Source organism: Ectopseudomonas composti (assembly GCF_900115475.1).
In the GTDB taxonomy this organism is placed as follows: domain Bacteria; phylum Pseudomonadota; class Gammaproteobacteria; order Pseudomonadales; family Pseudomonadaceae; genus Aquipseudomonas; species Aquipseudomonas composti.
On record NZ_FOWP01000020.1, the window covers coordinates 1 to 54,881 of the forward strand.

General features: G+C 64.8%; 57 protein-coding genes and 1 riboswitch (1 of these 58 running past the window's edge). Of the genes, 29 read left to right on the forward strand and 28 right to left on the reverse strand.

What is annotated here, in order from left to right:
- Window positions 1–458 precede the first annotated feature (458 nt).
- Complete coding sequence (locus BM059_RS24100; protein ID WP_074941629.1) at window positions 459–1,070, reverse strand: TetR/AcrR family transcriptional regulator; 612 nt, start codon at window positions 1,068–1,070, stop codon at window positions 459–461.
- Window positions 1,071–1,176: 106 nt separating this feature from the next.
- Between BM059_RS24100 and BM059_RS24105 the strand changes: the two genes are divergently transcribed.
- A complete protein-coding gene (locus BM059_RS24105) occupies window positions 1,177–2,133 on the forward strand; it encodes an SDR family oxidoreductase (protein ID WP_074941630.1) in 957 nt (318 codons plus the stop codon).
- Between the two features lie 47 nt (window positions 2,134–2,180).
- Window positions 2,181–3,275: an alpha/beta hydrolase family protein gene (locus tag BM059_RS24110; protein WP_074941631.1), complete on the forward strand. Its 1,095-nt coding sequence runs from the start codon at window positions 2,181–2,183 to the stop codon at window positions 3,273–3,275.
- Between the two features lie 11 nt (window positions 3,276–3,286).
- Here BM059_RS24110 and BM059_RS24115 read toward each other — a convergent pair whose 3' ends face one another.
- From BM059_RS24115 to BM059_RS24130, 4 genes are read right to left on the reverse strand one after another with little or no spacing between them, the layout of a single operon-like run.
- Window positions 3,287–3,880 (reverse strand): HAD family hydrolase, encoded by a 594-nt coding sequence (locus BM059_RS24115; RefSeq protein ID WP_074941632.1) that lies wholly within the window; start codon window positions 3,878–3,880, stop codon window positions 3,287–3,289.
- On the reverse strand, window positions 3,877–4,746 hold the full coding sequence (tesB, locus tag BM059_RS24120; RefSeq protein WP_074941633.1) for an acyl-CoA thioesterase II: 870 nt from the start codon (window positions 4,744–4,746) through the stop codon (window positions 3,877–3,879). The genes BM059_RS24115 and tesB overlap by 4 nt, the downstream gene beginning before the upstream one ends.
- 11 nt (window positions 4,747–4,757) lie before the next feature.
- Window positions 4,758–6,350 (reverse strand): SagB/ThcOx family dehydrogenase, encoded by a 1,593-nt coding sequence (locus BM059_RS24125; RefSeq protein WP_074941634.1) that lies wholly within the window; start codon window positions 6,348–6,350, stop codon window positions 4,758–4,760.
- Entirely contained in the window at window positions 6,350–6,907 is a 558-nt protein-coding gene (locus tag BM059_RS24130; protein ID WP_074941635.1) for a GNAT family N-acetyltransferase, read from the reverse strand. Before BM059_RS24130 ends, BM059_RS24125 begins: the two co-directional genes overlap by 1 nt.
- 57 nt (window positions 6,908–6,964) lie before the next feature.
- Between BM059_RS24130 and BM059_RS24135 the strand changes: the two genes are divergently transcribed.
- Both BM059_RS24135 and BM059_RS24140 read left to right on the forward strand, forming a co-directional pair.
- Window positions 6,965–7,885 (forward strand): histone deacetylase family protein, encoded by a 921-nt coding sequence (locus tag BM059_RS24135; RefSeq protein WP_074941636.1) that lies wholly within the window; start codon window positions 6,965–6,967, stop codon window positions 7,883–7,885.
- A 61-nt stretch (window positions 7,886–7,946) separates the two neighbouring features.
- Entirely contained in the window at window positions 7,947–8,771 is an 825-nt protein-coding gene (locus tag BM059_RS24140) for a class I SAM-dependent methyltransferase (RefSeq protein ID WP_074941637.1), read from the forward strand.
- Between the two features lie 15 nt (window positions 8,772–8,786).
- On the opposite strand, the gene BM059_RS24145 is transcribed toward BM059_RS24140, so the two are convergent.
- Window positions 8,787–9,920 (reverse strand): aminotransferase class V-fold PLP-dependent enzyme, encoded by a 1,134-nt coding sequence (locus BM059_RS24145; protein ID WP_074941638.1) that lies wholly within the window; start codon window positions 9,918–9,920, stop codon window positions 8,787–8,789.
- 113 nt (window positions 9,921–10,033) lie between these two features.
- Here BM059_RS24145 and BM059_RS24150 point away from each other — a divergent pair, with 113 nt between their 5' ends.
- From BM059_RS24150 to BM059_RS24165, 4 genes are all read left to right on the forward strand, one after another.
- Window positions 10,034–11,266, forward strand: a complete 1,233-nt coding sequence (locus BM059_RS24150) for a TIGR03862 family flavoprotein (RefSeq protein WP_074941639.1) — start codon at window positions 10,034–10,036, stop codon at window positions 11,264–11,266.
- 189 nt (window positions 11,267–11,455) lie between these two features.
- Entirely contained in the window at window positions 11,456–12,457 is a 1,002-nt protein-coding gene (locus tag BM059_RS24155) for a response regulator (RefSeq protein WP_074941640.1), read from the forward strand.
- Between the two features lie 4 nt (window positions 12,458–12,461).
- Entirely contained in the window at window positions 12,462–12,893 is a 432-nt protein-coding gene (locus BM059_RS24160; RefSeq protein ID WP_074941641.1) for a PAS domain-containing protein, read from the forward strand.
- A gap of 89 nt (window positions 12,894–12,982) precedes the next feature.
- Entirely contained in the window at window positions 12,983–13,345 is a 363-nt protein-coding gene (locus tag BM059_RS24165) for a VOC family protein (RefSeq protein ID WP_074941642.1), read from the forward strand.
- Window positions 13,346–13,498: 153 nt separating this feature from the next.
- On the opposite strand, the gene BM059_RS24170 is transcribed toward BM059_RS24165, so the two are convergent.
- The 3 genes from BM059_RS24170 to BM059_RS24180 all read right to left on the reverse strand — a co-directional run bounded on the left by BM059_RS24170 (window position 13,499) and on the right by BM059_RS24180 (window position 16,124).
- The gene (locus BM059_RS24170) at window positions 13,499–14,842 is read right to left on the reverse strand and encodes an RNA helicase RhlE1 (RefSeq protein WP_074941643.1); all 1,344 of its coding nucleotides are present in this window, start codon (window positions 14,840–14,842) and stop codon (window positions 13,499–13,501) included.
- Between the two features lie 183 nt (window positions 14,843–15,025).
- Window positions 15,026–15,628 (reverse strand): 3'-5' exonuclease, encoded by a 603-nt coding sequence (locus tag BM059_RS24175; RefSeq protein WP_074679247.1) that lies wholly within the window; start codon window positions 15,626–15,628, stop codon window positions 15,026–15,028.
- A 16-nt stretch (window positions 15,629–15,644) separates the two neighbouring features.
- A complete protein-coding gene (locus BM059_RS24180) occupies window positions 15,645–16,124 on the reverse strand; it encodes a LabA-like NYN domain-containing protein (RefSeq protein ID WP_036998189.1) in 480 nt (159 codons plus the stop codon).
- A gap of 103 nt (window positions 16,125–16,227) precedes the next feature.
- Here BM059_RS24180 and BM059_RS24185 point away from each other — a divergent pair, with 103 nt between their 5' ends.
- From BM059_RS24185 to BM059_RS24195, 3 genes are all read left to right on the forward strand, one after another.
- Entirely contained in the window at window positions 16,228–16,713 is a 486-nt protein-coding gene (locus BM059_RS24185) for a YbaK/EbsC family protein (RefSeq protein WP_074941644.1), read from the forward strand.
- 63 nt (window positions 16,714–16,776) lie between these two features.
- Window positions 16,777–17,442, forward strand: a complete 666-nt coding sequence (locus BM059_RS24190; RefSeq protein WP_036998191.1) for a YciC family protein — start codon at window positions 16,777–16,779, stop codon at window positions 17,440–17,442.
- Window positions 17,443–17,476: 34 nt separating this feature from the next.
- Window positions 17,477–17,911: a VOC family protein gene (locus BM059_RS24195; protein WP_074941645.1), complete on the forward strand. Its 435-nt coding sequence runs from the start codon at window positions 17,477–17,479 to the stop codon at window positions 17,909–17,911.
- 12 nt (window positions 17,912–17,923) lie between these two features.
- On the opposite strand, the gene BM059_RS24200 is transcribed toward BM059_RS24195, so the two are convergent.
- Together BM059_RS24200 and BM059_RS24205 are read right to left on the reverse strand one after the other, a co-directional pair.
- A complete protein-coding gene (locus BM059_RS24200; RefSeq protein ID WP_074941646.1) occupies window positions 17,924–18,667 on the reverse strand; it encodes a substrate-binding periplasmic protein in 744 nt (247 codons plus the stop codon).
- Window positions 18,667–19,512, reverse strand: a complete 846-nt coding sequence (locus tag BM059_RS24205; RefSeq protein ID WP_074941647.1) for an SDR family oxidoreductase — start codon at window positions 19,510–19,512, stop codon at window positions 18,667–18,669. Before BM059_RS24205 ends, BM059_RS24200 begins: the two co-directional genes overlap by 1 nt.
- A gap of 232 nt (window positions 19,513–19,744) precedes the next feature.
- Between BM059_RS24205 and BM059_RS24210 the strand changes: the two genes are divergently transcribed.
- A complete protein-coding gene (locus BM059_RS24210) occupies window positions 19,745–20,836 on the forward strand; it encodes an endonuclease/exonuclease/phosphatase family protein (RefSeq protein ID WP_074941648.1) in 1,092 nt (363 codons plus the stop codon).
- 96 nt (window positions 20,837–20,932) lie between these two features.
- On the forward strand, window positions 20,933–21,667 hold the full coding sequence (locus BM059_RS24215) for a substrate-binding periplasmic protein (protein ID WP_074941649.1): 735 nt from the start codon (window positions 20,933–20,935) through the stop codon (window positions 21,665–21,667).
- A gap of 4 nt (window positions 21,668–21,671) precedes the next feature.
- On the opposite strand, the gene BM059_RS24220 is transcribed toward BM059_RS24215, so the two are convergent.
- Both BM059_RS24220 and hrpB read right to left on the reverse strand, forming a co-directional pair.
- Window positions 21,672–22,478 carry a TlpA disulfide reductase family protein gene (locus BM059_RS24220; RefSeq protein WP_074941650.1) on the reverse strand — a complete coding sequence of 269 codons (807 nt, stop codon included), beginning with the start codon at window positions 22,476–22,478 and terminating at the stop codon, window positions 21,672–21,674.
- Between the two features lie 7 nt (window positions 22,479–22,485).
- Window positions 22,486–25,020: an ATP-dependent helicase HrpB gene (hrpB, locus tag BM059_RS24225; RefSeq protein ID WP_074941651.1), complete on the reverse strand. Its 2,535-nt coding sequence runs from the start codon at window positions 25,018–25,020 to the stop codon at window positions 22,486–22,488.
- Window positions 25,021–25,149: 129 nt separating this feature from the next.
- On the opposite strand from hrpB, the gene BM059_RS24230 reads away from it, so the two are divergent.
- The 5 genes from BM059_RS24230 to BM059_RS24250 all read left to right on the forward strand — a co-directional run bounded on the left by BM059_RS24230 (window position 25,150) and on the right by BM059_RS24250 (window position 28,080).
- A complete protein-coding gene (locus BM059_RS24230; RefSeq protein ID WP_074941652.1) occupies window positions 25,150–25,569 on the forward strand; it encodes a polyribonucleotide nucleotidyltransferase in 420 nt (139 codons plus the stop codon).
- Between the two features lie 4 nt (window positions 25,570–25,573).
- Complete coding sequence (locus BM059_RS24235; protein ID WP_036998200.1) at window positions 25,574–26,455, forward strand: cation diffusion facilitator family transporter; 882 nt, start codon at window positions 25,574–25,576, stop codon at window positions 26,453–26,455.
- 364 nt (window positions 26,456–26,819) lie between these two features.
- Entirely contained in the window at window positions 26,820–27,299 is a 480-nt protein-coding gene (locus tag BM059_RS24240; RefSeq protein WP_004424680.1) for an Lrp/AsnC family transcriptional regulator, read from the forward strand.
- A 90-nt stretch (window positions 27,300–27,389) separates the two neighbouring features.
- On the forward strand, window positions 27,390–27,608 hold the full coding sequence (locus BM059_RS24245) for a DUF2788 domain-containing protein (RefSeq protein WP_003240295.1): 219 nt from the start codon (window positions 27,390–27,392) through the stop codon (window positions 27,606–27,608).
- Window positions 27,609–27,687: 79 nt separating this feature from the next.
- Window positions 27,688–28,080, forward strand: coding sequence for a globin (locus BM059_RS24250; protein WP_074941653.1), 393 nt, complete (start codon window positions 27,688–27,690; stop codon window positions 28,078–28,080).
- Between the two features lie 220 nt (window positions 28,081–28,300).
- Here the strand turns inward: BM059_RS24250 and BM059_RS24255 are convergent, their stop codons facing one another.
- On the reverse strand, window positions 28,301–28,921 hold the full coding sequence (locus BM059_RS24255; protein ID WP_074941654.1) for a pseudouridine synthase: 621 nt from the start codon (window positions 28,919–28,921) through the stop codon (window positions 28,301–28,303).
- Between the two features lie 123 nt (window positions 28,922–29,044).
- On the opposite strand from BM059_RS24255, the gene ahr reads away from it, so the two are divergent.
- Both ahr and BM059_RS24265 read left to right on the forward strand, forming a co-directional pair.
- Window positions 29,045–30,076: an NADPH-dependent aldehyde reductase Ahr gene (ahr, locus tag BM059_RS24260; protein WP_036998203.1), complete on the forward strand. Its 1,032-nt coding sequence runs from the start codon at window positions 29,045–29,047 to the stop codon at window positions 30,074–30,076.
- Window positions 30,077–30,135: 59 nt separating this feature from the next.
- Window positions 30,136–30,576, forward strand: coding sequence for an acetyltransferase (locus tag BM059_RS24265; protein ID WP_074941655.1), 441 nt, complete (start codon window positions 30,136–30,138; stop codon window positions 30,574–30,576).
- Here BM059_RS24265 and BM059_RS24270 read toward each other — a convergent pair.
- Window positions 30,573–31,913, reverse strand: a complete 1,341-nt coding sequence (locus BM059_RS24270) for an aminotransferase-like domain-containing protein (protein WP_074941656.1) — start codon at window positions 31,911–31,913, stop codon at window positions 30,573–30,575. The two genes, BM059_RS24265 and BM059_RS24270, sit on opposite strands and share 4 nt — an antisense overlap.
- Window positions 31,914–31,993: 80 nt before the next feature.
- On the opposite strand from BM059_RS24270, the gene BM059_RS24275 reads away from it, so the two are divergent.
- Window positions 31,994–32,965, forward strand: a complete 972-nt coding sequence (locus BM059_RS24275; RefSeq protein WP_074941657.1) for a threonine dehydratase — start codon at window positions 31,994–31,996, stop codon at window positions 32,963–32,965.
- A 2-nt stretch (window positions 32,966–32,967) separates the two neighbouring features.
- On the opposite strand, the gene BM059_RS24280 is transcribed toward BM059_RS24275, so the two are convergent.
- Both BM059_RS24280 and amn read right to left on the reverse strand, forming a co-directional pair.
- Window positions 32,968–33,777 (reverse strand): hypothetical protein, encoded by an 810-nt coding sequence (locus BM059_RS24280; protein ID WP_074941658.1) that lies wholly within the window; start codon window positions 33,775–33,777, stop codon window positions 32,968–32,970.
- 103 nt (window positions 33,778–33,880) lie between these two features.
- Window positions 33,881–35,353: an AMP nucleosidase gene (amn, locus tag BM059_RS24285; protein WP_036998210.1), complete on the reverse strand. Its 1,473-nt coding sequence runs from the start codon at window positions 35,351–35,353 to the stop codon at window positions 33,881–33,883.
- Window positions 35,354–35,480: 127 nt separating this feature from the next.
- Here amn and BM059_RS24290 point away from each other — a divergent pair, with 127 nt between their 5' ends.
- Complete coding sequence (locus BM059_RS24290) at window positions 35,481–36,209, forward strand: hypothetical protein (protein WP_036998212.1); 729 nt, start codon at window positions 35,481–35,483, stop codon at window positions 36,207–36,209.
- 144 nt (window positions 36,210–36,353) lie between these two features.
- Here BM059_RS24290 and BM059_RS24295 read toward each other — a convergent pair whose 3' ends face one another.
- The 10 genes from BM059_RS24295 to BM059_RS24340 form a co-directional block, all read right to left on the reverse strand.
- Window positions 36,354–37,034, reverse strand: coding sequence for an energy-coupling factor ABC transporter permease (locus tag BM059_RS24295; protein WP_074941659.1), 681 nt, complete (start codon window positions 37,032–37,034; stop codon window positions 36,354–36,356).
- Between the two features lie 52 nt (window positions 37,035–37,086).
- Window positions 37,087–37,289, reverse strand: a riboswitch (cobalamin riboswitch).
- Between the two features lie 52 nt (window positions 37,290–37,341).
- Window positions 37,342–37,773 carry a PaaI family thioesterase gene (locus BM059_RS24300; protein WP_074941660.1) on the reverse strand — a complete coding sequence of 144 codons (432 nt, stop codon included), beginning with the start codon at window positions 37,771–37,773 and terminating at the stop codon, window positions 37,342–37,344.
- A 12-nt stretch (window positions 37,774–37,785) separates the two neighbouring features.
- Window positions 37,786–39,435 (reverse strand): acyl-CoA dehydrogenase family protein, encoded by a 1,650-nt coding sequence (locus BM059_RS24305; RefSeq protein WP_074941661.1) that lies wholly within the window; start codon window positions 39,433–39,435, stop codon window positions 37,786–37,788.
- Complete coding sequence (locus BM059_RS24310; protein WP_074941662.1) at window positions 39,432–40,073, reverse strand: TetR/AcrR family transcriptional regulator; 642 nt, start codon at window positions 40,071–40,073, stop codon at window positions 39,432–39,434. Before BM059_RS24310 ends, BM059_RS24305 begins: the two co-directional genes overlap by 4 nt.
- A gap of 227 nt (window positions 40,074–40,300) precedes the next feature.
- The gene (locus BM059_RS24315; protein WP_074941663.1) at window positions 40,301–42,709 is read right to left on the reverse strand and encodes a hybrid sensor histidine kinase/response regulator; all 2,409 of its coding nucleotides are present in this window, start codon (window positions 42,707–42,709) and stop codon (window positions 40,301–40,303) included.
- Window positions 42,710–42,800: 91 nt separating this feature from the next.
- Window positions 42,801–43,691, reverse strand: a complete 891-nt coding sequence (locus BM059_RS24320) for an ABC transporter substrate-binding protein (RefSeq protein ID WP_074941664.1) — start codon at window positions 43,689–43,691, stop codon at window positions 42,801–42,803.
- Window positions 43,688–45,664: a Fe(3+)-hydroxamate ABC transporter permease FhuB gene (gene fhuB, locus BM059_RS24325; RefSeq protein ID WP_074941665.1), complete on the reverse strand. Its 1,977-nt coding sequence runs from the start codon at window positions 45,662–45,664 to the stop codon at window positions 43,688–43,690. The genes BM059_RS24320 and fhuB overlap by 4 nt, the downstream gene beginning before the upstream one ends.
- A 2-nt stretch (window positions 45,665–45,666) precedes the next feature.
- Window positions 45,667–46,434 (reverse strand): ABC transporter ATP-binding protein, encoded by a 768-nt coding sequence (locus tag BM059_RS24330; protein ID WP_036998223.1) that lies wholly within the window; start codon window positions 46,432–46,434, stop codon window positions 45,667–45,669.
- Window positions 46,428–47,174 (reverse strand): siderophore ferric iron reductase, encoded by a 747-nt coding sequence (locus tag BM059_RS24335; RefSeq protein ID WP_074941666.1) that lies wholly within the window; start codon window positions 47,172–47,174, stop codon window positions 46,428–46,430. The genes BM059_RS24330 and BM059_RS24335 overlap by 7 nt, the downstream gene beginning before the upstream one ends.
- A gap of 90 nt (window positions 47,175–47,264) precedes the next feature.
- Window positions 47,265–48,425, reverse strand: coding sequence for an MFS transporter (locus BM059_RS24340; protein WP_074941667.1), 1,161 nt, complete (start codon window positions 48,423–48,425; stop codon window positions 47,265–47,267).
- A 143-nt stretch (window positions 48,426–48,568) separates the two neighbouring features.
- Between BM059_RS24340 and BM059_RS24345 the strand changes: the two genes are divergently transcribed.
- The 5 genes from BM059_RS24345 (at window position 48,569) to BM059_RS24365 (ending at window position 52,577) form a co-directional block, all read left to right on the forward strand.
- Window positions 48,569–49,366 carry a hydroxymethylpyrimidine/phosphomethylpyrimidine kinase gene (locus tag BM059_RS24345; protein ID WP_167364600.1) on the forward strand — a complete coding sequence of 266 codons (798 nt, stop codon included), beginning with the start codon at window positions 48,569–48,571 and terminating at the stop codon, window positions 49,364–49,366.
- The gene (thiE, locus tag BM059_RS24350) at window positions 49,363–49,989 is read left to right on the forward strand and encodes a thiamine phosphate synthase (protein ID WP_074941669.1); all 627 of its coding nucleotides are present in this window, start codon (window positions 49,363–49,365) and stop codon (window positions 49,987–49,989) included. The genes BM059_RS24345 and thiE overlap by 4 nt, the downstream gene beginning before the upstream one ends.
- Window positions 49,990–50,011: 22 nt before the next feature.
- Window positions 50,012–51,301, forward strand: a complete 1,290-nt coding sequence (hemL, locus tag BM059_RS24355) for a glutamate-1-semialdehyde 2,1-aminomutase (protein ID WP_074941670.1) — start codon at window positions 50,012–50,014, stop codon at window positions 51,299–51,301.
- Complete coding sequence (locus tag BM059_RS24360; RefSeq protein ID WP_074941671.1) at window positions 51,301–51,933, forward strand: DUF6962 family protein; 633 nt, start codon at window positions 51,301–51,303, stop codon at window positions 51,931–51,933. Before hemL ends, BM059_RS24360 begins: the two co-directional genes overlap by 1 nt.
- Window positions 51,934–52,028: 95 nt before the next feature.
- Window positions 52,029–52,577 carry a tetratricopeptide repeat protein gene (locus tag BM059_RS24365; RefSeq protein ID WP_074941672.1) on the forward strand — a complete coding sequence of 183 codons (549 nt, stop codon included), beginning with the start codon at window positions 52,029–52,031 and terminating at the stop codon, window positions 52,575–52,577.
- Window positions 52,578–52,705: 128 nt separating this feature from the next.
- Here the strand turns inward: BM059_RS24365 and BM059_RS24370 are convergent, their stop codons facing one another.
- Window positions 52,706–53,029 carry a DUF1820 family protein gene (locus BM059_RS24370; RefSeq protein ID WP_013717157.1) on the reverse strand — a complete coding sequence of 108 codons (324 nt, stop codon included), beginning with the start codon at window positions 53,027–53,029 and terminating at the stop codon, window positions 52,706–52,708.
- Window positions 53,030–53,218: 189 nt separating this feature from the next.
- Between BM059_RS24370 and miaB the strand changes: the two genes are divergently transcribed.
- Window positions 53,219–54,562: a tRNA (N6-isopentenyl adenosine(37)-C2)-methylthiotransferase MiaB gene (gene miaB / locus BM059_RS24375; protein ID WP_074941673.1), complete on the forward strand. Its 1,344-nt coding sequence runs from the start codon at window positions 53,219–53,221 to the stop codon at window positions 54,560–54,562.
- Between the two features lie 87 nt (window positions 54,563–54,649).
- Window positions 54,650–54,881 carry the beginning of a PhoH family protein gene (locus BM059_RS24380; protein WP_036998343.1) on the forward strand. The gene runs 761 nt beyond the window's last position, so the window shows 232 of its 993 coding nt (coding positions 1–232); its start codon is at window positions 54,650–54,652; the stop codon falls past the right edge of the window.

Consider the following 54,881-nt stretch of genomic DNA (forward strand, 5'->3'; position numbering starts at 1 on the left):
GAAGGGGATTTGGGCGTCGTCTGTAAGATCGCGGTGAAAGAGCAAAAGCCAGACGCTACCGACTTTGATCTGCTGAAGATTTCGCAAGCTCGCGATTAGGTCCCCTTCAGGAGGCCGAGCAGAGGTGTTGCGTAGGGGAGTGAGCCGCATGGATGCGGCGAAAGGCTTAAAGGGCCAGGGATGGCCCTTGTAAGCCGGCCCCCGGAGCAGCGCCGGCGCGAGGGAAGTTTCGCGTAGCGAAACCCGGATGTCGGGGTGCCCTTCTTTGGCACACCTTTCTTGGGCAAGCAAGAAAGGTGTGGCGCCCGTAAGGGGCGCAACCCAAACGCTCAGTGGACTCGGTAATGGATAGTGCTAAGCCAGTAAGCGATACACACACAAACTTGCCAGTCCCGTATCAAACGTATCTCCCCACGAAAACCTTTTTTATTCGGCCCGGCGTGCGCCTACCAATGCGATCAGAGCTCGGACTTGAGCGTGTCGAACGCTTCCTTGAGATAACTGGCCACGGGTTTGGGCTGGCCCGACTGCTCCTGCCAGGTCTGGATCGCCAAACGCATGGCCCCCAGTGACGCCATGGCCACCACACGCAGCGTCATGCGCCGCTCGGGTTGACGCCAGACCTCGCAGAGCGTGGCGAACAGCTGTTTCTCCTGCTCGGCGTAATACGCCTGCTTGCGCGCCAGCAGCGACTCGCTGGAGCGCATCAAGCGGTCGATGGCTGCCATCTGCTCGGTGGTATAGCGGGAAATATGACTCACCAATACATCGCGCACGGCGTCCAACGGCGCGAGATCCGGCGACACCTGCAGCAACTCGCGATGAATGCCAGCCCAGCCGGCCTCCTGCCAGGACAGGATGACGTCATCCTTCGACTTGAAATAGGAAAAGAAGGTACGCCGCGAGATACCCGCCTCGGCGGCAATTGCATCGAGCGTGGTGCTTTCGTAACCATTTGTGAGAAACAACTGCAGCCCGACTTCGGCGATACGCTGCCGAGTGGCGCGGCGCTTGCGCTCTCGCAGGCCTTCGGCAGGTGCATGGCCCTCGGGAGGGAGAGATTCGGACATTCCAATAGCCTATTGCGATAACTGCACTCAGTGCACTAATGTTTGCACTCAGTGCAATTATTTATGCACTCAGATTAGCGCTCCATTCTGAGGCAAGGCAACGATCATGGCCAACTGGACAACTTCCGATATCCCTTTCCTGCACGGTCGCACCGCCGTTATCACCGGCACCGGTGGGCTCGGCTTCGAAGACGCAAAAGCCCTGGCCGTGGCGGGAGCGCGGGTGATACTCGCCGGACGCAATTCCTCGCGCGGAACGGCAGCCGTCGAACAGATACGCCAAGCCACGCCAGGCGCTGACGTCTGCTTCGAGCAGTTGGACCTGGCCAGCCTCGACTCCATCGAGGCTTTCGCCAAACGCCTTAGCGAGTCCGACGGCCACATCGACCTGCTGATCAACAACGCCGGGGTGATGACGCCACCGCAGCGCCAAGAGACAGCCGACGGTTTCGAACTGCAGCTCGGCACCAATCACCTCGGCCATTTCGCCCTGACCGCGCAGCTATTGCCGCTGCTGCGCAAGGGCGACCAGCCGCGCGTCGTCAGCCTCTCGAGCATCGCTGCCAGGCAAGGCGCCATCGACCTGAGCGATCTGCAATCCACCCGCCGCTACAAGCCGATGGTCGCCTACAGCCAATCCAAACTGGCCTGCCTGATGTTCGCCCTGGAGCTGCAGCGCCGTAGCGATGTAGCGGGCTGGGGCATCCGCAGCATCGCCGCGCACCCAGGGATTTCCCGCACCGAACTGCTGCCCAATGGCGCCGGCAAGTGGAGCGCGGCCGGCAGTGCCCGACGTCTGCTCTGGTTCCTGTTCCAACCAGCTGCTCAGGGCGCGCTGCCGACGCTTTTCGCCGCGACCGCAGCGCAAGCTCAGGGCGGCGCCTATTACGGTCCGAACAGAATGAGCGAAACCCGCGGTTATCCCACCCTCGCCAGAACACCTCTGCAGGCGACGGATCTGGGCATGGCCAGACGGTTATGGAACGAGTCCGAGCGCCTGGTCGGCCTGAGCTATCCCGCCGCTCCCTTGCGGGCCAACAAGCCCTATCAGCTCTTTCCATAGCAGCCATTTCGATCATTCGCCCGCCGCAGCCAGGAATCCCGTACACGATGAACTCGACGCTAGAATACCCAGCCAGCAACGATGACCTTGTCGACTCCGCAGTCGCTGACTGCGTTGCCCAGCCACAGCGTAAAGGCTGGAGGATGTTGGCCAGCGCGTTGCTGGCCACGCTGGCCGTCTCGCAGGCAGCCACGGCCAACGCAATCGAAGAAGATGAACCAGCCTACGAGATCACTGATTTCGACTGGGTCGATCAATCCCGCTCGCGCGCTGTTCCAGTACGTCTTTACTGGCCGGCCAACGTACAGCCAGGTGCCAGCGTACCGCTGGTGGTGTTCTCCCATGGCATTGGCGGCTCACGTAAAGGCTACAGCTACCTCGGCAAGCACTGGTCGAGCCATGGCGTCGCCAGCCTGCACGTGCAGCACGTCGGCAGTGATTCCACACTGTGGCGAGGTAACCCGTTCGGCGTGGTAGAGCGCCTGCACGATGCAGCCCAGGAAAGCGAAGCGATGGCCCGCGCCAGCGATGTGAGCTTCGCCCTCGACCAGATGCTTTCCGATGCGACAGGGAAGATGGGCGTTGCGATCGACCCACGACGCATCGTAATCGCTGGGCACTCCTACGGCGCCAACACGGCGCTGCTCACGGCAGGGGCACAAGTGGTCAGGGACGGCCAGGTCATCAGCTACCGCGATCCTCGCTTTGCCGCCGCAGTGATCATCTCGGCCCCGCCGTTCTATGGCGAGAGCAACCTGACAGCGGTGCTCGGCCAGGTTTCGGTACCGACCCTGCATGTGACTGCCACCGATGACGTGATTCAGATCCCGGGCTATCGCTCTGGCGCGGATGACCGGCTGGCAATCTACGACGCGGTGGCCAACCCGACCAAGCTGCTGGCGGTATTTCGCGATGGCTCCCACAGCATCTTCACCGATCGCTCGCTCACCGGAGGGCCTTCGCTCAACGCCAAGACCAAAGCAGCCACGGCCGATCTGAGCCTGGCCTTTCTCGATCTGGTATTTCGCGGCGATGGCGCGGCACTGACGCAGTGGCAAAACGACTGGCAACCCATCCTCGCTCAGGCTCGGGGCATGGACACCGCATCAGTCACAAGCCGGCAACACGCCGTCAGTAACTGATACCTCGCCGCTCAGATCAACCCCGCCAGCAACTGCGCGCAATCCTGCGCATGCAGGTCAGTCAGTTCCGGCCAGGGGTTATCCGGCAGGTTGACCAGCACGCCGCGCGCGCCTGCGACTTGGGCGCACTCCAGATCGAAGCGATAGTCACCGACCATCACCAGTTCGTGCGGTGCCACGCTCCAGCGCTCGGCCAGGTGCAGCAGGCCGCCCGGATGTGGCTTGGGTGGTGCCTCGTCGCGACCGAGAATATCGGCCGTGGCGAAGCAGTCATCCAGGCCGATGGCCTGCAGCGTCAGCAAAGCCAGCTCATGCGCATTGCGGGTGAGGATACCAAGCTGGCAGCCACGCTCGCTCAGCGTCCGCACCAGTTCGATAGCGCCCGGCGCAGGGCGCGAGGCCACTGCCAGCTCGCGTTCATGTTCGAGCAACCAGGCATGCTTGGCCGCCGCCTCATCTGCCGGCAACGCCGCCAGGTGATGGAGGATGTCGCCTTCCTCCGGAATGCCCAACGCCCGCTTGATGGCAGGAAAATCATGCACCGCCAGGGTCAGGGTGCCGTCCATATCGAACACCCAGTGGCGGGCGTCGCGCAACGCCTTCATTTCCAGTCCTCACGCACACGCGTCAAGCCTTCCTGAGCGGCCGAAGCCACCAGCTCGCCCTGACGGTTGTAGATGCTGGCGCGAGAAAAACCACGGGCGTTGCCGGCCCAGGGGCTGTCCATGGCGTACAGCAGCCAGTCGTCCATGCGCAGATCCCGATGGAACCACAGCGAATGGTCGAGGCTGGCCACCTGCATGAACTTCTGGAATACCGACACGCCGTGAGGCTGCATCGAGGTGGTCAGCAGGTTGAAATCACTGGCGTAAGCCAGCAGGTACTTGTGTAACTGCGGGTCATCCGGCAGCTCGCCGGCGGCTCGGAACCACACGTACTTGACCGGCTCGCAAGGTTGCGGGGCGAAGGGGTTGATCAGGGTGACCGGGCGAATCTCGATCGGTTTGTCGCTGATCGCGCGCTCACGCATACGCTCGGGAATCATCGGTGCGACCATGCGCGCCAGCTCGGTTTCCGACTTCAGGTCCTCGGGACCGGGTACGTCCGGCATCTGGCTCTGATGGTGAAAACCTTCTTCGTCGTACTGGAACGACGCGCTGCAGAAGAAGATCGGCTTGCCCTTCTGCACCGCCACTACGCGGCGGGTGCTGAAGCTGCCGCCATCTCGGGTGCGCTCGACCTGATAGACCACCGGCAGGCTGGCGTCGCCCGGGCGCAGGAAGTAGCCATGCATGGAGTGCACATGGCGCGCCTCTTCGACCGTCTGGCTGGCGGCGGAAATGCACTGGCCAAGCACCTGGCCGCCGAACAGCTGGCGAAAACCGAGATCCTGGCTGCGGCCACGGAACAGGTTTTCCTCGATCTGTTCCAGGCTCAGCAGCGCCACCAGATCGTCGAGTACCTGGGTCATGGAATCTCTCCTTATGCAGGGGTTGGTAATCGCAGTTGGGAATAGGCCGGCAGAGACGTCAGACGTTCGTCCCATACGGCGCGGCCAAGGGTGAAATGGTAAAGACTTTGCCAGCCGCTGTCGGCATCTCCGAGCAATTCCCGCAAAGCGTCGTCGAAATAGCAGCCGATGCCGGTGCCAGAAAGCCCCGCCGCTTCGGCCTCTAGATACAGCAACTGGCCGATCTGGCCACATTCCCAGTAGAGCCTGGGATAACACCAATTGCCATTGGCAACAGCGCGCTCCACCCGCGCCAGCATGGCCAAGGCAACGCAGCCATCAGCAGCAATGTCCTGACCGCAACTGAGAAATCCCGCCAAGCTGCGGGCATCGCCTTCGAGCAGACGGTACAGCGGCAGGTCGTCGTCCACTCGCTGCCACAGGTAGTCTTCGCGCAGTGGCTGCATACCGCTGCTCGTGCGATCCAGCCAGTACAGGCCAGGCGCTAGCCCCTGCACACGATGGACGAACAGCAGCAGGTCGATCTCGCTCGGCTCACCGGTCACGGCGAAGGGCACCGGTGACTGCTGCGGCATCAGGCGATGCAGCCAGGCCAGCAGCAGTTCAGCATGGATGCCACTGCGACCGTCCATGGCCTGTGCGCTGCGTCGGCGATGCAGGATCGGTCTGAGCGGCAGGCCAGGGTTGTCGGCTCGCACGCTGGCGGTATCCAGACTCCATGTAGTGCGAGGGCGTGCTGGCGCACTGCACAGGCCGTGCACTCGCTGCAGCTCGGGCCAGTGGCGATAGTCACGTGACAGGCGATTGGGTGTGCCGGCCCGCTGCAACTGCTCCAGCCCCGCCAGCAGGGCCTCGGACAGCGCAAACTCCATCGTCTGCGCCGGACCGATCCACAGCAAACAGTCGCCGTGTTCCGCCTCATGAAAGCACTCATCATCCAGCCCCAGCAGGCCGTCCAGGCGTGCTTCGGCCACGCCCCGCAGCATGCGTACTTGCCAGCCCTGCACGCCGGCGGCGATGGCCAGCGCCGCCAGAGCGTGCCCCAGGTCGTGCTGGCAATAGCGGTAGGCGCGCTCGCCGTACTTCCAGGCCTCGCGCCAGGCGATGCTGCTCAGACCGAGGAGAAAACCGCCGTGTGGCAGGCAGTCGGCAAGCTGCCGGCCGAGCGGTCGCGACAGCTCGCTACGCACCTCCAGGGCATGGACATCCGGCGCGTAATGGGCCAGCACGCCGTCATCCTCGACAGCGCCAGGCGGCAACAACAGATAGGCTTCGGTCGGGTGCAGATTGCCGGATGACGGGTTGACCCGCAGCGCCCAGCGACTGCCGCCAGCCTCCTTCCAGGCGGAAATGGCCAGGCTGTCGTACAGCAGTTGCGAGAGGCTGGCGCGACTCAGTGGTGCGGGCGTTGTCTGCGCCCCGGCGAAAGCCGCGTCGTACGCAGGCCCCTCTTCCAGCGGGCGGTGGTACAGCTCGATCAACCGGGCGCCCTCGTAGCGGCGAAACGGCGCCGGCTGAGTCGCCCAATCCAACTGCCCCGGCCCCGACGCGAAACGCTCGGGCGCGTGTTTGCTGAGCTGGTGATAGGCGAGTACGTCGGTCATCACTGCGCCTCCCATTGCTCGCGGCGGATGCGATAGAGCACATGCGGTTGCAGTGGATGGCCGTCCGGCAAACGCGGGTGGAGGAAGTCGGCGCTTTCGTCACGCTGCATACCGATGCTGCGCATCACTGCCTGCGACGGCAGATTGGCCGGTACGGTGAAGCTCAACACCTCATCCAAGCCAAGCTGCTCGAAGGCCACGGCCAATGAAGCGCGCGCCGCCTCGCTGGCATAGCCCTGACGCCAATGGGCCCGTGCCAGACGCCAGCCGATTTCCACGGCCGGCACGAACGGCGCCTCGAAGCCGACGTGAGCCAGGCCCGTGACACCGATCACCTCGCCCGTTTCGCGCCGTTCCAGCGCCCAGAAGCCAAAACCATGCTGATCAAAATGCGCACGGATGCGCGCCAGCAGTTGCGCGCTCTGCTCGGCGTCCATCGGCGCAGGGAAATGACGCATCACCTCGACGTCGGCATTGAGCGCGATCAGCGCCGGCAGGTCACTGTCGCGCCAGGCACGCAGCAAGAGGCGCTCGGTGCAGGTTTCGATCAGGGGCATGGCGATTGTCTCTGCTGGCTGCGACCATAGGCCGTCGATTCGATGAGTATTTATTGTATGCCGCTACCGCTGGTCTACCACGAGGATTACAGCCCGCCCTTCCCGGCTGGGCATCGTTTTCCCATGGAGAAATTCCGCCTGCTGCGCGATCACCTGGTCGACAGCGGCCTGACCACCGATGCCGAGCTGCAACGTCCAGAACTGTGCCCGGCAGAGATTCTCGCCCTGGTTCACTGCCCGGACTACATCGCCCGCTACATGGCCGGCGAGCTTTCCTATGCGGATCAACGCCGCCTCGGTCTGCCCTGGAGCGATGCCCTGGCAAAGCGTACGGTGCGCGCCGTCGGCGGCTCGTTACTGACCGCCGAACTGGCGCTGCGTCATGGTCTGGCCTGCCACCTGGCCGGCGGCACGCACCATGCGCACTACGATTTCCCGTCCGGTTTCTGCATCTTCAACGACCTGGCGGTGATCGCCCGCTACCTGCTCGAAGCTGGCCGCGTGCACCGTGTGCTGATTTTCGACTGCGATGTGCATCAGGGCGACGGCACCGCTAGGCTGCTGGCCAATGTGCCGGATGCCGTCACCGTGTCGCTGCATTGCGAGCAGAACTTCCCGGCGCGCAAGGCGCAGAGCGACTGGGACATCCCCCTGCCACGCGGCATGGGCGACGCCGATTACCTGAAGGTGGTGGACGACACCCTGGGCTATCTGTTGGCGCTCTACCAGCCGGACCTGGTGCTCTACGACGCCGGCGTCGACGTGCACAAGGACGACGCCCTGGGCTACCTGCAACTCACCGACACCGGCCTGGCCGCGCGCGACGAAGCCGTGCTGCAGCACTGCCTGGGCCGCGACATTCCGGTACTGGGGGTGATCGGCGGCGGCTACTCGAAAGATCATGCAGCCCTCGCCCGCCGCCACGGCATCCTCCATCACAGTGCGGCAAAGGTCTGGGCCGCGCGTGGCCTGGGTTGACGAGCACGCCTGACAGACCCTAGGCATAATCGCGTTTCGCCCCCTTTAAGGAAGCAGCGTCATGGACGATTCATTCGAGCTGAACAAGGCCAACTGGAACGAACGCGCCGCCCTGCATGCGGCCTCACCCGACTATCAGGTGCGGCAGTTCATCGAGTCCGCCGAACACCTGTCCGACGTGGTGCGCTTCGATCTGCCTCGCCTCGGTGATATCAGAGGGCTGGACGCGCTGCATCTGCAATGCCATATCGGCACCGACACCCTGTCGCTGGCCCGCCTGGGCGCGCGACTCACCGGCCTGGACTTCTCCTGCGCCTCGCTGGAGCAGGCGCGCCGCCTGGCTGCGGCCTGCCAGCAGCGCATCCAGTTCGTCGAAGCCTCGGTCTACGATGCGGCACAGGCGCTCGGCGAGCAGCGCTACGACCTGGTCTACACGAGCATCGGCGCCCTCAACTGGCTGCCGCGCATCGATGACTGGGCACGCAATGTCGCGGCATTGCTCAAGCCTGGTGGGCGGCTCTTTTTGCGCGAGGCACATCCCGTTCTGCTGAGCCTGGACGAATCCTGCGAGGATGAATTGCGCATCGCTCATTCGTACTTCGAAAACCGCGAGCCGCTGGTCTGGGACGATGAGCAGACCTACGTGCAAACCGAGGCGACGCTCACCGCTAGCGTTACCCACGAATGGAATCACGGCCTGGGTGAGATCATCTCGGCCTTGCTGCGTCACGGCATGACGCTCACCGCGCTGCAAGAGCACGACTGCCTGCCCTGGGAAGCCCTGCCTGGACAGATGCAGTTGGGAACAGACGGCGAATGGCGCCTGTTTACACGGCCCGAGCGCCTACCGCTGAGCTACACGCTGCAGGCCGTGAAGAATCGCTGACGAACCGAGCCCTGCTCAGCCGGCCAGCACCTTGTCCAAGGCCTGCTCCAGGGTTGCCACGGTACGCTCGATGTTGCCCAGCTTGTCCAGCCCGAACAGGCCGAGGCGGAAGGTCTGGAAGTCCGCCGGTTCGTCGCATTGCAGCGGCACGCCGGCGGCGATTTGCAAGCCGATGGCGGCGAACTTGGCGCCGGTCTTGATTTGCCCATCGTCGGTGTAGCAGACCACCACACCCGGCGCTTCGAAGCCCTTGGCCGCGACGCTCTTGAAACCGCGCGCCGCCAGCAGTGCGCGTACCCGGTCGCCGAGTTCCTGTTGTTGCTCACGCACGCGATCAAAACCGAGAGCCTTGGCCTCCAGCATGGCATCGCGAAAGCGCGCCAGGGCGTCGCTGGGCATGGTGGCGTGGTAGGCGTGGCCGCCCTGCTCGTAGGCCTGCATGATCTGCAGCCACTTCTTCAGGTCGCAGGCGAAGCTGCTGCTCTGGGTCGCTTCGACGCGCGCCTGGGCCGCTTCGCTCAGCATCACCAGGGCGCAGCACGGCGAGGCGCTCCAGCCCTTCTGCGGCGCGCTGATCAGCACGTCGATGCCACAGGCCTGCATATCCACCCAGAGGGTGCCGGAGGCGATGCAATCAAGCACGAACAGGCCACCGACCGCATGCACCGCGTCGCTCACCGCGCGCAGGTAGTCATCCGGCAAGATCATCCCCGAGGAGGTTTCCACGTGCGGGGCGAACACCACCTGCGGCTTCTGCTCAGCGATGGTGGCCAGCACTTCGTCCAGCGGCGCCGGGGCGAAGGCAGCCTGCGGGCCTTCGGCCACCGGGCGCGCCTTGAGTACCAAGGCCTCGGCAGGAATCCGGCCCATCTCGAAAATCTGCGTCCAGCGGTAGCTGAACCAACCGTTGCGGATCACCAGGCACTTCTGGTCGGTCGCCAGTTGCCGTGCCACGGCCTCCATACCATAGGTGCCGCTACCCGGCACTACCGCCACGGCATGGGCGTTGTAGACCTGCTTGAGGGTGGCGGAGATATCGCGCATCACGCCCTGGAACGACTGCGACATGTGGTTCAGCGAGCGGTCAGTATAGACCACCGAATATTCGATCAGGCCATCGGGATCGATGTCGGGGCAGATATGGGACATGACGGGCTCCAGCCAAAAAGGTTCGAGCAGAACCTGCCCTAACCCCGGGCAAATGACAAGGCCAGGGAGCACTCGGGTAGAATGCGCAGCCTTCTCTAAACAACCCTGCCGCCATGACCATAGCCAGCCAGCCCACCGCTCATCACGTCGCCATCATCGGCGGCGGCCCTGCCGGGTTGATGGCGGCCGAAGTGCTGGCGCAAGGCGGTGTGTGCGTAGAGCTGTTCGATGGCATGCCTTCGGTAGGGCGCAAGTTCCTCCTGGCCGGTGTTGGCGGTATGAACATCACCCATTCCGAGCCCAAGGACGCGTTTATCGGCCGTTACGGCGAGCGCCAGGGCGAAGTCGCGGCGCTGCTGCGCGAGTTCGATGCAGGCGCCCTGCGCGCCTGGATCCACGGCCTGGGCATCGACACCTTCGTCGGCACTTCCGGCCGTGTATTCCCCAGCGACATGAAGGCCGCGCCGCTGCTGCGCGCCTGGCTGCGCCGGCTGCGCGAACTGGGCGTAGTGATCCACACACGCAGCCGCTGGCTGGGCTGGAATGCGGATGGCAGCCTGCGTATCGCTGGCCCGGAAGGCGAACGTGCACTCGCCGCCGATGCCTGCCTGCTGGCACTGGGTGGCGGCAGTTGGGCGAGGTTGGGTTCCGACGGCGCCTGGGTGCCTCTGCTGCAGGCGCGCGGCATCGAAGTGACAACACTGAAGCCGAGCAACTGCGGTTTCGAGGTCGCCGGCTGGAGCGATCACCTCAAGGAAAAGTTCGCTGGCGCGCCACTGAAGAACGTCGCCCTGAGCCTGCCTGGCCAACCCGCCCGCATCGGCGAATTCGTACTGACTGCGGGCGGTATCGAAGGCAGCCTGGTGTATGCCTTTTCCGCCGACATCCGCCGCGCCATCGAGGCCGACGGCAAAGCCGTGATCAGCCTCGACCTGTTGCCGCAAATGCCGCTGGCCAAGCTGCAGCAGGCGCTGGCCAAGCCACGCGGCAAGCATTCGATGGCCAAGCACCTGCACCGCCAGGCCGGGCTGGACGGAGTGAAGGCCGCCCTGCTGCGCGAACTGGCACCGCCTGAGGCCTTTATCGAACCGACCGCACTGGCGCCCTGGATCAAGGCGCTGCCAATTACCCTGCTGCGTACCCGGCCGCTGGACGAGGCGATCAGCAGTGCTGGCGGCGTGCCCTTCGATGCACTGGATGACGGCTTGATGCTCAAGGCACTGCCCGGCGTGTTCTGCGCAGGAGAAATGCTCGATTGGGAAGCGCCCACCGGCGGCTACCTGCTCACCGCCTGCTTCGCCAGCGGACGAATGGCGGCACAGGGAGTACTGAACTGGCTGCGGTAGCGATCTACACAAAGAGGGCTCTTCGGTAGGGTGCGCCGTGCGCACCGAAACCGCAGGCAGCACCGGATAACGTGGCGAAGCTGGTGCGCGCAGCGCACCCTACGCCTGAAAAACCTGAAACCGCTGTGACGCCGCTTTGCATGCAGCTATGCTCACTCTCAGCGCTCCCCACACAGGTAACCTCTCGCCGTGATCCCTCTGCTGGTCTGCGACGACTCCAATATGGCGCGCAAGCAACTGATCCGCGCCCTGCCGGCTGAGTGGCCGGTTTCCCTCAGTCAGGCCACCAATGGCGAGGAAGCGCTGACAGCGATCCGCCAGGGCCTCGGCCAGGTCATGCTGCTCGACCTGACCATGCCGGTGCTCGATGGCTACCAGACCCTGGCCGCCTTGCGCGCCGAAGGGCTCAGCAGCCAGGTCATCGTGGTGTCCGGCGACGTGCAGGAAGAAGCCGTGCGCCGTGTGCGTGAACTCGGCGCGCTGGCATTCATCAAGAAACCTGCCGACCCCGAGATTCTGCGCCAGACCCTGATAGAACTGGGCCTGTTCAACCCACAGGGCACACCAGCAGCGCAGGCCCAGGCGGCGGCATTGTCGGACCTGAAAGTCAGTTTCCGCGATGCCCTGCGCGAAGTGAGCAACGTCGCCATGGGCCGCGCCGCTGCGCTGCTGGCCAAGGTGCTGGGTGTGTTCGTACAGCTACCAGTGCCGCAGGTGAACATCTTCGAGGTCAGCGAACTGCACATGACCCTGCTCGATGCCCAACGCGGCGAGCGCTTCAGTGCCATCTGCCAAGGCTTCATTGGCGAGGCCATCGCTGGCGAGGCCCTGCTGCTGTTCCATGACTCGGAAGTGGATGACATGGCGCGCCTGCTCGGCTGGCAGCCCAAGAACGAAGCGGAAAACTCGGAGATGCTACTGGACCTGGCCAGTATCCTCATCGGCGCGTGCCTGGCCGGCGTCGCCGAGCAACTCGACCTGCGCTTCTCCCAGGGCCACCCGCAGTTGCTCGGTCAGCATGCCAGCCTCGATCAGCTCATCCAGATCAACCGTCAGCGCTGGCGCAAGACCCTGGCCGTGGAGATCAGCTACAGCCTAGAAGGCCACGCCATCCATTTCGACCTGCTGCTGTTGTTCACCGAAGACTCGATCAAGCGCCTGACCGCCAAGATCGGCTACCTGATGGAGTAAGACGATGCCCGCGCAGATCGATATCAAGGAAGTCCACTGGCTGCTCGACATCGTGCAATGCATCGATGTCGGCGTGGTGGTGCTCGACCGCCAGTACCGCGTCGAGGTATGGAACGCCTTCATGGAGAACCACTCCGGGCTGGGCCCGGATCAGGTACAGGGCCGCTCGCTGTTCGAGCTGTTCCCCGACATCGACCGCCCCTGGCTGGAGCGCAAGGTGGAGAGCGTGGTGCAACTCGGCACTCGCGCTTTCAGCCTGTGGCAGCAGCGCCCCTATATGATGCGTTTCAAGAGTTACCAACCGATCACCGGCCAGGCCGACTTCATGTACCAGAACGTCACCCTGCTGCCACTGGCCGGCCAGCCGGTGGAGCATGTATGCCTGGTGATCTACGACATGACGGCCGCCGCAGTGGCCGCGCCAACGACTCAATGATGACGCCGTAGCCCGGATGCAATCCGGGGCCTGTAGTCGATGCGCGCGGATTGCATCCGGGCTACGGCTCTGACGAAAAAGGGATTTACATGCTGCGTAGCGTTGAACTGAAAACCTTCGTCCCGGCACGGGACTTCGCCCTGAGCAAGGACTTCTACCAGGCGATGGGCTTCAAGCGTGGCTGGGGCGACGACCAACTGACCTACTTCAGCCACGGCGAACACTGCGCCTTCCTGCTGCAGAACTTCTACGTGAAGGAACAGGCAGAGAATTTCGTCATGCACCTGCTGGTGGAGGAAGTCGATACCTGGTGGCAGCAGATTCAGGCGGCAAGCCTGGAAGAGCGTTTCGGCACGCGGCTGATACCACCGCAAGACCAGCCCTGGGGTATCCGCGAGTTCATCGTGTTCGACCCTAGCGGCGTGCTGTGGCGCATCGGCCAGAACATCTGAGCATCATTGGCGGACAAGCTTCGCGTTGTCCGCCCTACGGCCGCTGTGGTAGCGGTACAGGCGAACAGCTGATCTCTGGCGGGGTTCCCCCGCCCTACAGCCGGAATCACCGTAGGGCGGGTGCAACCCGCCAACTGAGAACTGTGTCTACTGCTACTTCTTGCCACCCTTGGGCTTGCTGCCGAAGCTCGGCACCTTGCGCACTGCCTTGGCCTTGGGCTTGGCGTCCTCTTCCTCGAACCAGCGGCCGAGGTGGATGTTGCCCTTGCCGGCCGGTTTGGCGGCGCCGGGGATCAGCTTCTGCTTGGGCTTCTTCGGTTTCTTCAGCACCTGGCCGCCGACCGCCGTCTGCGGTACGCGGTGATCGGGGATGAAGTCCGGCTCATCGACACGCTTGAGCAGTTGCTGGGTCAGATTCTCGATAGCCGCCAGTTGATCCACCTCGTCGGCGCAGACCAGGGAGATCGCCTCCCCTGTGCTGCCAGCGCGGCCGGTGCGGCCGATACGGTGCACATAGTCCTCGGCATTGATCGGCAGATCGAGGTTGACCACCAACGGCAGGTCGTCGATATCCAGGCCGCGCGCGGCCACGTCGGTGGCCACCAGAATCTGCACCTCGCCAGCCTTGAAGCGCTCCAGCGCACGCAGGCGGCTCGGCTGTGGCTTGTCGCCGTGGATCGAATCGGCGGATACGCCCATCGCCAGCAGCTCCTGTTCGAGCTGATCGACGCCCTTGCGGGTCTTGGCGAACACCAGCACCTGGCCCCAGCGTTGTTCCTGCAGCAGGTGCAGGAACAGCTCGCTCTTGCGCTTCTTGTCCACCGGGATCAGCCACTGCTTGACGCTCTTGGCCGCCGCGTTACGCGGGCTGACTTCCACCGATAGCGGGTCGCGCAGCAGCTCACCGGCCATTTGCCGGATGACATCGGAGAAGGTGGCGGAGAACAGCAGGGTCTGGCGCTTTTTCGGCAGCGCGCTGAACAGCTCGTCCAACTCGCGGGCGAAACCCAGGTCGAGCATGCGGTCGGCTTCATCCAGCACCAGGGTCTGCAGTTGGGTGAACTTCACCGCGTTCTGCCGATACAGGTCGAGCAGTCGCCCCGGCGTGGCCACCAGCACATCGACGCCCTTGCGCAGCTTCATCATCTGCGGGTTGATGCTGACCCCGCCGTACACCGCATAGCTGCTCAGCGGCAGGTGCTGGCCATAGCTCAGAAAGCTTTGCAGCACCTGCTCGGCCAGCTCGCGGGTCGGCGTCAGCACCAGTGCACGCACGTTGTTGCTGGCGACCTGCGGGCCTTCCAGAGTCAGACGCTGCAACACTGGCAAGGCGAAACCGGCGGTCTTGCCGGTACCGGTCTGCGCGGCAGCCATCAGGTCGCGGCCTTTGAGCACAGCAGGAATGGCCTGGCTCTGCACCGGGGTCGGGGTCTGATAGTCGAGGTCAGCGAGGGTGCGCAGCAGCGGCTCGATCAAACCGAGGGAGGCGAAGGTCATGGGGTAACCGAATCGGAAAGGAAACAGACGCGCAGTTTACCTGTTCCACCACCCCATAGGAGCGGCTGGGCGGCACTCCGTTTCAGCCGCGAAACTCTGAAGGCAAACCACCAAACCGTAGGAGCGGCTTTAGCCGCGATAAAAGCTCGCGGCTAAAGCCGCTCCTACAGGTTCGAGGCAAACTCAGCTGGCAGCGGCCAGTAGCGCCCGCACCTTGGCAGCGGAGAGGTTCTGCAATTGGCAGAGAAAGGCATGATCGGCCTGATGCCGGCCATGACGCTCACGCAGTAGGCCGAACAGGTGCAACGTCAGATTCGCTGCCATCTCGGCGTCGGCCAGGGCGCGGTGAGCGCGACCGGTATCCGGCAGGCCGGCCCAGGCGTTGAGGTTGCCCAGCTTGTGACTGGGCGCCTCGGGCAACAAGCGGCGCGACAGCAGCAGCGAGCAGGCGAAGGGCTGCGCGCGACGACGACGCACGCGCGCCAGTTCGGCATCCCAGAACTTCTGGTCGAAGGAGGCGTTGTGCGCCAGCAGTGGCCGCTCACCGATGAAGTCGGCCACCTCATTCATCACCTGATCCGACGGCGGCGCCTTGCGCAGCATGGCGTTGCTGATGCCAGTGAGTTGCTCGATGAACGGCGGCACCCAGGCGCCGCTGTTCATCAGGCTCTGGTAGCGGTCGACGATGCGCCCATCTTCGATGATCGCCACGCCGATCTCGGTGGCGCGCGCCTGGCTCGGTGAAACGCCGGTGGTTTCGAAGTCGATGACGGCAATGGATTCCACGTAAAACCTCAGAACTTCAGTGATTGCGCAGCAACAGTTCACCCTCGATGGGCACGTACAAACTGGCGGCGCGAATCAGCGACTGCGCCGTCAGCCCCGGCGCGCCATAGGCAATGGCCTCGACGCCACGGCTGCGCACACGCTCGAGCAGCAAGTCGAAATCGCCATCGCCAGAGGCCAGAACGATTTCGTCGACGCGCTCGACGGCATCGAGCACGTCGATGGTGATGCCGACGTCCCAGTCGCCCTTGGCCGAGCCGTCGGCACGCTGGATATAAGGCTTGAGCTTCACGGTGAAGCCCAGCTTGCGCAGGATCTGCTGGAACTGCTGCTGCTTGGCGTCACCACGGTCGATGGCGTAGGCGTACGCTTCAACGATCACACCACGGCGACTGACCTCGGCCCACAGCACGCTGTAGTCGAAGTGGCAGCCATAGACCTGGCGCACCGTGTAATAGAGGTTCTGCACATCGGCGAATACGGCGATCTTCTTCACCGGGAGTCCTCGGGAGCGACGAAGGCGCCAGTATGCCAGAGCTGGGCATCCAGATGCGGCCAGGGGCTGGTCCGGGCGTAACGCAGCCCCTATCCTTGCTGCCATGACGCCTCTACAACAGCTGTGCCAGCTCAATTTCGACCTGCTCCAGCGCCTGGGTATCGCCCACCGCCTGGTCGAGCACGAGCCGGTGCTGGACTACCCCAGCGCCCACGCCGTGCGCCAGCGTTTCGGCCTGCGCGGCGTGGAGAGCAAGAGCCTGTTCCTGCGCATTGGTGCACAGCGCTACGCCATGCTGATCACCCTCGAAGGCGCCCGTGCCGACTGGGCCAAACTCAAGGCGCTGCTCGGCAGCCGTCCGCGCATCGCCAGCGACGAGGAACTGACCGAGCACACCGGCTGCGTACCGATGTGCGCCTGCCCATTCGGCCATGACGCCAGCATCACCCTGCTGATCGACCGCGCAGTGCTGGCCTGCGACTTTCTGCTTTATTCGCCCGGCCCGCCCGAGTTGACCCTGGAGGTGCCTGGCGACGAACTGCAGCGCCTGCTCGCCGCCCTGCCCAACACGCTGCTGGAGTACCCTTGACCCCATTCGACTGCCCTGGCGCATGGCCACAGCGCCCTCGCCCCGACACTTGGTAACCTGCCGATGAGCCCTCTTTCCATCCTTCGTGACGCCTGGTTCTTCTCCAGCCACAACCTGGCGGCGATTGCCCGCCTGACCCTGCCACTGTTGCTGCTCGAAGCCATCGCCCAGTTGATTCTCGCCGCCCAGCTCGGCGAGGGGGCCAACCCGGCCTATGGCGTATTGCTCGGTATTCTCTTCTACCCGTTGTATGCCGCTCCGCTGATTCTCTTCCTGAACGCGCGCAGCAACGGCCAGACGCCCGGCAACGCACAGCTGTTCGCGGCTGGCCTGCAACTGTGGCCGACCTTCGCCCTGATGACGGGGCTGAGCACCCTGGCGATCATGCTCGGCCTGTCGCTGTTCATCGTGCCGGGCATCTGGATCATGATGCGCCTGGCCTTCTCCGAGCTGATTCTGGTACTGCGCCAGGAGCCACCGCTGCGCGCGCTGCAGGCAAGCTTCACGCTGACCGAAGGACGCTTCTGGCCGGTATTCGCCTGCCTGGCCAACGTACTGGTACCACTGTGGCTGCTCGACTGGTGGACGCTGCCGAGCCAGAGCGACACCCTGCTGTGGGTGCTGCATCAGACCGGCAACGGCTTCTTGCAACTGTTCGCTATCGTCGTGCTGTTCCGCCTGTTCATGCTGTTCGACGTGCGACCGGCAGCGCCGGAAAACACCGACTAGGCTTGCAGCTTTGACTCGATAACGAGAGCACACCATGAGCGAAACCAACCCCAGCATCCTGTCCCACGTGTCCATCGGCACCAATGACTTCGACGCTGCCAGCGCCTTCTACGCCAAGGTGCTGGCCACCCTGGGTTGCCGGGAAATCATGCGTCACCCCGGCGCGGTGGCGTTCGGCCGCGAATACCCGGAGTTCTGGGTACAGACGCCGATCAATGGCCAGCCGGCGACCTTGGGTAATGGCAGCCACTTCGGCTTCGTCGCCCCGGACAAGGCCTCGGTGCACGCCTTTCACGAAGCGGCGCTGGCAGCCGGTGGCAAGGACGAAGGCCAGCCAGGGCCACGCCCGGACTATGGCGAGCCCTATTACGGTTGCTTCGTCAGGGACCTCGACGGCCACAAGATCGAGGCCGCCTTCTGGGACATGGAGCTGATGCTGGCCGGCGCAGCACAGCACGACCACGGTTGAGGCGTTGGGCGCCTACTGGTGCGCCACCACCGGCTGATAACGCAGCGCAGCATTGGCGATCCAGCCCTCGCGCTGCAAGGTATCGAGCGCAGCGGCCAATGCCGGCATGCGCTCCAGGCGTTTGCGCGAGAAGCCGATATAGAGTTCGGTACGCGCCTCGGGCTGGTAGGCAGCCTTGACGATGCGCCCGGCCAGCTTGGGTTCGAGCAGGGAATAATCGACCTGGCAGTCGGTACCGACCAGGGCATCGATGCGACCACGCACCAGCATCTCCAGAAGCTGCTGCTCGTTGCTGACGCCGACCTTGTCCAACGCCTTGTCGCTGTCGAACGGCTGGAAATACACCGACTCCAGCACATAGCCGATGCGCAGCCCGCGCAGCGACGCATAGTCGTTCAAACGCAGGGCCAGCGCCGGGCTGGCGTAGAACCGCGGCGAGCAGGCGTAGTACGGCGCATCCAGGTAGCGGATATAGCGCTCGCGCTCAGGCGTTTTGGCCAGGCCGGTCATCATGTCCGCTGTGCCCTGCTCCAACGCCGCCAGCCCACGCGCCCAGGGCGCCCGCTGCACATCGAAACGCATCCCGGTACGGCGCGACAGCTCGTTGAGCAGATCGATATCCAGGCCCTGCAACTGGCCATCTTCCTTGAGCATGCGAAACGGCGGCCACAGGTCGGTCATGACGCGCAGCGGCGCCACTTCATCGGCCCGGCACAGCGGCGCCAACAGCAGCAGTATCAATAGCCAGGCACGCATCAGGTTGGCCCTTGGCTTCGCGGTTTCAGGCCGGACAGACGCGGCAACAGCACGCGCTCGAACAGCCTGGGGAAGAAACGCGCCAGCACCCGCGCCCGCCAATCGACGTTCGACAACACCAGCAGTCGGCGACGCTTGAGCGCGCCCCGGTAGATGGCATCGGCCACATCCTGTGGCGAGGCAACCTTGCCCATCGCCAGTGGCGCCTGGGCGGCCACCGAGCCGTCGCCGACCAGGGCATTCTTGCGCAAATCGGTGGCGGTAAAGCCCGGACAGACCAACATAACGTTCACGCCCGAGCCCTTGAGCTCGTAGCGCAGGGTCTCGAACAGCCCATGCAGCGCGTGCTTGCTGGCGTTGTAGGCACTGCGATAGAGCAACGGCGCGATGCCCGACAGCGAGCTGAGCACGATGATCTGCCCACCTCGCGCGATCAGGCTGGGCAAGGCCGCCTGAGTGCAATGCAAGGCACCGAAATAATTGACCGCCATGACCCGCTGGAAGACCTCCAGGCCGGTCTCGGCGAAGGTGCTGCGATGGGTGATGCCGGCGTTGTTGACCAGCACGTCGATCCCGCCAAAACGCTCGACGGCCAGCGCCACCGCGCGCTGCACCGCCTCGGCGTCGGCGACGTCACAGAGCAGGCCGAGCGCCTCGGCATTGTGATGATCGGCCAGATGCTGCACCAGGCTGTCCAGCGCCGCCTGGTTGAGGTCGAGAATCACCAGGCGCGCCCCCGCCTGCGCCAGGCGCATGGCCAGCGCTCGGCCGATGCCGGCGCAGCCGCCGGTGATCAGCACCACCTTGCGGTCGAATACCTTGTTGGCAAATACCTTGCGATACATGCACGGCTCCCAGAAGCCCAGTGTTGGCGACACCGTCAGCCTTCATCCGCCATGATGGCCGACAGCGCGTTTTTTCGAACCTTTCGCATGGTACTGCAGCCCATGGCCGCTGTCCTTCGCAGTACACGCAAGGGCGAAACGGGCGGGTAACGACATTGCCGCGCACATGCCTGGGCCGATCCGGCGCACTCGGGTATCCTCGCCTCCTTCCAGCATAGTCGCCCGTTTCGTCATGTCTCTGCCCCGCCCGCTTCGCCTGCTCCTGCTCATCGCGCTGCCCTTGCTCGCCGTGCTGTTTGCGTTGGTCTATGCGCTGACCTGGCGCCCGCTGCCCCATGAAGAGGTGGTCGTATCGTGCAGCGGCCAGGCCGCACAACTGCAACCCGGCCAGGCGCTCAAGGTGATGACCTGGAACGTGCAGTACCTGGCCGGCAAGCGCTACGTGTTCTGGTACGACCTGCCCGGAGGCGATGGCCCGGACGAACGCCCGAGCAGCGAGGATCTGGCCCTGACGCTGGATGAAGTGGTGCGCGTGCTGCGGGACGAGCAACCGGACGTGGTACTCCTGCAGGAACTGCACGACAACGCCAAGGCCAGCGACTATCAGGACCAACTGGCTCTGCTGCAGGCGCGCCTGGGCGATCTCTACCCCTGCAGCACCCAAGCGTTCTACTGGAAGGCCGGCTTCGTCCCACACCCGCGCATCCTCGGCAGCGTCGGCATGAAGCTCGGCACCCTAAGTCGCTTCCAGATCGCCCGCGCCGAGCGCCTGCAACTGCCGATGCTGCAAAGCGACCTGCTGAGCCGCCAGTTCCAGCTCAAGCGCGCGCTGCTGGTCAGCTACCTGCCGATTCGCGGCGGTGACGAATTGGTCGCGATCAACACCCATTTCGATGCCTTCGCCCAAGGCGCAGACACCATGCAGCGCCAGGTGGAGATGACCAACGGCCTGCTCCAGCAACTGCAGAACAGCGACAAGACCTGGGTACTGGGCGGCGATCTCAACCTGCTGCCGCCCGGCCAGTTCCAGCACCTGCCGGAGGCTCAGCGCAGCTGGTACGCAGCTGACAGCGAACTGCAGGACATGGCGCGCCGCTACCCGATGATCCCCAGCCTGCAACAGGCCAGCGGCGCGGATCAGGCCAGGTGGTATACCCATTACCCCAACGACCCGGCCGCCAGCGGCCCGGACCGTACCCTCGACTACCTGTTCTATAGCCCGCGCCTGACGCCACTCGCCAGCAAGGTTCGTCAACGCGATACCCTGGCCATTTCCGACCATTTGCCGGTGATCGGTCGCTTTTTCCTACCGAGTCAGGAATAAACCGTGCAGAACTGGACAAGTCCACCGGGACTTGTCCATGCTCGTTGAGCACCACTCGATCACAACGAAAAGACGGCGAAGAGCCGCGATACCCGGATGCCAAGACGCTTCTGCCTGATAGTCATCACCCTGCTATGGCTGCACGCCGCTTATGCGGCCGAGGCCAAGCAACGCGTTCACGTGGGCTATTACGAATTTCCGCCCTACTCCTATACCGATGCGCAAGGCCAGCCCAGTGGCTCGGGCCTGGAGCTGACCGCGCGTCTGCTCGACGAAGCGGGATACCAGGCAGACTTTCGCTCCTACCCCGGTGCCCGCCTCTACAGCGGTCTGCTCGACGGCAGCATCCAGCTCTGGGCTGGCGCCTCAGGCAAGCCGGAGCTGGCCGGGCACACCCTGGAAGGCAAGCACCTGCTGGGTGAGATCACCCTTAACCTGTATTTTCGCCACGACACGCCCGCACCGCGCATTCCGCAAGATCTGCAGGATCGCGGGGTGATCCTGATCACCGGCTACAGCTACTGGCAGGACGTCAATCAGTGGCTGGAAGATCCGGCGCGCAACATCACCCGACACCGCACCTCCAACCACGCCTCGGCTCTGGAAATGCTCCAGCGCCGGCGCGGCGACTACTTGCTGGACTACCAGGCCCCCGTCGAACAGGCCAAGCGCACCCTGGGCATGGGCGAACTGCCCTTCGTCGAGGTGCAGCGCCTGCCGCTGCGGTTGATCTACTCACGCCATGCGCCCGGCGCCGAGTACCTGCGTGAGGAATTGGATCGCGCCTATCAGCGACTGGAGGATGCCGGCGAGGATCTGTGGCTGCATTGATCGCTCAGTCGCTACGCAACCTGGTCAGCGCACGCTCCAGACTGGCATGTGACAACTCGCCCAGATGGCTGCCAACCTGTCGCCCTTCTGCATCGTAGAAAAGTGTGGTGGGTAACGCCCGCGAGCCCACCAACTGACCCAGTTGCACCTGCTCGTCGAGCAGGAGGTTGTCCAGACTCAGTTGCTGCGCCAGGAGGAAATCGTTCACCAACGCAGCGCTCTCCCCCTGATTGACGAACAGGATGGTTATCCCGGCTTCGCGCTGCTGCGCCTGCATCAGCACCGGCATCTCACGCCGGCATGGTGGGCACCAGGTGGCCCAGAGATTGACCACCAGCGGCTGGCCCGCGTAATCGCGCAGGTTCACCGGATTACCCTGCATGTCCCGCACCTGCAAATCGGGCAGCCGCGTGCCCTGCTCAAACGCATGCAGCAGCAGGCTGCCGCCTAGCCACAGCGCCAGGCCGACGCTCATCGCGATACTCAGAGGGCGACGCAGCGCTGACTGGCGCCAGAGGTACCAGGCACCCAGCGCCAGCCCGGCGAGAACACCTGGCCACGCGATGAAACCACCATCGCGGATATCCACCACACGCCACGGCTCATCGCGGTAGAACTCGGCGTACACCAGAACGAAGGCCAGTCGCGCCACCACCAGCCCAAGCATCAGCATGCGAAACAGCTGCCCCTCCGGATTGCTCCCATGGCGGCGGCCGACCAACCAGCCAACCAGCGTGGCCAGCAGCAGGCTGGCAAACAGCAGCACATGAGATACACCGAGGGCCAGGGGCCCGATATCCAACGTCAGCATCGTCTTCTCACTTTCTCGGTTTGGCCCGCGCGGTGGGCTCGGCAATCAACGGGTCATCGGGCCAGTAGTGTTTGGGGTAACGGCCCTTCAGATCTTTCTTCACCTCCAGGTAGGTATTGGCCCAGAAGCTGGCCAGATCCTGGGTCACCTGCACCGGCCGCCGTGCCGGTGACAGCAGGTGCAGCTTGAGGCCCAGGCGGCCGCCGGCGATACGCGGCGTGGCAGCCAGGCCGAACAGCTCCTGCAGACGCACGGCGAGCACCGGCGGGCTCTCCGTGTAGTCGATGCTGATGCGCGAACCAGACGGCACGCTCAGCGCACGCGGCGCCAGCTCGTCGAGGCGTTGCGGCAACGGCCAGGGCAGCAGCGTCTGCAGGATCGATGGCAGATCGAGATTGGCGAAGTGGCTGAGACGGTTGACCTTGCTCAGGTAAGGCGTCAGCCATTGCTCGAGGCTGGCCAGCAGCGCGGCATCGGACAAGTCCGGCCATTCGCTCTGCCCTTGCTGCTGTATGTCCAGCTCGCGCAACAGCGCCAGCCGCGCCTGCCACTGGCGCAACTCGGGCGTCCAGGGCAGCAGCTCCAGGCCCTTGCGTCGCACCAGGCCGACCAATGCACGGCCACGCGCCTCCTGATCCAGTGCGGCCAGCGCCTGACGTTCCAGCACCAGTTCGCCGACCTTGCGCTGACGTTCGGCGCGCAATACGCCTTCGCGCTCGTCCCAGTCGAGCACCTCCAGCGTCGCGACCTGCTCGGCCAGCTCTCCCGCGAACAGTGCCGGATCGAGATCGGCGGCCAGGTAGATCCGTTCCTCACGCTGGCCCTGGCGACTGCCCAGGTCAGCGACCACCAGCCATTCGTGTTTCATCAGCGCATCGGTTTCACCGAATTGCGCGGCGCGGCCATTGGCCAGGCGATAGTCGGCGCCACCGGCGCGGCGCTGCTGGGCGATGCGATCCGGGTAGGCGAAAGCCAGCAGGCAGCCGAGCCAGCGCGGATGCTCGGGGTCGCTTACCGCCTGAGTCACCGGACGATTCTTGATCAGCCCGTGAAACTGTTTCGCCAGTTGCCGCGCGCGCTGCACACCACCCTGGGCACTGCGCACGGCGCGGCTTTCACCAGACAGCAGGGCCAGACGACTGTGCAGATCAGCGCCAGCACCTCGAAGGATGTCGCGCTCCGACAGCAGCGCCGCAAGTTCGCAGGCCAGTGCACCGAGACCCAGCGCCTGGCCACGCAGCAGCAGATGGGCAATACGCGGGTGGCAGGGCAGCTCGGCCATGGCCTGGCCATGGGCATTGAGCGCACCGCGCTCATCCAGCGCACCGAGGCGGCCTAGCAGATCCAGCGCCTGGGCGTAGGCGGCAGGCGGTGGCACGTCGAGCCAGCACAGCTCCTGCGGCGTCACGCCCCAGCGCAGCAGTTGCAGGGCCAGCCCGGACAGGTCGGCCTGAAGGATTTCCGCACCGGAATAGGCGCTGAGTTGTTCGTGCTGCGCTTGCGACCACAGCCGATAACAGGCGCCCGGCTGCAGGCGGCCAGCACGACCGGCGCGCTGGGTCGCGGAGGCGCGGGAAATACGCTGCGTGTCGAGACGGGTCATGCCACTGGCCGGATCGAAGCGCGGTACCCGCGACAGACCGGCGTCGACCACCACGCGCACGCCGTCGATGGTCAGGCTGGTCTCGGCAATATTGGTGGCCAACACCACCTTGCGCATGCCTGCAGGCGCCGGCTCGATGGCCGCGCGCTGGGCGGCCAGATCCAGTTCACCATGCAGCGGACAGAGCAGGATGTCGTCGCGACCAACCAATACCTCGCCCAGTTGCTCGGCCACACGGCGAATCTCGGCCTGCCCCGGCAGGAACACCAGCAGGCTGCCGGGCTCCTCCGCCAGCGCCTGCTGCACCGTCTGCAGCACGCGCGGTTCGATCCACTCGCCCGGCTGAAACGGCGCCCCCCAGCGCATATCCACCGGGAACATGCGCCCTTCGCTGCGCAGCACCGGCGCATCATCCAGCAATGCGGCCAAGCGCTCGCCCTCCAGCGTTGCGGACATCAGCAACACCTTGAGCGGCGCCTCACCACTGTCCACACCACGGAACATGGCGCGGCCGTTAAGCGTCAGCGCCAGGGCAAGGTCGGCGTCCAGGCTGCGCTCATGGAATTCGTCGAAGATCACCAGGCCGACGCCATCCAGCGCCGGATCATCCTGCAGGCGGCGGGCAAGGATGCCTTCGGTAACCACCTCGATACGCGTATTCGGCCCTACCTTGCTATCCAGGCGAATGCGATAGCCGACCGTCTCGCCCACCCGCTCGCCCAGCTCGCTGGCCAGGCGCTCTGCCGCAGCACGCGCTGCCAGGCGGCGCGGCTCGAGCATGAGGATGGTTTGCCCGGCCAGCCAGGGCGCGTCGAGCAATGCCAGCGGTACGCGGGTGGTCTTACCGGCGCCGGGCGGCGCCTCCAGTACGACTTCGTGGCGCTCGGCCAGGGCGTCGCGCAGGGCGGGTAACAGGACGTCGATTGGCAGGCTGTTCATCATTTCTCCACAACAAGCCGCCGATTATAGCGGCGAACCGCCAACCAACTTGCCGGTCTGAAACAGCGGGCTGCAGTTTTGCAATCATCGCCTTGCTATAGTTGCGCCACTTTATTTATGGAGGTGCCCATGCGCACGAAATCCCGCGTTATCGCCGGCGTTGTCGCCGCCACCCTGCTCGCTCAGCTAACCGCCTGCGGCTCGATCTTCTACCCGGATCGCCGCGGCCAGATCGAAGGCAAGATAGACCCGGTGATCGCCGGGGCCAATGCCATCGGCATCCTGTTCTATGTGATTCCGGGGCTGATCGCCTTCGCCGTGGATTTCGCCACCGGTGCCATCTATCTACCCGAAGGCCAGACCGTTCAGGTTGACCCGCAACAGCTCAAGCAACTGATCGGGGAAGACGGCAAGGTCGACCAGTACGCGCTCAAGACGCTGATCGAAACCAGCACCGGCCACCAGTTGCCACTCGACGACCCGCGTCTGATCCAGCACAGCGGCAGTGCCGAGCAACTGGTCGCCTACGGCCTGCGCCCGGCAGCCTGAGCCCATGCACAACCCGCAGCACGCCAGGCTGATGCGCCTGGCCACCCGCGCAGCGCTGGCAGTAGCGCTGACGCTGGTACTGGCCAAGGCGATTGCCTGGTGGTTGAGTGGTTCGGTCAGCCTGCTGGCCGGCCTTACCGATTCGCTGCTCGATAGCGCCGCCTCACTGATCAACCTGATCGCCGTGCACTTCGCCCTGCGCCCGGCCGACGAGGATCACCGCTACGGCCACGGCAAGGCCGAAGCCCTGGCGGGGTTGGGCCAGGCGCTGTTCATCGGTGTCAGTGCCGTGCTCATCGGCCTGCAGGGCATCGAGCGCCTGCAATCACCGCAACCGCTGGAGGCCGAAGGTATCGGCATCGCCGTCATGCTGCTGTCGCTGGCATTGACCGTGGCCCTGCTGACCTTTCAACGCAAGGTGGTACGCGAAACCGGTTCCACTGCAATTCACGCCGACTCGCTGCACTACCGTTCCGACATCCTGCTCAACAGCAGCATTCTGCTCGCCCTGTTGCTGACCCGCTTCGGCTGGCTGCAGATGGATGCGATCTTCGCCATCGGCATCGCCTTCTACATCTTCTGGAGCGCCATCAGCATTGTGCGCGGCGCAGTGGCCGTGCTGATGGACGAGGAGTTGCCCAGCGAAACCTCTCAGCACATGTACGCGCTGGCCAATGCCGTACCTGGCGTGCTGGGCTCGCATGACCTGCGCACACGCATTTCCGGTACGCGCTGGTTCGTCCAACTGCACCTGGAGTTGCCTGGCGAGATGAGCCTGTCCGACGCGCATGCGCACTGCGAGGCCGTGGAAAAGGCGATCCACGCGCATTACCCACGCGCCGAAGTGCTGGTGCACGCCGACCCGCAGGAAGTGGTCCAGCACTGAGCACAACGCCCTCCCCCAGCCTCCCGGCACCTTCAAACAGCAGAAATTCCAGGCAATAAAAAGGGGCCTTGCGGCCCCTTCGGGAAATCTGTCCGGTACTGGCGATGCTGTCGCCGCTTTCGTCGCCCGCCTGGTTGGGCAGTGCGGACCCGGGTGCCGGTGCGATCCGGTAGGACCGTCGGCGCCGGCTCACCTGGTTGGGCGAGGCCGGTAGGACTTATCGTCCGGGCCATGAAACTGAGAGAAAGCTTACGCCGCCCACGCCGAAATAAGATTGCTAATATTGCTTACAATTTTACCAATTGCGCAATTTACAGCTAAAGGAGCACTATCTTACGCAATCAAATAATGAGCCAGTTGGAAAATGGACAAACTCGACCGTTACGACCTGAACATTCTCGCCGAATTGCAGCGCAACGCTGCCCTGTCCAACCAGGAGCTGGCCGAACGCATCGGCCTCTCGCCGTCGCCCTGCTCGCGTCGCGTCAAGCAACTGGAAGACGACGGCTACATCACCGGCCAGGTTGCCCTGCTCGACCGCAAGAAGCTCGGCCTGAGCCTGACCGCCTACGTGCTGATCGGCATGGACCGACACACACCCGAGCGCTTCGAACACTTTCAGGATGAAATCCGCAAATGCCCGGAAGTGCTGGAATGCTGCCTGGTGACCGGGATGGATGCCGACTACCAGCTCAAGGTGGTAGTGCCGGATATGGATCATTACCAGAAGCTGCTGCTCGGCACCCTGACCCGTATCGACGGCGTTTCCAGCGTGCGTTCGAGCTTCGTGCTGCAGCAGATTCTGTCCAGCACGCAGTTGCCGTTACAGCACCTGCGCGACTGAAAGTCGCAGGGTGAAGCGGATCATGCCGCGCCCTGGGTCAGGGCGCGTATAATTTGCGCCCTGCGTTTTCCGTCCGAATCACGAGGCACCATGGAAACCGAACAATTTGAAGCCCTGATGATGTACGTCCTGGTGGGCGGCCTGATGCTGTTCATGTTCTTCATCATCTGGGACCTCGCGAAGAAGTCCAAGGCAGGTCGCCTCGGCACCGCCATCCTGTTCCTCGGCCTGGGCCTGTGCCTGTTCGCCTTCCTCGCCAAGCCGATCATCACCTACATCATCGAGACCGCGCGCGGTATTCACGGCTGATCCAGCCAGCCGACGCGACACCTCTGATCGATACCAGGCCGCCGCAAACGCGGCCTGCAGCCCACTCAAGGAGTGACACATGAGCGCCGCCAATCTGGTGATGCAGAGCTATGGACGCTGCTGCGCCAGCCCGGATTTCTTCGACAGTTTCTACCGCCACTTCCTCGCCAGCTCGCCGCTGATCCGCGAGAAGTTCGTCGACACCGACATGAGCGCGCAGAAACAGCTGCTGCGCCAGGGCATTCTCAACCTGGTGATGCACGCCCGCGGCATGCCCGACACCAAGCTGCGCGCCCTCGGCGAATCGCACTCGCGCCAGCATCTGGACATTCGCCCAGAACTCTACGACCTGTGGCTCGATGCGCTGCTGACGACCATCGGCGAACACGACAAGGAGTGCGACGCAGAGGTGCGTCAGGCCTGGCGTGAAGTGCTGAACAAAGGTATCGCCGTGATCAAGGCCGGTTATTGATTCAGGTCAGGGTTGCTGGGCCGGCCTCTGCGACAAAACGTCCGTTGCGCGGTGCGCCTTACTGATCATCGCAACCGCCTCCGTTCTCCCCCTATACCCGCCCAGCGGCGACACGGGAACAATCGGCGTGACCCTGGTGCGCGCGGCGCACCCTACAGGGACACCGCCGGCCGCAGGGTGCGCCGTGCGCACCAACTTCGCCGGCAATAATGACGCGCCTCTACGGCAATAACGCCGGCACCTCACGCCACTGCCCAGGCTGCAACCCATCCAACCGCCACGGCCCGATGGCCACGCGCACCAGGCGCAGAGTTGGCAAGCCGACGGCGGCGGTCATGCGCCGTACCTGGCGGTTGCGCCCCTCGCGAATCACCAGCTCCAACCAGGCCGTCGGCACGCTCTTGCGAAAGCGCACCGGAGGGGTGCGCTCCCACAGCTCGGGCTCAGCCAACAAACGCGCCTCGGCCGGCAGGGTCGGGCCGTCATTGAGCGTCACGCCCTCACGCAACTGCTGCAATTGCGCCTCGCTCGGCTCACCCTCCACCTGCACCCAGTAGGTCTTCGGCAACTTGTGCTTGGGGTCGGCGATACGCGCCTGCAGGCTGCCATCGTTGGTCAGCAACAACAGACCTTCGCTGTCGCGATCCAGACGCCCGGCCGGGTACACGCCAGGCACCTCGACGAAATCCTTGAGTGTGGCGCGGCCCTGCTCGTCGTTGAACTGCGTGAGCACGTCGAACGGCTTGTTAAGGATCAGCAGGCGCGGCTGCGCAGGCGGTGCCTTGGCCACGCGACGGGGAGCGGCAGGACGACGACTGGCGGGGGGACGAGGGCGCGACATGCAACGATCTTCGGTCAGACAGGGCTGCGCAGTGTAACCCACGATAAGCAGCGCTGATGGTGCTTCCACGCCCCGCCAGAGCGACTAAGCTGCTGGTTCACACCCTGCGATCAGGAGCCACCGATGAGCAACAACGCCGAACTCGCCACCTTCACCGGCTGGGCCGCCACGACGCCCAAGGCGCCATTGGAACGCCTGAGCTACGACCCCGGCCCACTCGGTGCCGAAGAGGTGGAAGTGGCGGTGGAATACTGCGGCATCTGCCATTCCGACCAGTCGATGATCGACAACGAATGGGGCAATGCGCGCTATCCCTTCATCCCCGGCCATGAAGTGGTCGGCACCATCGTCCGCCTCGGCGAACAAGCACGCGGCCTCAAGCTCGGCCAGCGGGTCGGCATCGGCTGGTACAAGGGCAGTTGCATGCATTGCGGCTCGTGCATGGAGGGTTCGCACCAGCTGTGCCGCTCGGTGAAGCCGACCATCGTCGGCAGCCATGGCGGTTTCGCCGACCGCCTGCGCTCGCACTGGGCCTGGGCCGTGCCGCTGCCCGAGGGGCTCGACCCGGCACTGGTCGGCCCGCTGTTCTGCGCCGGCTCCACGGTGTTCAGCCCGCTGCTGGAGTTCGACATCAAGCCCACCGACCGCGTTGGCGTGGTCGGTATCGGCGGCCTCGGCCACCTGGCGCTGCGTTTCCTCAACGCCTGGGGCTGTGAGGTGACGGCCTTCACCTCGTCACTGAACAAGCAGGACGAAGCCAAACGCCTGGGTGCGCACAAGGTGGTGGCCTCCACCGACAGCACGGCGATGAAGGCGATTGCTGGCAGCCTGGATTTTCTCCTGGTCACCGCCAGCGCCGACCTCGACTGGGCTGCCCTGATCGGCACCCTGCGCGGCAAGGGTCGCCTGCACTTCGTCGGCATCGTGCCCAGCGCCATCCCGGTGCACGTATTCAACCTGATCCCACAGCAGAAGAGCCTGTCCGGCTCGCCAGTGGGCTCGCCGTCGAGCATGGCGACCATGCTCGAATTCTGTGCCCGCCACCAGATTTTGCCGCAGGTCGAGCAATTCCCCATGAGTCAGGTGAACGCGGCCATCGACCACCTGCGCAGTGGCAAGGCGCGCTACCGCGTGGTGCTGGATGCCAGCAAATGACAGCACGGGCGCAGAGCTGGCATGCTCTGCGCCCTGCTTAATCCTGGATGCCTGCCGCCATGTCGCTGACGCTCGACACCCCTACCGATGCTGAACTGCCCACTCTGGTGGAAATCTGGGAGGCGGCCGTGCGCGCCACTCACCACTTCCTGCCGGAAAGCGACCTGCAGGTGATCAAACCCTTGCTGCGCGAGCAGTATTTCCCGGCCGTGCAGCTGACCTGTGCACGCAATGAGGCGGGGCGGATCCTGGGTTTTCTCGGCACCAGCGAAGGCATGGTGGAAATGCTCTTCGTCGACCCGACCTGCCACGGCCAGGGTGTGGGCAAGCGGCTGATGCGCCATGCCATCGACGAGCTGAGCGCCACGCGGGTAGACGTCAACGAACAGAATCCGCAGGCCGTGGGCTTCTACCAGCATCTGGGTTTCGTGGTGACCGACCGCTCACGCTTGGACGGTGGTGGGCGGCCCTTCCCGATACTGCATATGTCTCTTGGCTAAACAGGCCAGGCCGCCGTGATCCCTTCCAGCGCTTGCTTGAGCTCGACCCGGCTGGCAGCCGCCGCGAGGCTGATACGTACCGCATGGCCCGGATTGGCCTCGACCGCAAACACCTCGGCTGGCACCACCTCGACGCCGTTCTGTCGGCACGCCTCGGCCAAACCAACCGGCGGCGTACCATCGAGCCACAGATGCGGTGCCACCGCCCGGCCCTGCGGCATGCGCGACCCGAGCACGCGCGCGGCCAGGCGCCAGCGCTGCTGCAGCTCGTCGATCTGCCAGGCCAGGCGCTGTTCGGCGATGCCGCTTTCGATCCACTCACAGCCCAGCGCCAGGCTCAGCGGCGTCACGGCCCAGCGCGTGGCCTGAGCCTCGGGGTCGATGCGTTCGAGCAACTCCGGCGCGCCGGCGATGAAGCCCAGGCGCAAGCCGGGCGCGACGCTCTTGGACAGGCTGCTGATCAACAGGCAGCACTCAGGTGCCTGCACCGCCAGCGGTGCCTCGCTGCCGAGCACGCCGTAGACATCGTCCTCGATGATCCATAGCCCGCGCCGCCGTGCCACCTCGGCAATGGCCGCGCGGCGCTCGGCGTCCAGGCTGGCGCCGGTGGGGTTCTGCAAACAGGGCGTGAGCACCGCCACGCGCGCCCCAGTAGCACGGGCCAGGCGGTCGAGATCGTCAGGCAGGATGCCGTGCTCGTCCATCGCCACGCCGTGTAGCGGCAGACGTAACTGGCGCGCGGCAGCCTTGATCCCCGGCGCGGTGTAGCGCTCCACCAGAATCGGCTCGCCCGCCTCGCACAGCGCCAGCAGCGCGGCCGACACGCCTTGCTGGGCACCGGCGCAGAGCAACAGGCCGCCCGGCGCCAGCTCCAGGCTGCGTCGGCGCAGCCAGCTGACGCCAGCCAGGTGCGCACGCTCGACCAGCGCAGCCGACGGATAGGCCTGCAACGCGTCCAGCTCACCACGGGCAGCCAGTGCGGCGAGGCTGGTGGAAAGGTCGTGATTGTCCGGGTCATGCACCGGCACATTGGTCGACAGGTCGATCAAGTCGCCCTGCGCGGTCGGTTGTTTGAGGCGGAACAGGCTCGCTTCACGGCTACCAGCCAGCACGTAGGTGCCGCGCCCGACCTCGCCGGAAACCAGATGCCGACGCGCCGCCTCGCGGTAGGCGAGCATCACCGTGCTCGGGTTGATGCCCAGCGTCCAGGCCAGGCGGCGCTGCGGTGGCAGGCGCTCGCCGGGCTTGAGTTCGCCACGGCCGATGGCCACAGCGATGGCCTCGACCAGTGCCAGGTAAGTCGGTAGGGAGCTGTCTTGAAGATCAGGAAGCCACATTGCTTGCCATGCAATATAAAGATTTACCCATACAATGCGCCGCACTAGCATCCGGGTCAACACCACTCGGAGTGCCTGTCATGTTCGACCTCGCCCAACTGCGCCAGAGCGCTGAACTGGTTCACCGCCACATGGCGCCAACGCCGCAACTGGCCTGGCCGCTGCTGGCGCAGCGCACGGGCTGCGAGGTCTGGGTCAAGCACGAGAACCATGCCCCGACCGCGGCCTTCAAGGTACGCGGCGGGCTGGTCTATATCGACGCCCTGCTGCGTCGCGAGCCGCAGGTACGTGGGCTGGTCACCGCCACCCGCGGTAACCACGGCCAGAGCCTGGCACTGGCGGCACGCGCCGCCGGTCTGGCGATCCGCATCCTGGTGCCGCACGGCAATGCCCGCGAGAAGAACGCGGCGATGCGCGCCCTCGGTGCCGAGGTGATCGAACATGGCCGCGACTTCGACGAAGCCCGTGCCGAAGCCGCGCGTATCGCCGAACGCGACGGCCTGCACTGGGTACCGTCACTGCACGAGGATCTGGTGCGTGGCGTAGCCACCTACGCGCTGGAGCTGCTGGAGGCGGTGCCGAACCTGCGCCGGGTGTATGTACCCATCGGCCTCGGCTCGGGCATCTGCGGGATGATCCGCACCCGCGACCTGCTTGGCCTCGACACCGAGATCATCGGCGTGGTTGCCAGCGGCGCCGACGCCTATGCACAGAGCTTCGAACAAGGTTGCCTGGTGCAGACCGAACGCGCCGACACCCTGGCCGACGGCATGGCCTGCCGCCAGCCGCAGCAGTTGGCGCTGGACATGATCCGCGCCGGCGCTGCACGCGTCGTGCGGGTCGACGACGAGGAGATCCGTACCGCCATCCGCAGCTATCACGAGGACACCCACAACCTCGCCGAAGGCGCCGGTGCAGCGGCGTTGGCTGCGCTGATGCAGGAGCGCGAGCTCAATGCCGGCCAGCGCGTAGCCGTGGTACTCAGCGGCGCCAATATCGACCGCGCAGCTCTGGCCGAACTGCTGCGTGACGAAGCGCCGGTCGCGGCCTGAGATCAGGCTTGCGGCACGGGCTCGACGAGTACCCGCGCGGACGTCTGTCGCAGCCAGCGCGACACGCCCCACTCTGCCGCGATCAGCGCCAGCAACAAGCCGAGTTGGATCAGCAGCGCGATATAGAGCGGTTTGAAGACATGACCGATCTGCTGCTTGAGCAGCCCCAGCAGAAACTCGGCGCGAAACAGCTGCTCGATGCGGGCATCCAGCACCTGATTCAGCACCTTCTCGTTGAGCCCGCTGTAGCGCGCGGTTTTCTCGACCGCCATCTCGCCAATCGCCTTGCCCAGCAAACTGGCGCGCAGGCGGTCGAGCAAGTCGAAGGCGATGCGCTCTGCGGTCGAGGCCTCGGCACGCTCGGCAGCTTCCTGCAGCCGCTCACTGCGGACGTAGTCCAGCGCCAACTGATTCAGCAACGCTTGCACGCTGACATCACGCACGGCCAATAGTCCCTGTTCCTCCTGCGCCTCGACATAGGCCTGGAAGTCGCTCCAGATGTCGTCAGCCAGTTCCTGCACCAACGGCGCGTAGCTGTCGAGATGGCGATTGATCTGCTGCTGGCTGCCATACAACAGCCCAACCTGGAAGCCGAGAAAACCACCTGCCAGCGGCAATAGCAGAAAGTAGAGTTTGAGCAGCCAGTGGTGCCAGCGGTTGTTACGCGCCAGCCAGCCCAACCGGTGCAGCTTGAGCGCCAGCAACAGGCCAACGACCGCGCCCAGCAAAAGCGCCAGACCGGTGTAGAGGAAAAGACTGAAAAAGCTGAAGGGTTCCCACAGCGCTGTGAGCAGCAGACGTGCCTGTTCCATGCGTATCGCCTCGTTCGTCCATGACGAGGGCGAGTCTAAACCAGAGCGTGGATGAGCGTCGCCGGGGCGTGGCCAGACTGTGCGTCAGGCCACGCCCTGTTTATCAGCGGAACGGCGGCTCGTCGAAACTACGCAACTTGCGCGAGTGCAACGAGTTGAGCTGGCTGCGCATCAGCTCCAGGGCCGCGATACCGATGTGCAGGTGTTGGGTCACGGCACGCTCGTAGAAGGCGCCGGCTGCGCCGGGCAGCTTGATCTCGCTGTGCAGCGGTTTGTCCGACACGCACAGCAGCGTGCCGTAGGGCACCCGCAGGCGATAGCCCTGGGCGGCGATGGTGCCGCTTTCCATGTCCACCGCCACCGCGCGTGACAGGTTGATCAGCGGGCGTTCCTGCGCCCAGCGCAGCTCCCAGTTTCGGTCGTCGTAAGTTAACACGGTACCGGTGCGCAGGCGCTTCTTCAGCTCGTCGCCCTGCTCGCCGGTTACCAGCTTGGCGGCCTCTTGCAGTGCCTGCTGCACCTCGGCCAGCGCCGGCAGGGGAATATTCGGTGGCAGCACGCGGTCGAGAATGCCGTCACGACGCATGTAGGCATGGGCCAGCACGTAGTCGCCGATGGTCTGCGATTGGCGCAGGCCGCCGCAGTGGCCGATCATCAGCCAGCAATGTGGGCGCAGCACGGCCAGGTGGTCGGTGATGTTCTTGGCATTGGACGGGCCGACACCGATATTGACCAGGGTAATGCCGTGGCCGTCCTCGGCCTGCAGGTGGTAAGCAGGCATCTGGTAGCGGTGCCAGACCACGTTCTCGATGATCGCCTGCATCTCGCCTTCGGCCATGCCGCGCTCGACCACCACGTTGCCCGGCAGCACCATGCGGGTGAAGCGCGAGTCGCCCACCAGCATGTCCAGACCATGGCGGATGAACTGGTCGACGTATCGGTGGTAGTTGGTCAGCAGAATCCATGGCTGCACGTGGCGCCAGTCGCTGCCGGTGTAGTGCTGGATGCGCTTGAGCGAGAAGTCGGTGCGCGCCGCGTCGAACAGCGCCAGCGGCAACGGGTCGATGTTTTCCCAGTCGTACAGGCCATCGGCGGTGCCGTCGGTGGCGGCAGACAGGTCGGTGCTGGGGAATACGCGCGCCAGCTCGGCGGCGGTCACGCCACTGCCGGCCAGCTCATCGCCGCCCTCGACCACGTACGGATAGGGAATATTCTGCTGGCTGCGGCCTACTTCCACACGCAGGGTGAAGTCGTTCATCAGAGGGCGCAGCTGCTCCAGCAGGTATTTGCGGAAGGCCGCCGGCTGAGTCACGGTGATCGCGTAGGTGCCCGGTATCTGCACCTTGGCGTAGGCGCGCACGGTGGTCGGCACCTCGCCCTGGCACAGGTAGGTCAGGCGCAATTCGGGGTAGCGGAACAGGCAGTGCTCGCTGGCATCGGGGCGGATGCGCTCCTTGAGGTAACGCTTGAGCGCCTGGCTCAACGCACCGGTGGCCTCCTGGTGCAAGGCGGCGAGGCGGTCGACGGCCTCTTCGGGGGTGTGGGCAATGATGAAATCATCTGAGCAGGCTTTCACTGTGCATCTTCCTGACTGAACATACGTGCCTATCTTGCCTGCATACGCTGAGGAAAACATAGCGCGGCAGGCCTCGCATCTCACTGCCAGCGACTAGGCTTGGATCAATTCGTCAGAGGTCATCTTCATGCGTCGTGCAATCGTTGTGCTGTTGGCCATCGTCCCATGCGTCAGCGCTCAGGCCGGTGAGCTCGATGGTCATTACCGGACGACGCTCGACGGCCAACCGACCGAGCTGATCCTGCGCCAGCAAGGCGAACGGGTCGAAGGGCAGTACGTGGAGAATCGCACCCTGCGCCTGGACTTCAGGGGGCGTTACGATGGCCAGGTGCTGCGCGCCGAGATCAGCGACCCGCAGTCCGGCCTGCTGCTGGCCAACATGAACGCCACCTACGCCAACGCCATGCTCAACACCAGCATTGCGGCGCGCGATCCACGCAACGGCGAGGTGCTGGAACGCCAGGCGCTGTTCCAGCGTGAAGGCGCAGCAACGGCAACAACACCGCCCGCTACAGGCGCTCAGGACCCAGCACTGGTCGGTACCTGGGTGCACGAGAAGATCATCAACAGTGGCGGCGCCAACTTCGCCTCGTTCAACACCCTGATGACCCTGCAGCTGAACGCCGACGGTAGCGTCACCCAGTGGAGCCGCTCGGCCGGCGGCGGCAGCGACTGGAGCTATGACAGCCCCGGCGAGGTGCAGTACAGCGGCCACTGGCTCAGCCAGGGCAACATGCTGATGGTGCGCCTGGCAGGCGCTGCCGACTATCAACCCGCCGCCTACTACCGCTTCAGCGACCAATACCTGGTCACCGAGAGCAATACCGGCAAGATGATCTGGCAGCGCCGCCGTTAGCGCGAGGGTCGCGCAGCGACGCCCTACTTAGTGTCCTTCTCCCCCTGGGAGAAGGTGGCGCGAAGCGTCGGATGAGGGCTGGCATGCAGCACAAGCTTCATCATCCGGGACACCTCTTACCGTATGACCGTTAGAGCGACGGGCTCAGGCCGTCTGGTGCAGGCGCACGTTGAACAGCGGACCCTGGCTGAAACGCGACAGCGCTTTGGCAGCGGCCAGTACACCCAGGTCGACCAGTGGCTCGATCAGGATCACGCTCATGTAGGCCACACCGAAGCTGCCCACGGCTGCCAGGTTCTCGCTGGAGAAGCCGTGACCGTAGAAGGCCCAGAACGCGACCCAGGCGACGATGCCGCCCTGATAGGCAGTCGATAGCGCCAGTGCCTGCCTGTAGGAAAGATCGACGTACGCGGTGCCCGGCGCAACGATGCGCTTGGCCAACAGGCTGATGCCCCACAGCGGGATCAACAGCGTGGTGACGTTCATGCCGTACTGCGGCAGGTCGAACTGGGCGAACAGCAGCCCCTGCAGCAACAGCCCCGCGGCCAGACCGATGGCGGCGGCACCGGCGCCGAACAGCAACAGCAACGTGGAGCCGAGGATCAGGTGCACCTCGGAAACGCCCACCGCATGATGCGGGAACACCTCGAAGAAGCAGAACACCAGGGCGGTGGTCAGCAGGCTGCGCAACGCCAGGGCGGCGGCACCGCCGTTGTTGCGGACGCTGTCCAGGGCAAGTTTGGCGGTCAGGCCGAAAGCGGTGACGGCCGTTGCGTAGCTGAGCAGGATCTTGGCGCCTTCGACGACACCGGGTTCGATATGCATGCGAGTTCCTTTGCCGCGCCCACCGCGCGACGATTCGGATGAAGGGTGGGCGAAACGCCCGTTGTCGATGGCAGGTCTCCTGGCTCACGGCTTGGCACTCCGCCCGCCTTCCCGACCGGAGTCAGTGGCATGAGGGCATCGTTCGCCGCTTACAGTTGCGGGGGCAGCCAGGGCATTGGCGAAATTCGCCGCACCCTGTTCCCTTTTCATCCGCGTCAGATGCATGCACGCAGAACCATCGGCGGCAAGATTACTCGTCTGCCAGGCTAAAAAACAGCGTGCCAGGCCATCCGCTCTCAGTCATCGCTCAGGCTGGCAACGTCACCACCGCCATGGTCACCGACGCCTTGCTGTACAGGCGTTTCTGGCCGTCCTCTTCAGCGAACACCTCGGCCTCGACCACCGTGGCCTGGCGCCCGGCCTTGAGTACCTCGGCGCGGCAGAACAGGCGTGCACTGCGCGCCGGACGTAGCAGGTTGACCTTGAACTCCAGAGTCAGCACCGTCTGCCCTTCGGCCACCAGCGTCGCGGCGGCGGCACCGGCCGCATGATCGGCCAGGGTGGTCTGCACGCCGGCATGGATGAAGCCGTTCTGCTGCAGGTGGCGCGGCTGGATATCCAGCTCTGCCTCGACCCAACCCGGGCCGCAGTCGGTGGCGCGAATGCCCAGGTCGTTGATGAAGTTGGCCTCGGCAAACCCTCGTTCGACCAGTTCGCGATAACGCGGATGTGCTTGCATACGGACCTCCGATCAGGCCAGGTGCGGCGTGCTGCGCGCCAGCAGCGCCTCGACGTCGACACCTCGCGGCAAGGTGCCGTAGACCCGACCACGGCCCTCCAGACGGCTGGCGATAAAAGCATCGGAGACGGTGGCGTTGCCCGCCTCCAGCAGCAGCTTGGCTTGCAGAGCAACGGCCATGTCTTCGGTGAGCTGGCGGGCGCGGTACTGGATGTCTGTAGTGTCGCTGAAATCAGCCTTGAGCCTTTGAATATGCGCCTTGAGACGGGCATCGCCATGACCATCGCCCAGTTCGGTAAACAGCGCATCGAGCACGCCGGGCTCCTTGGACAAGGCGCGCAGCACGTCCAGGCATTGCACGTTGCCCGAGCCTTCCCAGATCGAGTTGACCGGTGCTTCCCGGTACAGGCGCGGCATGATGGTTTCCTCGACGTAACCGGCGCCGCCCATGCACTCGCTGGCCTCGTAGATCATTTCCGGTGCGCGCTTGCAGATCCAGTACTTGCCCACGGCGGTGACCAGGCGCGCGAACTTGTCTTCCTGCGCGTCATGCTGATGGTCGAGCGCACGGCCCATGCGCATGCACAGCGCCAGCGCGGCTTCGCTCTCCAGCGCCAGGTCAGCCAGTACGTTCTGCATCAGCGGCTGGTCGGCGAGGAGCTTGCCGCCTACCTGGCGATGCGCGCAGTGGTGTGCGGCCTGGGTCAGCGCCTGGCGCATCAGGCTGCTGGAGCCGACCATGCAATCGAAGCGGGTCATCGCCACCATCTCGATGATGGTCGGCACGCCGCGCCCTTCCTCGCCGAGCATCCAGGCGAAGGCGCCGCGGTATTCCACCTCGCTGGAGGCGTTGGCCCAGTTGCCCAGCTTGTTCTTCAGGCGCTGGATGTAGAACTCATTGCGCGTGCCGTCCGGGCGGTGACGCGGCAGCAGGAAACACGACAGGCCCTTGTCGGTGTACGCCAGGGTGAGAAAGGCATCGCACATTGGCGCCGAGCAGAACCATTTGTGGCCCACCAGTTCGTAGCCCTGCCCCGGCCCGCCAAGGCCGATGGGATAGGCGCGGGTGGTGTTGGCACGCACATCGGTGCCGCCCTGCTTCTCGGTCATGGCCATGCCGATGGTGACGCCGGTTTTCTGCTCCATCGGCAGGTTGCGCAGGTCGTACTGGCTGGAAAGGATCTTCGGCAGCCACTGCTCGGCGACGCTGGGCTGCAGGCGAATGGCCGGCACCGCGGCGAAGGTCATGGTCAGCGGACAGCCGCTGGCCGCTTCGGCCTGGCTGTGCATGTAGGTCAGGCCCGCGCGGGCGACATGCGCGCCAGCGCGCGGATCGGTCCAGGGCAGCGACGGCAGACCGTGCTCGACCGCCGTGCGCATCAGCTCGTGGTAGGCCGGATGGAACTCCACCAGATCGATGCGGTTGCCGTAACGATCGTGGCTTTTGAACACCGGTTTGTTCTCGTTGGCGAGAAAACCGGCCTGCATCAAGGCGCCACCTGCAAGGGCCCCATAGGCGCTCAGGCGCTCGTCTGCCCAGGCACCATCGTAGCGGCGAGTCCACTCCTGCAGCGGCAGATCGAGGCGATACAGGTTGGCGCCATCCAGGCTCGGCACCTGGTTGAATACCTCGTGGGTTTCGGCATGCAGACTGGGTTTCATCGCGTGGACTCCTCGGCGCCGACGGCGCGCAGGCAGAAGGTGGCAAGGCTGGCGCTGACCTGCGCCAGTTCCAGGGTGGGTTGGCCCGCTTCACGAGCCGCGCGGGCAGGGGGCGACAAGGGGCCGACCAGCGCCTCGGCAATCGCGCCGACCAGGCAGGCCGCCGTCAGACCGATCTGCTCGACGCGAAACTCGCCGGCACCGGCGCCCTCCTCCAGCAAATCGATGAACAGTTCGGCGTAGGCCTCGCGGTAGAGCAGGCGCTGCTCATCGACTTCCGGGTCGACCGGTTCGGCGATCAGCGCGAAGGCCAGGCGGCGGCTGTGCCAGGCGCGGGCAGCGAATTGTTCGAGACCAACGCGCAGGCGCTCGCAGGCACTGCCTGGCCCGCGCAAGGCGGCGGCCAGGGCATCGACCTCACGCTGGCTGGCGTTGGCGAAGACCTCGGCGGCCAGTTCACCCTTGCTGCGAAAGTGGCGGTACAGGCTGCCGGTGGCGATACCGACATCATCGGCCAGCGCCTGCATGGTCAGGACGGCGAAACCGCCCTCGGCCACCCGCAGCAAGGCGCAATCGAGGATGCGCTGACGTTGCGCCTGATCGCGGTCGAGTCGAGCTTCAGTGATGCGATAAGCCATGGTCTGAATCCTGATTCACTTGCATGCAGTGAATCAGGATTCAGACCATGGCTAAAGGGACGATCCGGCCAAATCTGCCGCTGAATCGGGAGCGAGGTTGCTCGTAGCAAGCTGCAAGTGCGGGGACCAGCTTGCTGGCGAGCATCGATCTGACAGGCGCGAAGCATCGCCGGCAAGCCGGCTCCTACAAGGTGCAGGTCTTCTTCAATACGCCCCGCGCAGACGCGTCAGGCCGGAGCAGAACCAGCGGAAATCGTCGCCGGGCGGCACAGCACCCAGTCGTGCAGCAGCACGCGCAGCTCCTCGAATTTCACCGGTTTGGCCAGGTAATCGCTCATGCCCGCGGCCAGGCAACGCTCGCGGTCGCCGCTGTGGCTGTGCGCGGTGATCGCCAGTACCGGCAACTCGACGCAGCCAGGCAGCGCACGGATCGCCCGGCAGGTGGCGAAACCGTCCATCACCGGCATCTGGCAATCCAGCAGCACGGCATCGACGCTCTCGCCGCGCAGCAACTCCAGGGCCTCGGCGCCGTTATCGGCGGTGCGCACGCGGTAGCCCAGCTTGAGCAGCATGCCGCGGGTCACCAGTTGGTTGATCGCGTTGTCCTCGACGATCAGCACCGTGCACTGCTGCGCCTGGCGCTGCAGCGTGCCGCCCTGCGCACGCGGCGCCCGCACGACCGGCGCCACCTGCTGCTCCGGCAGGGTCAGCGGCACGTTGAGACGAAAGCGACTGCCGACACCGGGCTGCGACTCGTGACTGAGGCTGCCGCCGAGCAGATCGACCAGCTGCCGGCAGATCGCCAGGCCAATGCCCAGCCCGCCGTACTTGCGGGTCATCGAGCCGTCGAGCTGGTGGAAGCGCTGATACAGGTCGCCGTCATGAGCGAAGCCGATACCGCTGTCGCTGACCACCACGCTCAGCGGCAGGTTACTGCCCACACTGCCGACACGGCCGACCTGCAGCGCTACGCCGCCCTCGCTGGTGAACTTGATGGCATTGTCCAGCAGGTAGCCGAGGGCCTGGGCCAACTTGGCAGCGTCACCCTCCAGGGTATCGGGCAGGTTGTCATCCAGCTCCAGGGCGAAGGCCAGCCCTTTCTCCTCGGCACGCGGCGCGTACTGGGCACGCAGGCCATCGAACAGGCCGCGCAGGCTGAACGCCTCACGCCGCGGGTAGAGCTTGCCGGCCTGCAGCTCGGTGAGGGCGAGGATATCGTTGACCATGCGCATCATGTCGCGCGCGGAAGCCGCAGCGGTCTTCTGGTACTGCTCCAGCTCGATGTCCATCTTCACCGTCTGCATCAGCTCCAGCGAGCCGATCACGCCATTCATCGGCGTGCGCAGCTCATGGGTGACGGTGGCGAGGAACTCATCCTTGAAGCGGTTGCTGTCGGCCAACTCCTGGTTCAATGCTTCGAGCTTGCGCCCGGCTTCCTGCAGGATGCGCGTGCGTTCTTCCTTCATCGCGTTGATGCGATCGGCCAGTGCCAGCGACAGCAGGCCCACTTCCAGCGCCGAGCCGATCTGGCTGGCGTACATGGTGAGAAAGACGTTGGGCAGATAGCCCAGCACCATCAGCGTGTTGACGAGGCCGCCAATGAGAAAGGCGCTCCAGGCGAAGATGAAGTAGCGCGCCACGCGCATGCCACGCAGCCAGGCGAGGATGCCGGCGGCGAAGATCACCACGGTGAACAGCAGGGCCAGGTAGGTGGCCAGGCGCAGCGCCGTCGCGTAACTGATGCACAACGCCAGGACCATCACCACGGCGCCGCAGGCCATCAGCAGCAGCAACAGGCGGTCGACCCAGGGACTGTGCTCGGAGGTGTGCAGGAAACTGCGCGCGAACTGACAGCCAAACAGGGCGGCCGAACCGATCAGGAAGGGTGTCGCAGCGTTGGCCCACCAGGGGCTGTTGGGCCAGAAATACTCGATGCCGGCGCCGTTCACCGAGATCTGGTAAAGACCGAACGAGGCGATGTAGAGGATGTAATAGAGGTAGCTGGTGTCGCGGACGCTGAGGAAGATGAACAGGTTGTAGAACAGCATCACCAGCAATACGCCGTAGATGATGCCGAGCACGTAGATGCGTCCTGGCTGCTCTTCCAGGTAGGCGTTGGGCGCCCACAGGGTCAGCGGTGCCTGGATCGAACCCTGGCTTTCCAGGCGCAAATAAATGCGCTTGTCCTGATTCGGCTCGAGGTTCAACTCGAAGAGGTAGTTGTTCTGCCGAATCTGCCGACTGTCGAAGGGCAGCGCGTCGCCAGTACGTTGAGCCAAGGCAAAGCCACCCGTCTCATCCGGCAGATACAGCTCCAGGTGATCGAGCGGTGGATAGGCCAGCTCCAGCAACCAGTTGCGCGCCCCCTGCGCCTGCTGCGGCAGGTAGTGCAGGTCCAGCCGCAGCCAGAACACCGAACGCGAATAGCCGGCATTGAGCACGGGCTTGTCATGCAGGCGGAAGCTGCCTTGCACGGCCGGCGAGGCCACATCGTCGATGCTGGCGTCGCCACGCACGTCCTCGAACACGTACATGCTCTGCCCCAACGGCAGCGCACGCGTCTGTTCGTCGAAGGTAACGGCGCCCACGAGCGAGGGAAAAACGAAGCTCACGATGAGCAGGAGCAGCCGGTACATACGACTCCAGAACCCTGTCGGACGACGCCCAGGCCCCCATTAGCCCATCAGATGGCGCCGTCACGCACGGCAGACTTATATTCGAATCGCTCTACTCTAGGGGCTGTTGGGATGCTTTTCCAGATTCAGGTGGCAGTTTAAGCAGCGCGCCAGCGATGGCCTCGGCCAGGTACTGCAGGGAAAACACCCCGCCATAGGTCCAGGTCGAGGGCATCGCGGCGAAGCGCTGCTCGCGCACGAAGGGCATGGCCTGCCACAGCGGCGAGGCGAACAGCTGCGCCGCTTGGGCGAAGGGTTCGATATGCAGCACCACGCCCTGCTCGATGCGCCCCAGGGTGGTGATCGGTACCTGGGTGATGCCCCAGGGGCTCGGCGTCAGCTCCAGCGCCGACTGCAGGCCGAGCAGTGCCAGCGCATGCTGCGGCATGGAGTTGGGGCCATTGATGAAGGCAGCGGTTGGCGACGAGAAGCGAATCACCGTGACCGCTGGCAAATGCTCCCCGTAATGCGCCTGCAACCGCTGACGCCATTGCGCCAGTTCGGCATCCATCGCCTGCAGGCGCCGCTCGGCCAGTGCCTCACGCCCCAGCGAGCGCGCCAGGTCGAGAAACGCCTCGCGCTGTACCTGCTGATTGTCATGCTGCTGACTGAAGCCCTGATACACCTGTACCGGTGCGATACGCTCGAGCAGCGGGCGAATGTCTTCCAGCAACGGCGGAATGACGATCAGCTCAGGCTGCAACTCGGCCAGCAACTCGAGGTTGGGCTCCAGGCGCGAACCACTCGACGGTACGCCTGCGGGCAGCGTCGGCCGTACCACCCAGGCGCGGTAATCACCGGCATCGGCCACTGTCAGTGGCGTCACATCGAGCATCAGCAGGTGCTCGGTGGCCTCCCAACTCAAGGCCGCCACCCGTGGCGCAGCGCTGGCCCACACCGGGCTAAGCCACAGCAGCAGCGCGCCGAGCAACCAGCGGCTCATGCCAGCCGCCCGCGAATCAGCAGGAAGACGAAATAGCCGCCACACAACACCGAGGCGACGATGCCCACCGGAATCTGCAGCGGGAAGATCAGAGTGCGGCCGGCCCAGTCCGCCAGCAGCATCAGCACCGCGCCCAGCGAGGCCGCCAGTAGCAGCTGCGGCAGCACCCGGCGCGCGCCGAGCATCACCGCGATATGCGGGGCCAGCAGCCCCAGGAAGGCCACCGGTCCGAGCAGACTGGTGACCAGCGCACACAGCAGTGCCACCAGCACCAGCAACGCCAGGCGCACGCGCGGCACGTTCAGGCCACGGCTGGAGGCCACACCATCGCCGATACCGATCAACGTCAGCGCGCGCTGGAACAGCAACGCCACAGCGCCGAACAGCAGCACGCCCAGCGTCAGCCACAATGCCTGCGCCGGCGTGGCGCGATAGGTAGAGCCGGCCAGCCAGCCGAGCAGCGCGAACGAGTCCGCGCTGCCCTTGGCCAGCACGAACTGCAAAGCCGCGTTGAGCAACGCGCCGAGGGAAATTCCCAGCAGCGCCATCAACGCCGGTGAGTAGTGATGACGCCGCCCCAGCAGCATCAACACCGCCAGCACCGCCAGACTGCCAACGAAGGCCGCCAGCGGCGCGACCGCACCGAGTGCCGCGCCACCGAAGACGATCAGCGCCAGCATCACCGCCAGCGTGGCGCCAGCGGAAAGGCCGAGGATATCCGGGCTGGCCAGCGGGTTACGCAGCAGCCGCTGCAGCAGCAGACCGGAAATCGCCAGGCCGGCACCGGCCGAAGCGGCGGTTAATACACGCGGCCAGCGCAGCGACCAGACCAGCGTCGACGGCCACTGCAGACGCCAGCCATCGACACCACGCGCCAGCCCGAGCGCCACGGTCAGCGCCAACAGCGCGAGGGCCGCTACCCACAGCGCACTGCGCCAGCCGAAACGCTCGGCGCCGCGCGGCAACTGCAGGCCACGCGGGTCTTCCGCTGCCAGATGCCGGCGCGCCAACCACAACAGCACCGGCGCACCGATCAACGCGGCGGCGGCGCCACTGGGCACCAGTTGGCCGCTGAGCCGATTGGCCAGCAGCGCCAGGGCGTCGGTGCCGAGCAGCAGCAAGGCGCCGAGCAGCGTGCTGTAGAGCAGCTCGTCACGCGCCGTGCGAGCTCCGAGCATTTTTGCCATGTTCGGCGTGAGCAAACCGATGAAACCGATCAGGCCGACCGCCGTGATCGACACCGCGCACAGCCACAGCGCTGCCAGAAACAGCACCAGCATCACCGGCCACAGGGCCAGGCCACGCCCCTGGGCGGCGTCGCTGCCAAGCTGCAGCAGGCTCAACGGTCGTGGCGCCAGGATCAGTAGCGGCAGCGCCAGCAACAGCTTGGGCCACAGCCACTGCACCCAGTGCCAGTCGATCTGCGCCAGATCGCCCGCGCCCCATATGAACAACCCCTGGGCATACTGGTTGTTGATCAGCACCAGCCCGGCGGCCAGGGCGCCGAGCAACAGGTTGATGGCCATGCCACCCAGCACCAGCGGCAGCCCGCCGATGCCGCTACGCCCAGCGATCAGCAGCACCAGGCCGACTGCCAGCAGCGCGCCGAGCAGCGCGGCCCACTGCCCGTGACTGGCGGCGAAGGCCGGTACCAGCAAGGTAGCCAGCACCAGCCCGAGCCAGGCCCCGGACGAGGCGCCAATGGTCATGGGAGACACCAGGCGATTCTGCGTGATCTGCTGCAGCAGGCTGCCGGACAATCCCAGCGCAGCGCCCGTCAACAGCGCCATGCTCAGCCTGGGCAGAGCCGACAGTTGCAGCTGCAGAAAGGCGAAGCTGTGCTCGGCAGAATCGAACATCGCCCACAGTTCGAGCGGATCAAGATCAGCCGCCAGCCACAGATGCAGCAATGCCAGGGGCAGCAACGCGAGCAGCGTCAGAAGGTGGCGTGACGGCGCCGAAACAGCAGTCATGCTCAGGCCACCACGGCAATCTTGCGGGCGCTGCCGGGCTGTTCGATCAGTTCGATATCGATGTCGTAAAGCTGGCTGAGCAATGGCCCGCTGAGCAGCTCGTCCGGGCTGCCATCGAAGAAGATCCGTCCCTGCTTGAGGGCGATCACCCGGTCGGCATGCCGCGCGGTGAGGTTGATGTCGTGGAGGATGGCGACGATGCCACGCCCACTGTCGCGATTGAGCTGACGCAGCAGGCCCATCAGCTCGTACTGGTGGGCCAGGTCCAGTGCCGAGGTTGGCTCGTCGAGCAGCAGCAGCGGCGATTGCTGGGCCAGCAGCATGGCGATCCAGGCACGTTGACGCTCGCCACCGGAGAGGCTGTCGGCGAGCTGATCGGCGTAATGGGCGACATCGGTCTGCGCCAGCGCCGCGTCGACGGCGGCATGGTCCTCGGCGCGCCAACGGCCGAGCAACCCACGCCAGGGAAAGCGCCCCAGGCGCACCAGTTCGCGCACGGTCAGGCCGGCAACGTCGGGCAGGTGCTGCGGCAAGAAGGCCACGCGCTGAGCGAAGTCACGGGCAGAAAAACCGGCCAGCTCACGCTCGTCGAGTTGCAGCGTCCCTCGGGTCGGCTGCAGCTGCCGCGCCAGCAGGTTCATCAGGGTCGACTTGCCCGAGCCGTTATGGCCGAGGATCACGGTGAAGCGATCACCCTCCAGATGCAGCTCGTCCACTGCCAGCGTCACCCGCTCGCCACGGCGGACTTCGATACCACGCAGGTTCAGCATTCCTGTGCCAACTCCCCACGCAGGCGCACCAGGCGCTCGTCACGACGTAACTTCGGGCAGGTGCTGCACAACTCGCCGTCGCAACGACGAAAATGCTGGCAACAGGCCTTGCGCTCCAGGGTCAAGCAGTCGCGCCCATCCTCCAGACGCACTTCCAGCAGGTCGCTGCCACCGCGCAGCCCCAATGCCTCCAGCCAGCGCGCCGACAACCCTCGCAGTTGCTGGTTATCCAGGCTCAGTTGACGCTGCACCAGCAGCAACGCCGCCAGCACATAGTCGGCTGCCAGCCGCTGAGCCAGCTTGCCGTGGATGCTCTGCACCTGACAGAACTCGACGTGCTGACGACGCAGTAATTGTTCGAGCTGGCTGGCAGCTGGGCCGATCAGCTCATCTTCCGCGGCCTGCTGCGGACAGTGTTCGGGCAGACAGAAGCCCAGCACCACGCCGCCCTGCACCGCCTGCCCCAGGCTCGCCAAGCAGGGCATGCGCTGCGCCAGGTGCACACCGAGCAAAGTCAGGTAAATGGGTTGCCAGACCAGGTAGGTCCAGCTGCGCACCGTCCAGTAATGCGGCCCGGCTTCGGGATGAGCCTGCTGCCAGTGCCGGTAGAGCGCGGCGATACGCTGGTCGTTGCCATCACTGCCGCACACCAGCAGCTCGGCACCGGCCGCACCGATACGCCCCTGCACCCCAGGTAGGCAGCGGGAAATCACGTCGAGCAGGTGGTGAAGATCGTGCATCGCGGCGAACCCGGATAACAGAAGCAGTGCGGGGGACGAATTTAATCATCGATACGCATCTGCATCAAATTATCATTCGCCACTCAATACTCAGACCGCCTTAGGTTTGCGCACCAGCAACGGGAACAGCGCAGCGGTCAGCAGCAGGCCAACAGCACCGACCCAGAACGGCATGGCCTGGCCGTAATGGCTGACCAGCAGCCCCGCGCCATAGGCCGAGCCCATGTTGCCCAGGCACTGGAAGATGTTGATCTTGCTGAAGTCCACCGCGTAGTGCTCTGGCGAACTGAGCTCGAACAACAAGGCATCGAGGCGCACGGTGACCTGATACAGCGCCCAGCCGAACAGCACGCGGCCGAGCAGGATCAGCCACTGATCGCCGAAGCCCTGAATGAAGGTGGCTGCCGCGCCCAGCAGCAAACCGGCAAGAATACCGTCGAGGGTGTTGCCCTGCTTCGTCGCGCGGCGCCCCCACCACAGCGCCAACACGGCCACAGCGCCGGGTAGCGCATAGACGAAACCGGCGGCCATCTCGCTGTTCCAGTGCGCCACCTGCTGCCAATAGACGGCAAAGAATGGCCGGGTGACGTAACCGACGAAATAGAACAGCAGCATCACCAGGCACAGGCGGTAGATCGCCGGCAGGCTACGCGACTCATTCTTCACCGGCGCCTCTTCGCTCGCCGGGTGCTCGCCCGCTGCCGGCAGGTAGCCGCGTACCAGATGCATGCAGATGGCCATCTGGATGAAGTCGCCAGCGGCCATCACCAGGAATACGTCGCCAATGTTCATGATCTGCAGGATCAGGCCGCCCAGCGCAGCACCAAGGATCGCGCCGAAGTGCACCACCACCGACAGGGTGCCGATGGTCTGGGTGTGATTGTCCTGCTGCTGCAGGCTCATCACGTAGGGATACATCAGCAGGTAGCTGCCCTTGAACACCACCATCAGCAGCGACACCACCCAGAATAGCGGCAGCGAGTCGATGAAATAGCAGGCGGCAGTCAGGCTGCCGGCCATCAATTGCGCGCTGATCAGGATGCGCACCGGGTGCACGCGCTTGGCCAGGCGCGCCCAGAGCGGGAACACCGACATCACCACCAGGCTGACCACCGCCAGATAGAGGCCAACGTGCTGCTCCGGCGGATTGTCGAAACGCTCGGCGAAATACTGCGGATAAAAAGGAATGATCAGGTTATCGGTGATCACCGCCAGGGCGGTCATCATGATCAGGCAGGTACGCAACGTCATTGGAGGCATTCGGGCAAGGCGACAGAGCCGCGCATGATGCCATTCCCAGACCAGTTAATGCCAATACAGACGAGAATCAGAAAGGCTACCAACCGGCATGGCGTGCAGCGACTCAAGGCCTGTTAGTGATAAGCTCGCGCACCATGAAAACGCCAAACTCCCGCCCCGTAGTGCTCTGCATGTCCGGTCACGACCCCAGCGGTGGTGCCGGCCTGCAGGCCGATATCGAAGCCCTGCTGGCTCAAGGTTGCCACGCCGCCCCGACGGTGACCGCCCTGACCGTGCAGGATACCGTCAACGTCTCCGACTTCCGCGTGCTCGACCGCGACTGGGTACTGGCCCAGGCCCGTGCAGTGATCGCCGATATGCCCGTGGCCGCCGTCAAGCTGGGCATGCTCGGCTCGGTGGATATGGTCGACACCGTGCTCGAGGTGATGAGCCAGTTGCCAGGAGTACCCCTGGTCTGCGACCCGGTGTTGCGTGCAGGCGGCGGTGGCTCGCTGGGCAAGGATGACGTCGGTTATGCCATGCGCGAGCGTCTGTTCGCCGCGTCCACCATCGCCACGCCGAACCTGCCGGAAGCGCGCATCCTCGCCGAGTTGCCGGAAGGTACGGCCGACGAGTGCGCGGACAAGCTGCTGCCCCTCATTGAACACCTGCTGATCACTGGCGGCCACGGCGACGAAGCCGAAGTGCACAACCGCCTGTACAGCCGCGACGGCAGCCGTCATACCTTTACCTGCGCGCGCCTGCCGGGCAGCTATCACGGCTCCGGCTGCACCCTGGCCAGCACCCTGGCCGGTCGCCTGGCGCTGGGCGAAGAACTGGTCAGCGCGGTGAAGAGCGCCCTGGATTACACCTGGCGTACCCTGCGCGACGCCGAACAACCCGGCCACGGCCAGTACGTGCCGCGCCGTCTGCCTTTGGATTACGGCCAATGACGTCACTGCGCGGCCTCTACGCCATCACCGACACGCCGTTGCTGGCCGATGGCAAGCTGCTGCCCTACGCCGAGGCGGCGCTGATCGGCGGTGCGCGCCTGCTGCAGTACCGCGATAAATCCACTGACGCCGCACGCCGTTTCGATGAAGCCCAGGCGCTGGCCGAGCTGTGCCAACGCCACGGCGCCACGTTGATCATCAATGACGACCTGGAGCTGGCCGCGCACCTGGGCGTCGGCCTGCACCTGGGTCAGACTGATGGTTCGCTGGCCACTGCCCGCGCCCGCCTCGGCGCCGATGCCGTGATCGGCGGCACCTGCCACGCTCAGCTGGAACTGGCCGAACGCGCCGCCAACGAAGGCGCCAGCTACATCGCTTTTGGCCGCTTCTTCAACTCCAACACCAAACCCGGCGCTCCGGCTGCCACCGTGGAGCTACTGGACGAGGCGCGCGCGCGCTTTGCCCAGCCCATCGTCGCCATCGGCGGCGTGACCTTAGGCACCGCACCCAACCTGATCGCCCGCGGCGCCAGCATGATCGCCGTGATCCACGCCCTGTTCGCTGCAGACTCCGCCCTCGAGGTGGAAGACCGCGCCCGCGCCTTCGCCGCGCTGTTCAACTGATTCGTTTCCAGAGAGACCTGCCATGTCCCGTTCCGAAATTCTCTTCGCCAACGCCCAGAAGCACATCCCCGGTGGCGTCAACTCGCCGGTGCGCGCCTTCCGTAGCGTCGGCGGCACCCCGCTGTTCTTCAAGCACGCCGAAGGTGCCTATGTGGTGGACGAAGACGACAAGCGCTACGTCGACTACGTCGGTTCCTGGGGCCCGATGATCCTCGGCCACAGCCACCCGGACGTGCTCGACTCGGTGCGTCGTCAGTTGCAGCACGGCCTGTCCTACGGCGCGCCGACCGCGCTGGAAACCGAAATGGCCGAGCTGGTGTGCAGCCTGGTGCCGTCGATGGAGATGGTGCGCATGGTCAGCTCCGGCACCGAGGCGACCATGAGCGCCATCCGCCTGGCGCGTGGCTATACCGGTCGCGACAGCATCATCAAGTTCGAGGGCTGCTACCACGGTCACTCCGACAGCCTGCTGGTCAAGGCCGGCTCCGGCGCCCTGACCCAAGGCGTACCGAACTCCGCAGGCGTGCCGGCGGCCTTCGCCAAGCACACCCTGACCCTGCCGTTTAACGACATCGACGCGGTGGCCGAGTGCCTGGCGCAGGTCGGCCAAGAAGTCGCGTGCATCATCGTCGAGCCAGTGGCCGGCAACATGAACTGCGTACCGCCGGCGCCGGGCTTCCTCGAAGGCCTGCGCGAGCAGTGCGACAAACATGGCGTGGTGCTGATCTTCGACGAAGTGATGACCGGTTTCCGCGTCGCCCTCGGCGGCGCCCAGGCGCACTACGGCATCACCCCGGACCTGACCACCTTCGGCAAGATCATCGGTGGCGGCATGCCGGTAGGCTGCTTCGGCGGCAAGCGCGCAATCATGGAATGCATCGCCCCGCTCGGCCCGGTCTACCAGGCCGGCACCCTGTCGGGTAACCCGCTGGCCATGGCCGCCGGCCTGACCACCCTCAAGCTGATCAGCCGTCCGGGCTTCCACTCCGAGCTGAGCGACTACACCTCGCGCATGCTCGCGGGTCTGCAGGAGCGCGCCGATGCTACCGGCATTCCGTTCGTCACCACACAGGCAGGTGCTATGTTCGGCCTGTACTTCAGCGGTGCCGACGATATCGTCACCTTCGCCGACGTGACGGCCAGTGACAGTGCCCGCTTCAACCGTTTCTTCCATCTGATGCTGGACGGCGGTGTGTACCTGGCGCCGAGCGCCTTCGAAGCCGGCTTCACCTCCATCGCCCATGGCGACAAGGAGCTGGAAATCACCTTCGCGGCCGCCGAGCGCGCCTTCGCCGAGCTGAAAAAAGCCTGATGCAATACAGCACCGCCTTCAGTGATGCGTTGCTGGCACTGGCTTGCGCTGCCTGTGCCTGGCTGATCGGTCGGGCACGCGGGCGCTACGGTGAGGGCGACCAGCCGGCACTGTTCTGCGCCTTGCTCGGCTTTCTGCTGCCTGCCGCAGCTGCCAGCGTCGGCGTGATTCGCTACGGCTTCGACCCCAGCTGGCAGCCCGCACACCTGTGGCTCTCGCAGGCCAGCAGCTTTCTCGGCCTGCCCCTGCTCGGCGCCGCGGCATTGGCGTTGGGCCGTGGCTGGGCCTGGAGCAGGCCTAATTGGGGGCGCATCCTGCTCGGGCTGTGCGCGTTCTTCGAGCTGTTCCGCCAGCTTGGCTACCTGGAGGACTACCGCCTGGCGCTGAACCTGGCCACGCTGGTGCTGATCCTCTATACCGGCGCCGTGCAGTGGCCACGCCGCGCCCCTGCAATCAGTGCAGCCGTGGTAGTGGGCCTGTTCCTGCTGGCCGGCGTGGCGGTCGGCACCGACGGTGTGATCGGACCACTGCGCCGCATTGACCTGTTCCACGTGCTGCTGACACCAGCGTACCCGCTGCTGGCCTGGCTACTGCTGAGCCTGCCGGGAAGTGCGAAGAAACAGGCTTTGTAACAACCGCCCGGTTTATTCCATAATGCGACGGTCGGCACGTTTTGCGCCGACCGGGCACGTCACCCGCCCTGAATTGCCGAGGTCCCGTTATCCAGATGAACCGCACCGGCCGCACCCTGTCCCTGGGCTGCCTGTTGCTTTTCCTCCCGCTGTTTGCGTTTGCAGGCGGCAATTCCCTGCTGATCCCCGCTAGCGGCAGCTGCACCCTGAACGCCTCCCCCGAAGAAATGCCCGACGCCCTGGCCAGCTGCCAGGAGATGGCGCGCGCCGGCAACATGCAGGCGGCCTATGAGCTGGGTGAGTACTACTACGACGGCAAACACACCCCACGTGATCTCAAGCAGGCCCTGACCTGGTTCGAACGCGCCTCGCTGCAGGGCCACGCCGAAGCGCAACTGCGTCTGGGCACCATGTTCTTCCGTGGTGAAGGCGTACCGGCCAACAACGTGCAGGCCTACATCGTATTGAAGATGGCATCGGTCAATGGCTCGGACGAAGCCATGGACAGCGCCGACCTGGTATCGGCGCAGATGCGTCGTGATGAACTGGAAATCGCCAGCCAGGTGCTGGGGCAGATCTTCCGCAGCTACCTGCTGGAGCTACAGACCGCCGAAGGTCGCTCGCCCTTCTCGCCGCTGCCTTAAAGGTAGCGTCAGGCGTATGGAGAGCCGGGCGGCGATCCGCCTCAGCCGTAGGGTGGGCTTCAGCCCACCAAGTAGTTTCTCGATACTGCTGGTGGGCTGAAGCCCACCCTAGCTAGCTATGATGTCGCTCACTTGTCCGGCATCGGCATGGGGAACGGCATCACGTTGCCGCCGCCCTTGGCTTCGCTGATCTTCGCCGTACCCAGGCGTTCCACTTCGTCGATGCGGATGATCGCGTGCATCGGCACGAAGCTGCGCACCACGCCCTCGAACTGCGCCTTGAGCTTCTCCTCGCTGGGGTCGACCACCAATTGGCTGCGCTCGCCGAAGACGAACTCTTCCACCTCCAGAAAGCCCCACAGATCGCTTTGATAGATCTGCTTGGCATACATCTCGTACACCTGGCCCTGGTTGAGGAAAATCACCTTATAGATGGGATCGCGCTTGCTCATGAAGACTCGAAATCAGGAAAAACGGGGCGCGCAGGATAGCACAGCGCCGCAAACGTAGACCCGATGCAATCCGGAGAAGGACGGCGCAAGGCCCCGGATTGCATCCGGGCTACGGGAACTGAGCGGTAGCATCCCCCTTGGCACACGCCTATAATGCGCGGTCATTTTTTAACCACCTCAGACAGTGCCATGACCAAGAAGCTCTATATCGAAACCCACGGTTGCCAGATGAACGAGTACGACAGCTCGCGCATGGTCGACCTGCTGGGCGAGCATCAGGCCCTGGAGGTCACGGAAAAACCTGAAGAAGCCGACGTGATCCTGCTCAATACCTGCTCGATCCGTGAGAAGGCGCAGGACAAGGTGTTCTCCCAGCTCGGCCGCTGGCGCGAGTTGAAGCAGGCCAACCCGGACCTGGTGATCGGCGTCGGCGGTTGCGTGGCCAGCCAGGAAGGCGCTGCCATCCGTGATCGCGCGCCCTACGTCGACGTGGTATTCGGCCCGCAGACTCTGCACCGTCTGCCGGAAATGATCGACGCCGCGCGCACCACCAAGACCGCCCAGGTGGACATCAGCTTCCCCGAGATCGAAAAATTCGACCGCCTGCCCGAGCCGCGCGTCGACGGCCCCAGCGCCTTCGTCTCGGTGATGGAAGGCTGCAGCAAGTACTGCACCTTCTGCGTGGTGCCCTACACCCGTGGCGAGGAAGTCAGCCGACCGCTGATCGACGTGCTGATGGAAATCACCTCCCTCACCGAGAAGGGCGTGAAGGAAATCACCCTGCTCGGGCAGAACGTCAATGGCTACCGCGGCGAAGCACCGGACGGCCATATCGCCGACTTCGCCGAACTGCTGCATGCCGTGGCAGCCCTCGATGGCGTCGAGCGCATCCGCTATACCACCAGCCACCCGCTGGAGTTTTCCGACGCAATCATCGCCGCCCACGCCGAGATCCCGCAGCTGGTCAAATATCTGCACCTGCCGGTGCAGTCTGGCTCCGACCGCATCCTCGCGGCGATGAAGCGCAACCACACTGCGCTGGAGTACAAGTCGCGCATCCGCAAGCTGCGTGCGGCGGTGCCAGACATTCTGATCAGCTCGGACTTCATCGTCGGCTTCCCCGGCGAGACCGAGAAAGATTTCGAGCAGACCATGAAGCTGATCGAGGACGTCGGTTTCGACTTCTCCTTCTCCTTCATCTACAGCTCGCGCCCCGGCACGCCGGCCGCCGATCTGGTCGACGACACCCCGGACGAGGTGAAGAAACAGCGCCTGGCCCTGCTGCAGCATCGCATCAGCCAGAACGGTTTCGAGAACAGCCGGCGCATGGTCAGCACGGTGCAACGCATCCTGGTCAGCGACTATTCGAAGAAGGACCCGGGCATGCTCCAGGGCCGCACCGAGCAGAACCGCATCGTCAATTTCCGTTGCGACAATCCGCGCTTGATCGGCCAGTTCGTCGAGGTGCACATCGACGACGCCCTGCCCCATTCGCTGCGCGGCACCCTGCTGGATGCCGAAACCCTCCACTAACGTCGTGGGCGCCCATACTTTGCGTTGTGGGCGCCCGGCGTTATGCTGCCTTTTCATACCCAGACAAGTGACGATCACACCATCACCTTGAACGCCTCTCTAGAACCTCATCGTTTTACCCTCGAACCTTTCGAGGCCCGCCGTTTCGCCAACCTCTGCGGCCAGTTCGACGAGCACCTGCGCCTGATCGAAGAGCGCCTCGGCCTGGAAATCCGTAACCGTGGCAACCAGTTCGAAATGCTTGGCAGCGTCGACAAGACCCAGGCCGCCGAGCAGCTGCTGCGCAAGCTGTACCGCGAAACCAAAGCCACCGAGCTGT

What these genes read in the sequence shown, in the direction of transcription:
- BM059_RS24335 (WP_074941666.1), bottom strand. Translation starts at nt 47,174, where the DNA reads ATGCACGATCTTCACCACCTGCTCGACGTGATTTCCCGCTGCCTACCT.
- BM059_RS24270 (WP_074941656.1), bottom strand. Translation starts at nt 31,913, where the DNA reads ATGTGGCTTCCTGATCTTCAAGACAGCTCCCTACCGACTTACCTGGCA.
- BM059_RS24230 (WP_074941652.1), top strand. Translation starts at nt 25,150, where the DNA reads ATGCGCACGAAATCCCGCGTTATCGCCGGCGTTGTCGCCGCCACCCTG.
- BM059_RS24360 (WP_074941671.1), top strand. Translation starts at nt 51,301, where the DNA reads ATGCAATACAGCACCGCCTTCAGTGATGCGTTGCTGGCACTGGCTTGC.
- BM059_RS24110 (WP_074941631.1), top strand. Translation starts at nt 2,181, where the DNA reads ATGAACTCGACGCTAGAATACCCAGCCAGCAACGATGACCTTGTCGAC.
- BM059_RS24205 (WP_074941647.1), bottom strand. Translation starts at nt 19,512, where the DNA reads ATGTATCGCAAGGTATTTGCCAACAAGGTATTCGACCGCAAGGTGGTG.
- BM059_RS24185 (WP_074941644.1), top strand. Translation starts at nt 16,228, where the DNA reads ATGACGCCTCTACAACAGCTGTGCCAGCTCAATTTCGACCTGCTCCAG.
- BM059_RS24220 (WP_074941650.1), bottom strand. Translation starts at nt 22,478, where the DNA reads ATGCTGACGTTGGATATCGGGCCCCTGGCCCTCGGTGTATCTCATGTG.
- BM059_RS24345 (WP_167364600.1), top strand. Translation starts at nt 48,569, where the DNA reads ATGAAAACGCCAAACTCCCGCCCCGTAGTGCTCTGCATGTCCGGTCAC.
- BM059_RS24305 (WP_074941661.1), bottom strand. Translation starts at nt 39,435, where the DNA reads ATGAAACCCAGTCTGCATGCCGAAACCCACGAGGTATTCAACCAGGTG.
- BM059_RS24240 (WP_004424680.1), top strand. Translation starts at nt 26,820, where the DNA reads ATGGACAAACTCGACCGTTACGACCTGAACATTCTCGCCGAATTGCAG.
- ahr (WP_036998203.1), top strand. Translation starts at nt 29,045, where the DNA reads ATGAGCAACAACGCCGAACTCGCCACCTTCACCGGCTGGGCCGCCACG.
- BM059_RS24265 (WP_074941655.1), top strand. Translation starts at nt 30,136, where the DNA reads ATGTCGCTGACGCTCGACACCCCTACCGATGCTGAACTGCCCACTCTG.
- BM059_RS24200 (WP_074941646.1), bottom strand. Translation starts at nt 18,667, where the DNA reads ATGCGTGCCTGGCTATTGATACTGCTGCTGTTGGCGCCGCTGTGCCGG.
- BM059_RS24295 (WP_074941659.1), bottom strand. Translation starts at nt 37,034, where the DNA reads ATGCATATCGAACCCGGTGTCGTCGAAGGCGCCAAGATCCTGCTCAGC.
- BM059_RS24150 (WP_074941639.1), top strand. Translation starts at nt 10,034, where the DNA reads ATGACCATAGCCAGCCAGCCCACCGCTCATCACGTCGCCATCATCGGC.
- BM059_RS24145 (WP_074941638.1), bottom strand. Translation starts at nt 9,920, where the DNA reads ATGTCCCATATCTGCCCCGACATCGATCCCGATGGCCTGATCGAATAT.
- BM059_RS24245 (WP_003240295.1), top strand. Translation starts at nt 27,390, where the DNA reads ATGGAAACCGAACAATTTGAAGCCCTGATGATGTACGTCCTGGTGGGC.
- fhuB (WP_074941665.1), bottom strand. Translation starts at nt 45,664, where the DNA reads ATGACTGCTGTTTCGGCGCCGTCACGCCACCTTCTGACGCTGCTCGCG.
- BM059_RS24320 (WP_074941664.1), bottom strand. Translation starts at nt 43,691, where the DNA reads ATGAGCCGCTGGTTGCTCGGCGCGCTGCTGCTGTGGCTTAGCCCGGTG.
- BM059_RS24165 (WP_074941642.1), top strand. Translation starts at nt 12,983, where the DNA reads ATGCTGCGTAGCGTTGAACTGAAAACCTTCGTCCCGGCACGGGACTTC.
- BM059_RS24190 (WP_036998191.1), top strand. Translation starts at nt 16,777, where the DNA reads ATGAGCCCTCTTTCCATCCTTCGTGACGCCTGGTTCTTCTCCAGCCAC.
- BM059_RS24310 (WP_074941662.1), bottom strand. Translation starts at nt 40,073, where the DNA reads ATGGCTTATCGCATCACTGAAGCTCGACTCGACCGCGATCAGGCGCAA.
- BM059_RS24130 (WP_074941635.1), bottom strand. Translation starts at nt 6,907, where the DNA reads ATGCCCCTGATCGAAACCTGCACCGAGCGCCTCTTGCTGCGTGCCTGG.
- BM059_RS24330 (WP_036998223.1), bottom strand. Translation starts at nt 46,434, where the DNA reads ATGCTGAACCTGCGTGGTATCGAAGTCCGCCGTGGCGAGCGGGTGACG.
- tesB (WP_074941633.1), bottom strand. Translation starts at nt 4,746, where the DNA reads ATGACCCAGGTACTCGACGATCTGGTGGCGCTGCTGAGCCTGGAACAG.
- BM059_RS24315 (WP_074941663.1), bottom strand. Translation starts at nt 42,709, where the DNA reads ATGTACCGGCTGCTCCTGCTCATCGTGAGCTTCGTTTTTCCCTCGCTC.
- BM059_RS24290 (WP_036998212.1), top strand. Translation starts at nt 35,481, where the DNA reads ATGCGTCGTGCAATCGTTGTGCTGTTGGCCATCGTCCCATGCGTCAGC.
- BM059_RS24250 (WP_074941653.1), top strand. Translation starts at nt 27,688, where the DNA reads ATGAGCGCCGCCAATCTGGTGATGCAGAGCTATGGACGCTGCTGCGCC.
- BM059_RS24100 (WP_074941629.1), bottom strand. Translation starts at nt 1,070, where the DNA reads ATGTCCGAATCTCTCCCTCCCGAGGGCCATGCACCTGCCGAAGGCCTG.
- BM059_RS24255 (WP_074941654.1), bottom strand. Translation starts at nt 28,921, where the DNA reads ATGTCGCGCCCTCGTCCCCCCGCCAGTCGTCGTCCTGCCGCTCCCCGT.
- BM059_RS24135 (WP_074941636.1), top strand. Translation starts at nt 6,965, where the DNA reads ATGCCGCTACCGCTGGTCTACCACGAGGATTACAGCCCGCCCTTCCCG.
- BM059_RS24275 (WP_074941657.1), top strand. Translation starts at nt 31,994, where the DNA reads ATGTTCGACCTCGCCCAACTGCGCCAGAGCGCTGAACTGGTTCACCGC.
- BM059_RS24160 (WP_074941641.1), top strand. Translation starts at nt 12,462, where the DNA reads ATGCCCGCGCAGATCGATATCAAGGAAGTCCACTGGCTGCTCGACATC.
- BM059_RS24215 (WP_074941649.1), top strand. Translation starts at nt 20,933, where the DNA reads ATGCCAAGACGCTTCTGCCTGATAGTCATCACCCTGCTATGGCTGCAC.
- thiE (WP_074941669.1), top strand. Translation starts at nt 49,363, where the DNA reads ATGACGTCACTGCGCGGCCTCTACGCCATCACCGACACGCCGTTGCTG.
- BM059_RS24365 (WP_074941672.1), top strand. Translation starts at nt 52,029, where the DNA reads ATGAACCGCACCGGCCGCACCCTGTCCCTGGGCTGCCTGTTGCTTTTC.
- BM059_RS24280 (WP_074941658.1), bottom strand. Translation starts at nt 33,777, where the DNA reads ATGGAACAGGCACGTCTGCTGCTCACAGCGCTGTGGGAACCCTTCAGC.
- BM059_RS24210 (WP_074941648.1), top strand. Translation starts at nt 19,745, where the DNA reads ATGTCTCTGCCCCGCCCGCTTCGCCTGCTCCTGCTCATCGCGCTGCCC.
- hemL (WP_074941670.1), top strand. Translation starts at nt 50,012, where the DNA reads ATGTCCCGTTCCGAAATTCTCTTCGCCAACGCCCAGAAGCACATCCCC.
- BM059_RS24170 (WP_074941643.1), bottom strand. Translation starts at nt 14,842, where the DNA reads ATGACCTTCGCCTCCCTCGGTTTGATCGAGCCGCTGCTGCGCACCCTC.
- BM059_RS24235 (WP_036998200.1), top strand. Translation starts at nt 25,574, where the DNA reads ATGCACAACCCGCAGCACGCCAGGCTGATGCGCCTGGCCACCCGCGCA.
- BM059_RS24370 (WP_013717157.1), bottom strand. Translation starts at nt 53,029, where the DNA reads ATGAGCAAGCGCGATCCCATCTATAAGGTGATTTTCCTCAACCAGGGC.
- BM059_RS24125 (WP_074941634.1), bottom strand. Translation starts at nt 6,350, where the DNA reads ATGACCGACGTACTCGCCTATCACCAGCTCAGCAAACACGCGCCCGAG.
- miaB (WP_074941673.1), top strand. Translation starts at nt 53,219, where the DNA reads ATGACCAAGAAGCTCTATATCGAAACCCACGGTTGCCAGATGAACGAG.
- BM059_RS24105 (WP_074941630.1), top strand. Translation starts at nt 1,177, where the DNA reads ATGGCCAACTGGACAACTTCCGATATCCCTTTCCTGCACGGTCGCACC.
- BM059_RS24115 (WP_074941632.1), bottom strand. Translation starts at nt 3,880, where the DNA reads ATGAAGGCGTTGCGCGACGCCCGCCACTGGGTGTTCGATATGGACGGC.
- BM059_RS24300 (WP_074941660.1), bottom strand. Translation starts at nt 37,773, where the DNA reads ATGCAAGCACATCCGCGTTATCGCGAACTGGTCGAACGAGGGTTTGCC.
- hrpB (WP_074941651.1), bottom strand. Translation starts at nt 25,020, where the DNA reads ATGAACAGCCTGCCAATCGACGTCCTGTTACCCGCCCTGCGCGACGCC.
- BM059_RS24140 (WP_074941637.1), top strand. Translation starts at nt 7,947, where the DNA reads ATGGACGATTCATTCGAGCTGAACAAGGCCAACTGGAACGAACGCGCC.
- BM059_RS24195 (WP_074941645.1), top strand. Translation starts at nt 17,477, where the DNA reads ATGAGCGAAACCAACCCCAGCATCCTGTCCCACGTGTCCATCGGCACC.
- BM059_RS24340 (WP_074941667.1), bottom strand. Translation starts at nt 48,425, where the DNA reads ATGACGTTGCGTACCTGCCTGATCATGATGACCGCCCTGGCGGTGATC.